At 65.6% G+C, this 57,671-nt stretch carries 53 protein-coding genes (2 of these 53 cut by a window edge); 33 read left to right on the top strand and 20 right to left on the bottom strand.

The features are described 5' to 3' along the window. The 3 genes from oxc to WN73_RS30155 all read left to right on the top strand — a co-directional run. Positions 1-400, top strand: partial view of an oxalyl-CoA decarboxylase gene (oxc, locus tag WN73_RS30165; protein WP_271555907.1) — the end only. Its footprint begins 1,331 nt before the window's first position; the window shows 400 of its 1,731 coding nt (coding positions 1,332-1,731); its start codon lies off the left edge, out of view; its stop codon occupies positions 398-400. 65 nt (positions 401-465) lie between these two features. Further along, on the top strand, positions 466-1,743 hold the full coding sequence (gene frc, locus WN73_RS30160) for a formyl-CoA transferase (protein ID WP_011085940.1): 1,278 nt from the start codon (positions 466-468) through the stop codon (positions 1,741-1,743). A gap of 361 nt (positions 1,744-2,104) precedes the next feature. After that, complete coding sequence (locus tag WN73_RS30155; RefSeq protein WP_028172216.1) at positions 2,105-2,287, top strand: hypothetical protein; 183 nt, start codon at positions 2,105-2,107, stop codon at positions 2,285-2,287. 42 nt (positions 2,288-2,329) lie between these two features. Here the strand turns inward: WN73_RS30155 and WN73_RS30150 are convergent, their stop codons facing one another. The 3 genes from WN73_RS30150 to WN73_RS30140 form a co-directional block, all read right to left on the bottom strand. Next, entirely contained in the window at positions 2,330-2,554 is a 225-nt protein-coding gene (locus WN73_RS30150) for a hypothetical protein (protein ID WP_011085939.1), read from the bottom strand. A 157-nt stretch (positions 2,555-2,711) separates the two neighbouring features. Then, positions 2,712-2,954, bottom strand: a complete 243-nt coding sequence (locus tag WN73_RS30145) for a hypothetical protein (protein ID WP_028172217.1) — start codon at positions 2,952-2,954, stop codon at positions 2,712-2,714. A gap of 98 nt (positions 2,955-3,052) precedes the next feature. Next, positions 3,053-3,262 carry a cold-shock protein gene (locus tag WN73_RS30140; RefSeq protein ID WP_011085938.1) on the bottom strand — a complete coding sequence of 70 codons (210 nt, stop codon included), beginning with the start codon at positions 3,260-3,262 and terminating at the stop codon, positions 3,053-3,055. Positions 3,263-3,628: 366 nt separating this feature from the next. Here WN73_RS30140 and WN73_RS30135 point away from each other — a divergent pair, with 366 nt between their 5' ends. Beyond that, a complete protein-coding gene (locus WN73_RS30135) occupies positions 3,629-3,826 on the top strand; it encodes a hypothetical protein (RefSeq protein ID WP_028172218.1) in 198 nt (65 codons plus the stop codon). A gap of 269 nt (positions 3,827-4,095) precedes the next feature. Then, positions 4,096-4,539 (top strand): SRPBCC family protein, encoded by a 444-nt coding sequence (locus WN73_RS30130; protein WP_028172219.1) that lies wholly within the window; start codon positions 4,096-4,098, stop codon positions 4,537-4,539. 155 nt (positions 4,540-4,694) lie between these two features. Here WN73_RS30130 and WN73_RS30125 read toward each other — a convergent pair whose 3' ends face one another. Continuing rightward, positions 4,695-6,026 carry an Hsp70 family protein gene (locus WN73_RS30125; protein WP_028172220.1) on the bottom strand — a complete coding sequence of 444 codons (1,332 nt, stop codon included), beginning with the start codon at positions 6,024-6,026 and terminating at the stop codon, positions 4,695-4,697. Positions 6,027-6,370: 344 nt separating this feature from the next. Between WN73_RS30125 and WN73_RS30120 the strand changes: the two genes are divergently transcribed. The 13 genes from WN73_RS30120 to WN73_RS30060 all read left to right on the top strand — a co-directional run bounded on the left by WN73_RS30120 (position 6,371) and on the right by WN73_RS30060 (position 22,283). Then, on the top strand, positions 6,371-6,508 hold the full coding sequence (locus WN73_RS30120; protein ID WP_165448147.1) for a hypothetical protein: 138 nt from the start codon (positions 6,371-6,373) through the stop codon (positions 6,506-6,508). A 247-nt stretch (positions 6,509-6,755) separates the two neighbouring features. Beyond that, the gene (gene oxlT / locus WN73_RS30115) at positions 6,756-8,042 is read left to right on the top strand and encodes an oxalate/formate MFS antiporter (protein ID WP_011085934.1); all 1,287 of its coding nucleotides are present in this window, start codon (positions 6,756-6,758) and stop codon (positions 8,040-8,042) included. 250 nt (positions 8,043-8,292) lie between these two features. After that, positions 8,293-9,615 carry an oxalate/formate MFS antiporter gene (gene oxlT, locus WN73_RS30110; RefSeq protein WP_028172221.1) on the top strand — a complete coding sequence of 441 codons (1,323 nt, stop codon included), beginning with the start codon at positions 8,293-8,295 and terminating at the stop codon, positions 9,613-9,615. A 201-nt stretch (positions 9,616-9,816) separates the two neighbouring features. After that, entirely contained in the window at positions 9,817-10,245 is a 429-nt protein-coding gene (locus WN73_RS30105; protein ID WP_028172222.1) for a CBS domain-containing protein, read from the top strand. Positions 10,246-10,346: 101 nt separating this feature from the next. Further along, positions 10,347-11,366 (top strand): 2-dehydropantoate 2-reductase, encoded by a 1,020-nt coding sequence (locus WN73_RS30100; protein ID WP_060911225.1) that lies wholly within the window; start codon positions 10,347-10,349, stop codon positions 11,364-11,366. After that, on the top strand, positions 11,366-12,151 hold the full coding sequence (locus tag WN73_RS30095; protein WP_271555894.1) for a fumarylacetoacetate hydrolase family protein: 786 nt from the start codon (positions 11,366-11,368) through the stop codon (positions 12,149-12,151). The genes WN73_RS30100 and WN73_RS30095 overlap by 1 nt, the downstream gene beginning before the upstream one ends. 296 nt (positions 12,152-12,447) lie before the next feature. Continuing rightward, positions 12,448-13,851, top strand: a complete 1,404-nt coding sequence (locus WN73_RS30090) for a hypothetical protein (protein ID WP_271555892.1) — start codon at positions 12,448-12,450, stop codon at positions 13,849-13,851. Positions 13,852-14,029: 178 nt separating this feature from the next. Further along, positions 14,030-14,233: a hypothetical protein gene (locus WN73_RS30085; RefSeq protein WP_018647766.1), complete on the top strand. Its 204-nt coding sequence runs from the start codon at positions 14,030-14,032 to the stop codon at positions 14,231-14,233. 58 nt (positions 14,234-14,291) lie between these two features. Next, positions 14,292-14,939: a hypothetical protein gene (locus WN73_RS30080; RefSeq protein WP_028172226.1), complete on the top strand. Its 648-nt coding sequence runs from the start codon at positions 14,292-14,294 to the stop codon at positions 14,937-14,939. A gap of 1,076 nt (positions 14,940-16,015) precedes the next feature. Beyond that, positions 16,016-17,011 carry an NAD(P)H-dependent flavin oxidoreductase gene (locus WN73_RS30075; RefSeq protein ID WP_028172227.1) on the top strand — a complete coding sequence of 332 codons (996 nt, stop codon included), beginning with the start codon at positions 16,016-16,018 and terminating at the stop codon, positions 17,009-17,011. A gap of 238 nt (positions 17,012-17,249) precedes the next feature. Then, positions 17,250-18,218, top strand: coding sequence for a zinc-binding dehydrogenase (locus tag WN73_RS30070; RefSeq protein ID WP_271555888.1), 969 nt, complete (start codon positions 17,250-17,252; stop codon positions 18,216-18,218). Between the two features lie 133 nt (positions 18,219-18,351). Next, the gene (locus WN73_RS30065; protein ID WP_271555886.1) at positions 18,352-19,725 is read left to right on the top strand and encodes a cation-efflux pump; all 1,374 of its coding nucleotides are present in this window, start codon (positions 18,352-18,354) and stop codon (positions 19,723-19,725) included. A 227-nt stretch (positions 19,726-19,952) separates the two neighbouring features. Beyond that, a complete protein-coding gene (locus WN73_RS30060) occupies positions 19,953-22,283 on the top strand; it encodes a PAS domain-containing sensor histidine kinase (protein ID WP_271555884.1) in 2,331 nt (776 codons plus the stop codon). Positions 22,284-22,285: 2 nt separating this feature from the next. On the opposite strand, the gene WN73_RS30055 is transcribed toward WN73_RS30060, so the two are convergent. Then, complete coding sequence (locus WN73_RS30055) at positions 22,286-23,179, bottom strand: LysR family transcriptional regulator (RefSeq protein ID WP_011085923.1); 894 nt, start codon at positions 23,177-23,179, stop codon at positions 22,286-22,288. A gap of 224 nt (positions 23,180-23,403) precedes the next feature. Here WN73_RS30055 and WN73_RS30050 point away from each other — a divergent pair, with 224 nt between their 5' ends. Genes WN73_RS30050 through WN73_RS30030 form a run of 5 tightly spaced genes read left to right on the top strand, consistent with a single transcriptional unit; the run spans position 23,404 to position 29,384 of the window. Further along, positions 23,404-23,892, top strand: coding sequence for a formate dehydrogenase subunit gamma (locus WN73_RS30050; RefSeq protein WP_028172230.1), 489 nt, complete (start codon positions 23,404-23,406; stop codon positions 23,890-23,892). Continuing rightward, positions 23,889-25,445, top strand: coding sequence for a formate dehydrogenase beta subunit (locus WN73_RS30045; RefSeq protein ID WP_271555879.1), 1,557 nt, complete (start codon positions 23,889-23,891; stop codon positions 25,443-25,445). Before WN73_RS30050 ends, WN73_RS30045 begins: the two co-directional genes overlap by 4 nt. Before the next feature lie 10 nt (positions 25,446-25,455). Continuing rightward, positions 25,456-28,329, top strand: coding sequence for a formate dehydrogenase subunit alpha (gene fdhF, locus WN73_RS30040; protein WP_271555877.1), 2,874 nt, complete (start codon positions 25,456-25,458; stop codon positions 28,327-28,329). A 4-nt stretch (positions 28,330-28,333) separates the two neighbouring features. Continuing rightward, positions 28,334-29,161, top strand: a complete 828-nt coding sequence (fdhD, locus tag WN73_RS30035; protein WP_011085919.1) for a formate dehydrogenase accessory sulfurtransferase FdhD — start codon at positions 28,334-28,336, stop codon at positions 29,159-29,161. Further along, positions 29,151-29,384, top strand: a complete 234-nt coding sequence (locus WN73_RS30030) for a formate dehydrogenase subunit delta (protein ID WP_271555875.1) — start codon at positions 29,151-29,153, stop codon at positions 29,382-29,384. Before fdhD ends, WN73_RS30030 begins: the two co-directional genes overlap by 11 nt. Here WN73_RS30030 and WN73_RS30025 read toward each other — a convergent pair. The 14 genes from WN73_RS30025 to WN73_RS29960 all read right to left on the bottom strand — a co-directional run bounded on the left by WN73_RS30025 (position 29,341) and on the right by WN73_RS29960 (position 46,707). After that, positions 29,341-32,328 (bottom strand): bifunctional [glutamine synthetase] adenylyltransferase/[glutamine synthetase]-adenylyl-L-tyrosine phosphorylase, encoded by a 2,988-nt coding sequence (locus WN73_RS30025; RefSeq protein WP_271555874.1) that lies wholly within the window; start codon positions 32,326-32,328, stop codon positions 29,341-29,343. The genes WN73_RS30030 and WN73_RS30025 overlap by 44 nt on opposite strands. Continuing rightward, complete coding sequence (locus WN73_RS30020) at positions 32,325-33,785, bottom strand: sensor histidine kinase (protein WP_271555872.1); 1,461 nt, start codon at positions 33,783-33,785, stop codon at positions 32,325-32,327. Before WN73_RS30020 ends, WN73_RS30025 begins: the two co-directional genes overlap by 4 nt. Continuing rightward, the gene (locus tag WN73_RS30015; RefSeq protein WP_038965709.1) at positions 33,769-34,449 is read right to left on the bottom strand and encodes a response regulator transcription factor; all 681 of its coding nucleotides are present in this window, start codon (positions 34,447-34,449) and stop codon (positions 33,769-33,771) included. Before WN73_RS30015 ends, WN73_RS30020 begins: the two co-directional genes overlap by 17 nt. Before the next feature lie 271 nt (positions 34,450-34,720). Continuing rightward, the gene (locus tag WN73_RS30010) at positions 34,721-36,298 is read right to left on the bottom strand and encodes a Do family serine endopeptidase (RefSeq protein ID WP_011085914.1); all 1,578 of its coding nucleotides are present in this window, start codon (positions 36,296-36,298) and stop codon (positions 34,721-34,723) included. Between the two features lie 223 nt (positions 36,299-36,521). After that, positions 36,522-37,865, bottom strand: a complete 1,344-nt coding sequence (locus WN73_RS30005) for a methyl-accepting chemotaxis protein (RefSeq protein WP_011085913.1) — start codon at positions 37,863-37,865, stop codon at positions 36,522-36,524. 126 nt (positions 37,866-37,991) lie between these two features. Further along, positions 37,992-38,474 carry a cytochrome c-type biogenesis protein gene (locus tag WN73_RS30000; RefSeq protein WP_271555871.1) on the bottom strand — a complete coding sequence of 161 codons (483 nt, stop codon included), beginning with the start codon at positions 38,472-38,474 and terminating at the stop codon, positions 37,992-37,994. Positions 38,475-38,478: 4 nt separating this feature from the next. Continuing rightward, a complete protein-coding gene (locus WN73_RS29995) occupies positions 38,479-40,461 on the bottom strand; it encodes a heme lyase CcmF/NrfE family subunit (RefSeq protein ID WP_271555870.1) in 1,983 nt (660 codons plus the stop codon). Next, positions 40,458-40,967, bottom strand: coding sequence for a cytochrome c maturation protein CcmE (gene ccmE / locus WN73_RS29990; RefSeq protein WP_011085910.1), 510 nt, complete (start codon positions 40,965-40,967; stop codon positions 40,458-40,460). Before ccmE ends, WN73_RS29995 begins: the two co-directional genes overlap by 4 nt. Positions 40,968-41,001: 34 nt before the next feature. Further along, complete coding sequence (gene ccmI / locus WN73_RS29985) at positions 41,002-42,111, bottom strand: c-type cytochrome biogenesis protein CcmI (protein WP_271555869.1); 1,110 nt, start codon at positions 42,109-42,111, stop codon at positions 41,002-41,004. A 131-nt stretch (positions 42,112-42,242) separates the two neighbouring features. After that, the gene (locus WN73_RS29980) at positions 42,243-42,512 is read right to left on the bottom strand and encodes a hypothetical protein (protein ID WP_028172238.1); all 270 of its coding nucleotides are present in this window, start codon (positions 42,510-42,512) and stop codon (positions 42,243-42,245) included. Positions 42,513-42,612: 100 nt separating this feature from the next. Next, positions 42,613-44,016 carry a hypothetical protein gene (locus WN73_RS29975; protein WP_162603505.1) on the bottom strand — a complete coding sequence of 468 codons (1,404 nt, stop codon included), beginning with the start codon at positions 44,014-44,016 and terminating at the stop codon, positions 42,613-42,615. 161 nt (positions 44,017-44,177) lie between these two features. After that, positions 44,178-45,554: a sensor histidine kinase gene (locus WN73_RS29970; protein WP_271555867.1), complete on the bottom strand. Its 1,377-nt coding sequence runs from the start codon at positions 45,552-45,554 to the stop codon at positions 44,178-44,180. Positions 45,555-45,648: 94 nt separating this feature from the next. After that, positions 45,649-46,323, bottom strand: coding sequence for a response regulator transcription factor (locus WN73_RS29965; protein WP_011085905.1), 675 nt, complete (start codon positions 46,321-46,323; stop codon positions 45,649-45,651). 228 nt (positions 46,324-46,551) lie between these two features. Beyond that, on the bottom strand, positions 46,552-46,707 hold the full coding sequence (locus tag WN73_RS29960) for a hypothetical protein (protein WP_165448146.1): 156 nt from the start codon (positions 46,705-46,707) through the stop codon (positions 46,552-46,554). A 235-nt stretch (positions 46,708-46,942) separates the two neighbouring features. Between WN73_RS29960 and ku the strand changes: the two genes are divergently transcribed. The 7 genes from ku to WN73_RS29925 all read left to right on the top strand — a co-directional run bounded on the left by ku (position 46,943) and on the right by WN73_RS29925 (position 53,167). Then, positions 46,943-47,926, top strand: coding sequence for a non-homologous end joining protein Ku (gene ku, locus WN73_RS29955; RefSeq protein ID WP_011085904.1), 984 nt, complete (start codon positions 46,943-46,945; stop codon positions 47,924-47,926). Positions 47,927-47,984: 58 nt separating this feature from the next. Continuing rightward, positions 47,985-48,221, top strand: a complete 237-nt coding sequence (locus tag WN73_RS29950) for a hypothetical protein (protein WP_271555865.1) — start codon at positions 47,985-47,987, stop codon at positions 48,219-48,221. A 182-nt stretch (positions 48,222-48,403) separates the two neighbouring features. Then, a complete protein-coding gene (locus WN73_RS29945) occupies positions 48,404-48,607 on the top strand; it encodes a hypothetical protein (RefSeq protein WP_333925903.1) in 204 nt (67 codons plus the stop codon). Positions 48,608-48,797: 190 nt separating this feature from the next. Continuing rightward, positions 48,798-48,962 (top strand): Flp family type IVb pilin, encoded by a 165-nt coding sequence (locus WN73_RS29940; RefSeq protein WP_011085902.1) that lies wholly within the window; start codon positions 48,798-48,800, stop codon positions 48,960-48,962. Positions 48,963-49,116: 154 nt separating this feature from the next. After that, entirely contained in the window at positions 49,117-50,658 is a 1,542-nt protein-coding gene (locus tag WN73_RS29935; RefSeq protein WP_028172243.1) for a thymidine phosphorylase family protein, read from the top strand. Further along, on the top strand, positions 50,655-51,575 hold the full coding sequence (locus WN73_RS29930) for a ribose-phosphate pyrophosphokinase (protein WP_011085900.1): 921 nt from the start codon (positions 50,655-50,657) through the stop codon (positions 51,573-51,575). Before WN73_RS29935 ends, WN73_RS29930 begins: the two co-directional genes overlap by 4 nt. Further along, positions 51,572-53,167 (top strand): MBL fold metallo-hydrolase, encoded by a 1,596-nt coding sequence (locus tag WN73_RS29925; RefSeq protein ID WP_271555861.1) that lies wholly within the window; start codon positions 51,572-51,574, stop codon positions 53,165-53,167. The genes WN73_RS29930 and WN73_RS29925 overlap by 4 nt, the downstream gene beginning before the upstream one ends. 34 nt (positions 53,168-53,201) lie before the next feature. Here the strand turns inward: WN73_RS29925 and WN73_RS29920 are convergent, their stop codons facing one another. Next, positions 53,202-54,170, bottom strand: a complete 969-nt coding sequence (locus tag WN73_RS29920) for a phosphatase PAP2 family protein (protein WP_049832421.1) — start codon at positions 54,168-54,170, stop codon at positions 53,202-53,204. Between the two features lie 243 nt (positions 54,171-54,413). On the opposite strand from WN73_RS29920, the gene WN73_RS29915 reads away from it, so the two are divergent. The 3 genes from WN73_RS29915 to WN73_RS29905 form a co-directional block, all read left to right on the top strand. Beyond that, entirely contained in the window at positions 54,414-55,976 is a 1,563-nt protein-coding gene (locus WN73_RS29915; protein ID WP_049832422.1) for a hypothetical protein, read from the top strand. 181 nt (positions 55,977-56,157) lie between these two features. Then, positions 56,158-57,156, top strand: a complete 999-nt coding sequence (locus WN73_RS29910) for a glycosyltransferase family 2 protein (RefSeq protein ID WP_028172246.1) — start codon at positions 56,158-56,160, stop codon at positions 57,154-57,156. Positions 57,157-57,164: 8 nt separating this feature from the next. Then, on the top strand, positions 57,165-57,671 hold the 5' portion of the coding sequence (locus tag WN73_RS29905; RefSeq protein WP_028172247.1) for a class I SAM-dependent methyltransferase. Its footprint extends 177 nt past the window's final position; 507 of the gene's 684 nt are visible here — the first part of the coding sequence; its start codon is at positions 57,165-57,167; the stop codon falls past the right edge of the window.

Raw genomic sequence — 57,671 nt, 5'->3', positions numbered from 1 at the left:
GGCCGCGCTGGAGACCGGCCACCCCGTGCTCGCGGTGGAAGGCGACAGCGCATTCGGCTTCTCCGGCATGGAGGTCGAGACCATCTGCCGCTACAACCTTCCGATCTGCGTCGTCATCTTCAACAATGACGGCATCTATCGCGGCACCGACGTCAACAGCGTCAACGCGGATCCCGCGACGACCGTGTTCGTCAAGGGCGCGCGCTACGACAAGATGATGGAAGCCTTCGGCGGCGTCGGCGTGAATGCCACCTCGCCCGACGAGCTCAAGCGCGCCGTCAACGAGGCGATGGCTTCACGCAAGCCGACGCTCATCAACGCGGTGATCGATCCGGCCGCAGGCTCGGAGAGCGGCCGCATCGGCAACCTCAATCCGCAGAGCGTCCTGCAGAAGAAGTAAGTCCTCCCCTTCAACCCATTACTCCCTGCGGGTGCAGGGGCAGACAGAGTATACGGAGCAATACGATGACCAAAGCGCTCACGGGCGTTCGCATTCTCGACTTCACCCACGTCCAGTCCGGACCGACCTGCACGCAGCTGCTCGCCTGGTTCGGCGCCGACGTGATCAAGGTTGAACGCCCGGGCGTGGGTGACATCACCCGCGGCCAGTTGCAGGACATCCCGAACGTGGACAGCCTGTATTTCACCATGCTGAACCACAACAAGCGTTCGATCACGCTCGACACCAAGAACCCCAAGGGCAAGGAAGTCCTCACCGAGTTGATCAAGAAGTGCGACGTGCTGGTCGAAAACTTCGGCCCCGGCGTGCTCGACCGCATGGGCTTCCCCTGGGAGAAGATCCAGCAGATCAATCCGAAGATGATCGTCGCCTCGATCAAGGGCTTCGGTCCCGGACCGTACGAGGACTGCAAGGTCTATGAGAACGTCGCGCAGTGCACCGGCGGCGCCGCCTCCACCACCGGCTTCCGCGACGGCCTGCCGCTCGTGACCGGCGCGCAGATCGGCGATTCCGGCACCGGCCTGCATCTGGCGCTCGGCATCGTCACCGCGCTCTATCAGCGCACGCATTCGGGCAAGGGCCAGCGCGTCACGGCGGCGATGCAGGATGGTGTCCTGAATCTCGCCCGCGTAAAACTGCGCGACCAGCAGCGCCTCGCCCACGGCCCGCTTAGGGAATACAGCCAGTTCGGCGAAGGCATTCCGTTCGGCGATGCCGTGCCGCGCGCCGGCAACGACTCGGGCGGCGGCCAGCCCGGCCGCATCCTGAAGTGCAAGGGCTGGGAGACCGATCCCAACGCCTACATCTACTTCATCACCCAGGCGCCGGTCTGGGAGAAGATCTGCGACGTGATCGGCGAGCCGACCTGGAAAACCGACCCGAACTACGCCAAGCCGGCGGCCCGCCTGCCGCGGCTGAACGAGATCTTCGCCCGCATCGAGCAGTGGACGATGACCAAGACCAAGTTCGAGGCGATGGAAATCCTCAACAAGGACGACATCCCCTGCGGCCCGATCCTGTCGATGAAGGAGATCGCCGAGGACCAGTCGCTGCGCGCGACCGGCACCGTGGTCGAGGTCGACCACCCGACCCGCGGCAAGTACATCTCGGTCGGCAACCCGATCAAGCTGTCGGATAGCCCGAGCGACGTGCAGCGCTCCCCGCTGCTCGGCGAGCACACCGACGAGATCCTGCGCAGCGTGCTCGGCTTCTCGGATCACCAGGTCGCCGACATCCACAAGTCCGGCGCGCTCGCCCCGCCGCAGAAGCAGGCCGCCGAGTAAGCGGTTCGACCAGAGACACGAAAGGCCGCCGATTTCGGCGGCCTTTTTTGTTGGTGGCGAGAGGGACTGCATCCCGCAATCGGCACGCTTGCTGCGATGAACCAGCCGACACCGAATTGAGGATGGGTCCGGGGGAACAAATGCGGCCGCCGGCCGTTATTCTTTTGCCGGCGCGCTCCCGAAAATGCGAGCGAGCCGCCTCCACAGCGAGTGACCAGGCGCCTCGCAGAATACCTGCCCAACGCTGAAGAATTGTCCTCCTCGTCCCGAGGGTGACAAGTCGACCCATCTCAGCTTGCGAGCGGGAGGCGTCGCGTCCAGCACTTGCCGGGACCACGCCCGTTGATCAAACGAGGTCGATATGTTGAGACATCAATCCTCTGATCGCGCCAAGCGTGAAGCCAACAAGGCGTTCAAGCCCGCCAACACGCACAAGCCGATGAGCGACTATGCGAAGGACCAGCACGCCCTCAACGAGAACCGTGAGCGTCTGAAGGCGGAGCGATTGGCCCGCGAGACCAAGCCGAGTGACCGCTCCGAATAGGGAGCGGCTGAAGGGGCGCGTCACGTTCGGCGCGCGCTTGGCCTATAGCATCGAGAGCACGACGATCCCGTCTTCAAGTTCGCCGGACGCCAGCCGTATCCGCGCGATACGCTCGAACTCGGTTCGGTACTTCTGAAGATAGCTGAAGGCCTGTTTCTGCGTCTGAAACGTGGTGGCAAGCCGGCACATCTGACGACCCGCGCCAAGCGCGAGGAAAAAGGTGATTGTGCCGCCGCCATCCGGCTTGATCCTAGGCACGATCCGCACTCTTTGGCATGTGACCGGCCCCCTCGGAAATGATCGTCGGCGCTATCGAGCCCGACTAGAGCCTTTCCCGTTCCGATGGAATCGGAACGGGGCTCTAGATTCTTGTCTTGACGCGTTTTCCTGCCGCGAACCGGTATCCACTTCGCTCGAAAACGCTCTAGCGCGGCGATTTCCGCGCGCGCTTCTTCGGCACAGGCGCCGGCAACGACGCGCGAATATCCGCGTCGGCCGCTTCCTTGGCCTCCCGCAACTCGCGTAGCCGCGCCATGTTCTTGCGGAGTTCGGCGGACTGCCGTTCGGCTTCCGCCATCGCGCGCGCGCCCTCTTCAGCCGCCAGGCGTTGGCGGTTGGAACGCGCGATGCCTGCGGGCGAAGGTTCTGCCGATTTCCTGGCGCTCATCTTCCACCCTGTTTGGCAACGGACAAAACCCGCTCAATCCAGGGATCGAGCGGGTCGCATGGCCGTTTCAGTACATCCGTGAAACGGCACTGGAGAGCTTAGGCCAGCGAGAGATTCTCAGCGCTGACCTTGCCCCGCATCTTGTCGGTCTTGGCCTCGAAGTTGACCTTCTGGCCCTCGGCGAGACCCGAAAGACCAGCCCGCTCGACCGCGCTGACGTGAACGAACACGTCGTTGCCGCCGTCGTCGGGCTGAATGAATCCAAAGCCCTTCTGGCCGTTAAACCACTTCACTGTACCTGTCGGCATTGTTCTTCTCCAAAGCGCGCATGCGCGTAACCCGCGTGACGCTCACGCAGAATCGATTCAATTCGTCGATGTCTCTGGAAAAAGGAGCCCGCGGGCGCATTCAACAAGGCACAGCGGCTGAACGAATGGCGATAGGCTATACCCCATCACGGTCAGTTACAAGGCTTGGGCCGGATTTAATTGCGCGCCCGCGCCGGCGGAACGGTTGAAGCTCGCGACACTTCCCGGCGAACAACGTGTCTTAGTAGACATACACGCCACGGATTTGTGGGTATGCTTCCTCATCACCGCCCGGCCCGTGGCTTCTACCGGTGATGAGAACGCCAGTTGCGCTCCCGCCCCCATCCGAACAAGGGGAGCATTGTCATGGAACGGCGTCGCTTCAAACAAAGTCAAACTCTGAAACAGCGGCTCGTCAATGAGGTCGGCCGTCTGCGCGACGAGGCCCGCTTACTCCCTCCCGGCCGGCGCCGCGAGATGCTGCTGCGAAGGGTGCGGCAGGACGAGACGGCCATCCAGATCGACGCGTGGCTCAGCTCTCCGGGCCTGAGGGCGCCGACGTAACGCAGCGATATCGGGGTTTCGCGGGATAGAGCAGGTCAATTCGCCGCGATGAAAAGCCGCCCGGTCGAATCCCGCCGGAACGTCAGTGGAGATGCGTGGGCAGAATTGCGGCAACGCCGCAGGATATCGCCGCAGTGTGGAACATACGGCCAGCCCCCCTAAAAAAATCGGGATGTCCTGTCGGGTCGACGACGTCTTGCTCGTCCTCGTATCATGAACGGGCAACAGACGTTGATGTCGCGCCCGCCAATGCAAGAGGATGAATGAACATGCCCAGCACTGTCCGCCTGCACCGCGTTCTCACGACCAGCCCCGAGAAAGTCTATCGCGCCTTCCTCGATGCCGATGCGCTGGCAAAATGGCTTCCGCCGAACGGCTTCACCTGCACCGTGCATCATTTCGAGCCGAAGGTCGGGGGCACGTTCAAGATGTCGTTCCGGAACTTCACAACGGGCAACAGCCACGCCTTCGGCGGCGAATATCTCGAGCTCGTCCCCGGCGAACGTCTGCGCTACACAGACAAGTTCGACGACCCCAATCTGCCCGGCGAAATTCAGGTGACCGTGCTGCTGAAGAAAGTCTCGGTCGGCACCGAGGTGGACATCACGCAGGCCGGCATCCCGGACCTCATCCCGCCGGAAGCCTGCTATCTCGGCTGGCAGGAATCGCTACGGAATCTCGCGAAGCTCGTCGAGCCCGACATCAAGCAATAGCAATGACTGGGTGGGGAGCTTCCTTGCGGCCGATCCTTCGAGACGCCCGCTTTGGCGGGCTCCTCAGGATGAGGTCGTGCTTCGCGGCGAAGTCCCTCATGGTGAGGAGCGCCGCCTCACGGAGCGTCTCGAACCATGAAGGCCGAGAGGGTGCCCTACCCGCCCGCCTTCGGCGCCAGCCCACCGTCTGCGGTCCAGCGATCGGGATCTGGACTGTGTCCGATCAGCGCGAGGCCGTAGGCGATCGACTCGAACTGGTCGCCCGACATCAGCCGCTCGTTGCCGAACCGGTCGGCGAACAGCTTTCGGACGGCGGGGACGAACGATGTGCCGCCGGTCAGAAACACCTTCTCCACCTCGCGCGCGGTGATGCGGGCTTCGCCCAGCACCTTGTCGACGGTCGCCCCCAGCCTGGCGATATCGTCGGCAATCCAGGATTCAAAATTCTTCCGCGTGATGGTCGAGCCGATATCGACGCCGCCGCCCTTGAAACGGAAGTCCACCTGATCCTGCGCCGACAGCGCGACCTTGGCGTTCGACACCGCGCGGTACAGCGAAAAGCCGAGGTCGAGATCGACGATGGTGATGAAATCCTCGAGCAGCTCCGGCTTCAGCGCGCTGCGCGCAAGCTCGCGGAGCTCGCGCAGATCGCCGTTGCTCTTCATCATCGCGAGCTGATGCCAACGCGCGAGGTTGGTGTAGTGGCCGCTGGGAACCGGCAGCACCTTGTCGAACGAGCGGAAGCTGGAGCCCTTGCCGAGCCGCGGCGAGACGACGTGGTCGACGATGCGGTAATCGAACGTGTCGCCCGCAATGCCGATGCCGGCATGACCGAGCGGCTCGGCGCGCAAGGCGCCGCCTTTGCGCGAGAAGCGCATCACGGAGAAGTCGCTGGTGCCGCCACCGAAATCCGCGACCAACACGGTGGCATCGCGCTCCAGCCGGCGGGCGAAGGAGAACGCGGCGCCCACGGGCTCGTAGACATAGCGCGCGTGGCCGGCGCCCAGGCGCTCGAACGCGGCCCGGTAGCGCTGCATCGCCAGCGCCTCGTCGGGATTGCCGCCGGCGAAGCGCACGGGACGGCCGACCGTGATCGTTGACGTCTCGAAGCCGAACCGGTCGCCGCCATGGCGCGCCAGCGTGCGCAGGAACGCCGCCAGAATATCCTCGAACTTGTAGCGCTGCCGGAACACCTGGGTGGTGTTGAAGCTGCTGCTCGCGGCGAAGGTCTTGAACGACTGGAGGAAGCGGTAGACGTGGCGTCCTTCGAGAAACTGCTCGATCGCCCACGGGCCGCCCTCGGCCTGGGCGCCGGCTCCCGGCCGGTCCTCCCAGAAGCACAGGGCCGACACATAGACGCTGTGGCGCTGTCCGCCGTGATCGAAGCGGATGGCCTCGACCCGGCGGTCGTCCGCCGCGAGGGCAATGACCGTATTGCTGGTCCCAAAATCGATGCCGATCGAGACGGCGGGCGAGGCGCTCGACATGAACCACTCTGACAGATGATTGGAAGGGGGCAGACCACTAGCGGCTTTGACTTGCCGTGCCAAGACCCGGCCCGCGGCTTGCCCCCGCCGGAATTCGTGCCCGTAGGGCGACCGTTTAAGCCAGTTGCGGCGGCAAACTGGGGCATTTCGGAGCCGGCAGCGCATTTCGGCTGCCCTTCCAGCAATTTTAGGCCCGGTGCGGCCCCTTTAACGGAGCATTATGCTGCAATGCGGGATGACGCATGCTGCTATGCAATGGCATGCATAGACATTGGCATCTGGTATACATAAATTCCCTTTCGAAATGAGACAGCGCTACTGACCGTCTCAAGAAAGGAATTCCGATGTCCAAGACCGCTTCCGTCGCCCTCGCCCCCTCCTCCACCCTGTTCGCGCGTTTCATGGCCGCGGTCGACCGCTTCCTGATGGCCAGCGCCGAGATCTCGAATCACAACGGCGACCTGCCGCGTTTCGGCCTGTAAGCGCGCGCTTCCTGCGCCGCGGGAGCCGCACGCCGGTTTCACAGGTGCCGACATGCTACTTTTGATGAATGGCCCCGCAGGACGGGGCCATTTCTACTTGTGCTGTCCTGAGTCACTGCCGCGGCCGGAGAAGGGTCCTGCGGCATTTGCGCACGGTGACCGGACCAGCGCTTGAACCTTGGCATAATGAATACAAGAATGCCTCTCCAGCGCTCGCAGAAAAATTAGAGGCGCCACGGGAGGCTTTATGACGGACATGGTGCAGGCAACGGCCCCTACAACCGCGCGCGTTAGCGACACGTATCGCTGGGCGCAATTGGCGATCGGGGTAGCGGCGATGGTGATGATCGCCAACTATCAATATGGCTGGACGTTCTTCGTCCCCGACATCCAGAAAAAGTTCGGCTGGGATCGCGCGTCGATCCAATGGGCCTTTACTCTCTTCGTGCTGTTCGAGACCTGGCTGGTGCCGGTCGAAGGCTGGTTCGTCGACAAATACGGTCCGCGCATCGTCGTGCTGGTCGGCGGCGTGCTCTGCGCCATGGGTTGGGCGATCAACGCACAGGCCACCACGCTCAACGGCTACTATCTCGGCATGATCATCGCAGGCATCGGCGCCGGCGGCGTCTATGGCACCTGCGTCGGCAACGCGCTGAAATGGTTTCCCGACAAGCGCGGTCTCGCTGCGGGCATCACGGCGGCCGGCTTCGGTGCAGGCTCCGCGCTGACGGTCGCGCCGATCCAGGCCATGATCAAGGACAGCGGCTTCCAGACCACCTTCCTGTATTTCGGCCTCGGGCAAGGCCTCATCATCTGCATCCTCGCCTTCTTCCTGCTGGCGCCGAAGCCTGGCCAGGTGCCGGTCGTCGTGGCGAACGCCGCGCTGGTGCAGACGCGTCGCAACTACCAGCCGACCGAGGTGCTGCGTCAGCCGATCTTCTGGCTGATGTACTTCATGTTCGTGATCGTCGGCGCCGGCGGCCTGATGGTGACGGCCAATTTGAAGCCCATCGCGGTTGACTGGAAGGTCGACAGCGTTCCGGTGACGCTGATGGCGGTGACGATGACCGCGGTGACCTTCGCAGCCACGATCGACCGCGTGCTCAACGGCCTGACGCGTCCGTTCTTCGGCTGGATCTCCGACATGATCGGCCGCGAGAACACGATGTTCATCGCCTTCGGCATGGAAGGTGTTGGCATCTGGATGCTCTACCTCTGGGGCCACGATCCCATCTGGTTCGTGCTGCTCTCGGGCTTCGTGTTCTTCGCCTGGGGTGAGATCTACTCGCTGTTCCCCTCGACCTGCACCGACACGTTCGGCGCCAAGTTCGCGACCACCAATGCGGGCCTGCTCTACACCGCAAAGGGCACGGCCGCGCTGCTGGTTCCGATCGCCAATTACATGCAGCAGTCGTCGGGGACCTGGGACAGCGTGTTCATCATCGCAGCCGGCGCCAACATCATGGCCTCGGCGCTGGCGATCGCGGTGCTCAAGCCCTGGCGCAAGGTCGTGGTGGCGAAGTCCACGGTCTGACGCGCTTCACCACACTTCATTCTGACGGGACGCCCGGCCTTATGGCCGGGCGTTTTCGTTTCGAGGATTCGGAACCCGTGTCCGAATGGAACTGCCGATTTTGTAACGGGCGAGCCAAGATTGGGCTTGCATTCTGGGATATGGTATACCAAGCTTCGGGCCGCGCTTGCGACGATAAGCCACAATATTTGCGACATCAGGTCATCTTGGCAACCGGTGTCGACCAGACAAGCGCGTTGGGAGGTTCTTGATGATTTCCAGCACGGACGGCGCCGTCACGGCCGCGCCTCTTCGCACAGGTTTCCGTTGGTTCCAGCTTGCCATGGGCATCGTCTGCATGGCGATGATCGCCAACCTGCAATATGGCTGGACGCTGTTCGTCGATCCGATCGATGCGGCCCACCATTGGGGACGCGCCGCGATCCAGCTCGCTTTCACCATCTTCGTCGTCACCGAAACCTGGCTGGTGCCGGTCGAGGCCTGGTTCGTCGACAAGTACGGCCCCCGCATCGTCATCATGTTCGGCGGCGTGATGATCGCGCTGTCCTGGGTGCTCAACTCCTACGCCGACTCGCTCACCCTGCTCTATGCGGCCGCGATCGTCGGCGGCATGGGCGCGGGCGCCGTCTACGGCACCTGCGTCGGCAACGCGCTGAAATGGTTTCCCGACCGCCGCGGCCTCGCCGCCGGCGCGACGGCCGCCGGCTTCGGCGCGGGCGCCGCGCTCACCATCGTGCCGATCGCGACCATGATCGCCGCTAGCGGCTATCAGAGCGCGTTCTTCACCTTCGGCATCGGCCAGGGCCTGATCGTCTTCGTGCTCGCCTTCTTCATCCAGCCGCCGCGGATCTCGATCCCGCCGAAGAAGAAGCAGCTCAACCTGCCGCAGACCAAGATCGACTTCACCCCGCCGCAAGTGCTGCGCACCCCTATTTTCTGGGTGATGTACCTCGTCTTCGTCATGGTCGCTTCCGGCGGCCTGATGACCGCGGCGCAGATCGGCCCGATCGCACACGACTTCAAGATCGCCGACACGCCGGTGACGCTCGCCGGCTTCCAGATGGCGGCGCTGACCTTCGCGATCTCGCTCGACCGCATCTTCGACGGCTTCGGACGTCCGTTCTTCGGCTGGGTCTCCGACACGATCGGCCGCGAGCACACCATGTTCATCGCCTTCGGCACCGCCGCAGTGATGCTGCTGACGCTGTCGGCCTACGGCCACGTTCCGATCGTGTTCGTGCTCGCGACCGCCATTTACTTCGGCGTGTTCGGCGAGATCTACTCGCTGTTCCCCGCGACCTGCGGCGACACTTTCGGCTCGAAGTTCGCGACCACCAACAACGGCATGCTCTACACCGCGAAGGGCACCGCCTCCCTGCTCGTTCCGCTCGCAAGCGTGATCTCGGCAACGTACGGCTGGAAGGCCGTGTTCGTGGTCGCGGTCGCCTTGAACGCGACGGCGGCGCTGACGGCGCTGTTCGTGATCAAGCCGCTGCGCCGCTCCTTCATCCTCGGCAAGGAAGCCGAGAGCGCAAGCCCTGCAACGGGCGACGCCAAGACCGAGACGGCGTGACAAGCCACAGACTTTGCACGGTTGAAAAAGGGGCGCAGAATGCGCCCCTTTCTTTTTGGCCAAGGTTTTTTGGCCGAGGCCGGAGGCACCGCAAACGTCAATAATGCTGTCGCAAGATTTTTCGGATCCGCCAAATCCAGCGCTTGACGACTGGCATTATGTATACCACACTTACCTCGTCATTCACCTAGGGAGGTTGCAATGCTGGTCGGAGACATTCTGCGCAAGAAGACGCCGCGCGTTGTCACGGTGCGAATGAACGAAACGGTGGGTATCGCCGCCAAGCTGATGCGCGCCAACAACATCAGCGCCCTCGTGGTGAAGGACGTGGTCCGATCCGAGGGCAACACCGCGGTCGGCATGTTCACCGAGCGCGACGTGGTGCGCGCCGTCGCCGAGCACGGCGCCAATGCCATCAACGTCAAGGTCTCGCAGCTCGTGTCGGTGCAGCAGCTCGTCTCCTGCACCTCGAGCGATACGATCGAGCACGTGCGGCATCTGATGAACCGTCATCACATCCGCCACCTGCCCGTGATCGACGATTACAGCCTCATCTCCGTCATCAGCATGCGCGACATCGCCGCTGCCGTTGACGAGGCGATCAACGGCACGCCGCAAGCAGCAGCTTAAAGCGCCACGACCCTTCCCCTGCGACTACCGGCCCCGGCTCGGATCCCTCCGCGCCGGACCGGATCCTTCGTCCCAAAATTCCGGTCACCCGCGAGGATTTCATGAAGATCTGCATCTACGGCGCCGGCGCAATCGGCGGATATCTCGGGGTTCAGCTGGCGCGCGCCGGCGCCGACGTCAGCCTGGTCGCACGCGGCGCGCATCTCGCCGCGATGCGCGAGCGCGGCCTGACGCTTCTCGCGGGCGACGAGACGCACACCGTGCATCCGCGCTGCACCGACGATCCCGCCGAGCTCGGCGTGCAGGACTACATCATCATCACGCTCAAGGCGCATTCGATCACCGGCGTGATCGAGAAGATGCAGCCGCTCTTGGGCCCGCACACCCGCATCGTCACCGCGGTCAACGGCATCCCCTATTGGTACTTCTACAAGCACGGCGGCAAATACGAGAATTCGACGCTGGAGAGCATCGACCCCGGCGGCCGGCAATGGCGCGAGATCGGCGCCGAGCGCGCCATCGGCTGCATCGTCTATCCCGCCACCGAGATCGAGGCGCCCGGCGTGATCCGCCACGTCTACGGCAACAATTTCCCGCTCGGCGAGCCCTCCGGCGAGATCACGTCCGACGTGCAGCGCCTCGCCGATCTCTTCGTCGCCGCCGGCCTGAAGGCCCCGGTGCTCGACCGCATCCGCGACGAGATCTGGCTCAAGCTCTGGGGCAACGTCTGCTTCAACCCGATCAGCGCGCTCACGCACGCAACGCTCGACGTGATCTGCACCGATCCGGCCACGCGCGCGCTGTCGCGCGCGATCATGGTGGAGACCCAAGGCATCGCCGAGACGTTCGGCGTCAAATTCCGCGTCGATGTCGAGCGCCGCATCGAGGGCGCCCGCAAGGTCGGCGCGCACAAGACCTCGATGCTCCAGGACCTCGAGCGCGGCCGCCCGATGGAGATCGACCCGCTCGTCACCGTCGTGCAGGAGATGGGCCGCCTCACCGGCATTTCCACGCCCGCACTGGACTCGGTGCTGGCGATGGTGACCCAGCGCGCCCGCATCGCCGGTCTCTATGACGGCGTCTCCGCGCCCACCGATCCCCGCGCGCTGGCGGTGGCGTGATGACCGGCGAGATCAGGAAATGGCTGCGCTTCCGGAATAATGGCGCGACCGGTTTCGGCACGCTGACCTCATCCGGCATCAGCGTGCACGAGGGCGAGATGTTCGGCCGCCATGCAGCTACCGGCAGGACGCTGGCGCTGTCGGAGGTCGAGCTGCTCGCACCCTGCGCACCCAGCAAGATCGTCGCGCTCTGGAACAACTTTCACGCGCTCGCGGCCAAGCTGAACCAGCCCGAGCCGCCGGAGCCGCTCTACCTGCTGAAGGCCACGACCAGCATCGCGGCCCCCGGCGCGGTGATCCGCCGTCCCTCTTATTACGACGGCAAGACCACCTATGAGGGCGAACTCGGCATCGTCATCGGCAGGACCTGCGCCCGCGTCTCGCCTGGTGAGGCCGACAGCTTCATCTTCGGCTATACCTGCGTCAACGACATCACCGCCAACGACATCCTGACCAGCGATCCCACCTTCCCGCAATGGGCCCGCGCCAAGGGCATCGACGATTACGGCCCGTTCGGCCCCACCATCGCGACCGGCCTCGATCCGGCCAAGCTCGTGGTCCGCACCATCCTCAACGGCGCGGAGCGGCAGAACTACCCGATCTCGGACATGATCTTCAGCGCGCAGGAGCTGGTGAGCAGGATCTCCCACGACATGACCCTGCTCCCCGGCGACCTCATCGCGGTCGGCACCTCGGTCGGCGTCGGCGTGATGAAGGAGCCGGTGAATACGGTCACCGTCGCGATCGACGGGATCGGCGAGCTCACCAACGAGTTTCGGCTCTAGCTCTCCGTCATTCCGGGGCGGCGCAAGGCGCCGCGCCCGGAATCCATTTATCCGCAGTCTCTGCCGCCCGATGGATTCCGGGCTCGCGACTTCGTCGCGCCCCGGAATGACAGCGAAGGGCCGCAGCCCCCTCGGGAAAACTCGGCACCTCATGCCGCTCTCCACCGTTCAGCTGATGCAATCAGTCGTGGATCGCGCGGCCGGATACATACCGCTCCCCCGCGCGCCCCTTGATCTCGGTTCCGCTCTCCAATAGCAATCATGGCGAAAATGTGTGCCGGCGTGAGGAAGTCACGATGTGGCTGTTTTTCCTGGTTGCCTGGTTCGTCCTGCTCGCTGCCATCGCGATCTTCGCCCAGCAGGCGTTCGGTTACGACGTCACCCATCTGCCCGCCTTGTTTGCGGGCCTTCCCATGCCGCAGCGCATCGCGACCGGCGCGCTGCTGGCCGTGTCGCTGGCGCTGATCTGCGCAACCGCCTTTCGGCTCTCGCGCCAGGATCGGCGACTGGGCAAGCTGCGCGACCGCCTGAAGAAGACCCGCGAAGACGTCGTCGTCGCCCACGCCCTGCAAAACCACCTCGACGCCACCGTCCAGCACCTGATCGAGAGCGACCCGAGGGAGGCCGTCTCCACCCTTCACGACAAGCTGGGCGAGACCGAGCAGCGCGCCCTGCTCCAGCAGGGCCGCAACGAATCCACCGACATGCACGACCAGCTCGCCGAGATCCGCCGCCGCCAGCAAGGCCTGCGCGAGATGGTCGGCAAGGTCGCCGAGCAGCGCCGCGCGGTCGAGCCGATTTTCACCGAGATCCGCGACCGCCAGAACCAGCTCGAACGGTCGCTCCACGACCTCGAGACCGACGACCGCAAGAACCTCGCCGACCGGCTCAAGGACATCGCGCACGACATCTCGGCGCTGCTCGCGCGGGTGAACACGGTCCAGGACACGTTCGCGACCCTGAACCAGTACAAGGAAGATCTGGCGAAATCCCACGCCGAGCTCATGCCGCTGCGATCGACGGACGCCGGTATCAACGCGCTGATCAGCGAGCTCGGCCTCAGCCACGACCGCCTCGCCAAGAGCATCGACGAGCTCGAGACCGGCGGCGAAGCGCCGCTCGGCACCCGCGTCGAGACGCTGTCGAAGAACAGGATCGAGATCGAGCAGCGCCTCGCCCGCATCGACGACAGCTTCAACATCCTCAAGACGATCCGCCTCGACTTCGAGGAGCTCGGCCAGCGCCAGGCCCAGCTCGAACGCTCGCTTGCGGAGATCGAGACCGATCCCGACGGCACGACCCTCGTCGACCGCCAGAACGCGCTGAACGATTTCGTCATCCAGTCGCGCCAGCGCCTCGGCGCGTTGCAGGAGACGCTGGCGACGCTGAACGCCTTCAAGACGGACTTGTCGAAGTCTCAGGCCGACCTCGTCCCGCTGAAGGCCCCGGTGTTCGGCATCGAGGCGCTGATCGCGGAAGTCGGCACCACCCGCGACCTGCTCGCCAAAACCGTCGGCGAGATCGAGGCGAACGGCGGCGTGCCCCTCGCCTCGCGCGTCGACGCGCTGGCGAAAAGCAAGCGCGAGGTCGAAGACCGCCTCGCCCGCATCTTCGACAATTTCAACGCGCTCGATGCCTTGCGCAAGGACATCGGCGGCATCTTCTCGACGATCAGGAACAGCCTGAACCGGATCGGGTGAGGAAACGCTCGCGGCCGTGGACGCTGCCGAAACATCCAGACACATCACATCTCCGCGCGCCCGACATATGCCGCCAACATGTCCCGCGCGCGCCGCAACTTGGACGCATTCGGCCGCCCTTCTGTGAGGTGTGTCTGGGGGCACGGCACCGCCGTGTTTGGACCAAACCTTCAGGGGTATGACTGTGAAGAAGATTGTATTTGTTCTGGGTGCGACGCTTGCTCTGGTGACGGCTGCGAACGCTGCCGATTTGCCGCGCCGGCAGCCCGTGCCTGTCTATCCGGCGGAGCAGGCGCCGATCGGCAAGATGCCGATTGGCAAGAGCCCGGTTGGCAAGGCCCCGATCGGCAAGGCGCCCGGCCCGGTCGCGGCGCGCTACTGACGCACGGCGACATACGCGCAGCATCTGCGTAAGCGGCCGACAGTCGAGGGGGCACAGCGTGACGAACAAACCTGATCGATCGGGATCCTGCATCCTTGCGGGGTTCGCGCTCGCGGCGATGATCGCGTGCACGACGCCCTCGGCCTCGGCCCACGAAGCGAACAAGCGCATGGCCGACGCCAATGCGCTTGCGACGACCGACACCGCATCGCGACCGGCGCCGCAGTCGCGGCGGCCCGTCGCGCGTGCGGAGAAAGGCCCCTACTACGTCGACTTCCGCGCCCGGACGGCGGCGAGCTGGGGCCACGCCTTCGTCTGGTACGGCAAGACCAGCGAGCGCGCCGTCGAGGTCGCGGGCCTGACGCCCGCCGGCGACACCCTTGCTTACGTGCTCGGTCACCTCACCTGGGTGCCGTCAGAGACCGGCGCGAGCTACGGCGATCTCGATCCGGAATATCTGACCGCGAGCTATCGCGTCTATCTGAACGAAGCCGACGCCAAGCGCGTGTTCGCCTACATCAAGAAATTGCAGTCGAGCTCGCCGGTCTGGAACGCCGAGACCACCAACTGCACCGGCTTCATCGGCGACATCGCCGAGTTCATGGGCTTGAAGGTCCCCTATCGCTGGCAGCGCCCGGAGAACTTCGTCAACAGCCTCAAGGAAATGAACGGCGGCCGACAGATGGTGCGGCTGTCGGCGGAGTAGCCGAAGCCTCAAAGCCCTTGCGGGCTACGACATCTCGCGAACATTCGGGTCCCGTTATCACCCCCTGGCTGTCATTGCCCGCGAAGCGAAGCAATCCAGTATTCCAGAGGCGGCGCGGTAACACGGAGACGCCGCGGCGTACTGGATGCCCCGGTCAAGCCGGGGCATGACAGCGTAGGGTGGAGCGGCACCTCGCCCGTCGGGCAAGACACCCCGCACAAATCTCCCGCCTCGCCTGTCAATCCGCCGCCGCAGATATATTCCACTTTACCGAAATTCGGATTTATCGTACACACGAAACACCCTGGCCCGAGACAAGGGGCGGATCGCGATCGTCACGAACCGCGGGCCGGGCAGCGATGGACGCGACGGCGTCGGGCGCGGGCAGCATTGCAGGGCGGGAAACCGTGAGCAAGGCGCGCTCGCACGAACGACACGGCGCCGACAGCGTCTTCGCATGGCTTCGGGCGCGAGCACACGCCAGCTCTCGAAGTCCCAGCGAGGACGTGCGCGGACGGCGAAGTCGTGTGGTCCTGACGCCCGGGGTCTGTGCGTCAAGTCTTGTGGTGATATGCGCGGCCCGACCGGACCGCGTGCATCAGCCATCCGCAAGGCGACGGGGGCAATAGTGCATCGCTCCCCGGGGAGAGCACGAAGTAAGCCGTAACCCATCGCGCAGGGAAGGCCGGGCGTCCGGCGAGACCTGTGGTCCACCCCGTGTGCATCTTTTGTAGCGCACGGACTTGCGGGTGCCAGCCGCGCCCGGCCTTCCCTGCGCCCTTGTTCCGATGAGGGCAATGCGATGAAGCAAAGCTCGGGCGGGATGCGCCGCGAGAAGGCGAAGGTGTGCCTTGCGGTACGGGAGCGAGTTGCGGCCGCGAGCTCAATTTTATGACCGTCATGACGGGACGAATACTGCAGCCCCCCAATTATCCGCCCCACGGAATCCCCCCGCCTCCCGCATGATCGCCCCGCCGTCACCGCACGCTCCCGCAATAGACTTTTCGCGACCTCGGCGGCATCCTGCCGCCATCAATCGATAACAGGGCCTGCCACGCAGGCGGGGGAAACGCATCATGTTGCAGACACGGTTCACCAAGCTCGTCGGCGTCGAGCACCCGATCGTCCAGGGCGGCATGCAATGGGTCGGGCGCGCCGAGCTGGTCGCCGCCGTTGCGAATGCCGGCGCGCTCGGCTTCATCACGGCGCTGACCCAGCCGACGCCTGAGGATCTGACCAAGGAGATCGCGCGCTGCCGCGACCTCACCGACAAGCCGTTCGGCGTCAACCTCACCATCCTGCCCGCGATCAAGCCGCCACCCTACGCCGAATACCGCGCCGCCATCATCGAGAGCGGCATCACGGTGGTCGAGACCGCCGGCAACAAGCCGCAGGAGCATGTCGACGAGTTCAGGAAGCACGGCGTCAAGGTCGTGCACAAATGCACCAGCGTTCGCCACGCGCTCTCCGCCGAGCGCATGGGCGTCGACGCCATCTCGATCGACGGGTTCGAATGCGCCGGCCATCCCGGCGAGGACGATACGCCCGGCCTGATCCTGATCCCGGCCGCCGCCAACAAGGTCAAGATCCCGATGATCGCCTCCGGCGGCTTCGCCGACGCGCGCGGCCTCGTCGCGGCGCTGGCGCTCGGCGCCGAGGGCATCAACATGGGCACCCGCTTCATGGCCACCAAGGAGAGCCCGATCCACCAGTCCATCAAGGAGAAGATCGTCGCCAATGACGAGCGCGAGACCGAGCTGATCTTCCGCACCATGCGCAACACCTCCCGCGTCGCCAGGAACGCGGTCTCGACCAAGGTCGTCGCCATGGAGAAGGAGGGCGCCAAGTTCGAGGACATCCGCGAGCTCGTCGCCGGCGCCCGCGGCAAGATGGTCTATGCCACCGGCAACTCCGACGAAGGCATCTGGTCGGCCGGCCAGGTCCAGGGCTTGATCCACGACATCCCGAGCTGCGCCGAGCTCGTCTCCCGCATCGTGTCCGAAGCGCAAGCCATCATCAGAAGCCGGCTGGAGGGAATGGTCGTTCAGCCGCAACGCGAAGCGGCGGAATAATTCGCTGAAGTGATTTGAACACGACGCCCGCCACGCCGAAGGTATGCTCCCTCGCCCCGCTTGCGGGGAGAGGGTTGGGGTGAGGGAGAGTCTCCGCGCTGACGGTGACAATTGGACTCGCGGAGACTCCCCCTCACCCGCCGCGCGTTCCGCGCGTCGGCCTCTCCCCGCAAGCGGGGAGAGGCGAAGAACGGCTCCGCTCTTCACCTACAAACTCAATTGAGCTCCGAGGTAATGCATGAAGGCTTACGTCTACGGCCCTGAGGGCGCTAGGATTTCCGACGTCGCTCAACCAAAACCTAAGGGCACACAGGTGCTCGTCCGCGTCCGTGCCTGTGGCTTGAACCGTGCCGACACCGGCATGCGCAAGGGCCACGCCCATGGCGCAGCGGGCGGGGTCGGAACCGTGCTCGGCATGGAATGGGCCGGCGAGGTCGCCGAGCTCGGACCGGATGCCAAGGGCGTGAAGGTCGGCGACCGTATCATGGGCTCGGGCGGCGCGGCGTTTGCCGAGTACACGCTGGCCGATCACGGCCGGCTGTTCCGCGCGCCCTCGAACATGAATTTCGAGGAGGCCGCCACCCTGCCCGTCGCGCTCGCGACCATGCACAACGCGGTCGTCACCGTCGGCGGCGTGCAGGCGGGCCAGAGCGTGCTGATCCAGGGCGCCAGCTCCGGCGTCGGCCTGATGGCGATGCAGATCGCCAAGCTCAAGGGCGCCAAGCTGGTGATCGGCTCGTCGACCGACGCCTATCGGCGCGGCCGGCTGACGGAGTACGGCGCCGACCTCGCCGTCGACTCCTCCGATCCCAAATGGGTCGAGGAGGTGCTGAAGGCGACGAACGGCGAAGGCGTCGATCTGATCGTCGACCAGGTCTCCGGCAAGGTCGCCAACCAGAACCTCGCCGCCACCAGGATCAAGGGCCGTATCGTCAACGTCGGCCGGCTCGGCGGCACCCATGCCGATTTCAACTTCGACCTGCACGCCGCGCGCCGGATCGACTATATCGGCGTCACCTTCCGCACCCGCACCATCGAGGAAGTCCGCGAGATCTTCGAGGAGGTCCGCAAGGACATCTGGGGTGCGGTGGAATCGCGGAAGCTGCAACTGCCGATCGACAGGGTGTTTGCATTCGCCGACATCGACAAGGCGTTCGAGCACATGGAAGCGAACAAGCATCTGGGGAAGATTGTCGTGACGGTGTGAGGGTGGCCGTCATTCCGGGGCGGCTCGAAGAGCCGAACCCGGAATGACATCGTGACCGCTCCTGCAACTCACTAGCGACTACTCCTGTGGATCATCGCTTGATGTCCCGCGCCGGGCTGCTAAATCCCCCGCCATGACCTCCCAGCACAACAAGACCTCGGTCGCGGCCATCTCGATCTTCGCCAGCGGCGGCATGGCGGCGGCGAAGTTCGTGGTCGGCGTGGCGATCGGCTCGCTCGCGCTGATCTCGGAAGCCCTGCACTCCTCGGTCGACCTGGTCGCAACCATCATCACCTGGGCGGTGGTGCGGGTGTCCGACAAGCCGGCCGACGACGAGCATCACTACGGCCACGGCAAGCTGGAGAGCATCTCCGCGCTCGGCGTCACCGCCCTGCTCTACGTGCTCGCCGGCGGCATCCTGGTCGAGGCCTACAGCCGGCTGCGCGAGGGAACCCCGCCGCCGACCATTTCGGCCATACCGTTCGTGGTGCTGGTGATCGACATCGTCGTCAACCTGTGGCGCGCCCGCGCCCTGCACCGCGCCGCGCGGGAGACGCGCAGCCAGGCGCTCGCCGCCGACGCGCTGCACTTCGCCTCCGACGTCATGGGCTCCTTCGCCGTGATCGTGGGCCTGATCCTCGCCGCTCTCGGCTTCTGGTGGGGCGACGCGGCGGCTGCCGCGGCGGTCGCGGTGATGATCGCGGCGCTCGGCCTGCGCATGGCCGGCTCGACCGTGCAGACGCTGGTCGACCGCGCGCCGGAGGGCGCGCAGGAGAAGGCCACGGCCGCGATCCGCAGCGTCCCCGGCGTGATCGGCGTCGAGCGGCTGCGGGTGCGCATGGTCGGCGCGACCACCTTCATCGACACCATCGCAAAGGTGCCGCGGACCTATCCGATCGACCGCGTCGAGGAGATCAAGCGCAAGGTGCAGGCCGCCGTCGACAAGGCATTCGGCGATGCCGACCTCACCTTCACCCCGGTCCCGGTCGCCCGCGACAACGAGACCGTACGCGACCGCATCATGGTGATCGCCCGCAATTCGAGCCTCGCCGTCCACCACGTCACGGTGCACGACCTCGGCGCCAAGCTGATCGTCAGCATCGACCTCGAGGTCGACGCCGGCATGCGGCTCGACGCCGCCCACGACGTCGCCAACACGCTGGAGCGGAACATCCAGGAGGAGTTCGGCGCCGACGTCGAGGTCGACGTCCATATCGAGCCTCTGGAACCGGAACTGCCGTTCGGTGTCGATGCCGCGCCGGAACGGGTGCAGACCATCGCCGCCGCACTCACCGAATATGCCGCCGGCAGCGAGATCCACGACATCCACAATGTGCGCGTCCGCAACACCGACGCCGGCGAGATCGTCAACTTCCACTGCCGCGCCACGCCGTCGATGAGCGTGATCAAGGTGCACGAGCATGTCGACGCGATCGAGCGCGCGTTGCGCCGCGCGTTCCCGAGCGTGAAGCGCGTGATCAGCCACGCCGAGCCGCCGCGCACGTGACGCAGAATGTGCGAGGAGTCACACGTTCTCGTTTCGGACTCGTCACGCACGCGAGTTTGCGGGCACGCGACGCGCAAACTGCTCATTGGATAAGAATAAATTCGCGTTAACGATTCGTTGACTCTCGACAGCCCGGCAAAACTGGATTCAAATCGGTGTGATTCGGAAGCGATGTGGGGCTGCTTCCGAACTCAAGTTGCAAGCAAGTTTTCCAGGGGGCCGAAGGCATGTCGCGTGCAGACGCCGCGAACGCGTGCGTCCAATCCGATTCGATCAAAGGATTGGCGCAATCGATCGCGAAACCTGCCTATCACCGGCTGCTGATCGCGGAGCCGGCGCTGCGTCGCGCCGTGCCGACGCTCATCATCGCGTTCCTGATCACGATCTGCCTCGGCGCGTTCGTGCAGGTCGTCGACCAGACGCGCCAGAAGCGGCTGGTGATCCGCCATGACATCTCGGCACTCGCCGATTTGCTCGCCGAGCGCATCGACCGGCTCACCTCCTCGCGGCAGGAACGGCTGAGGAACATCGAGAGCCTGCCGGCGCTGCTGCCCGACCTGATCCCGTCCTGGGGCACGGCCACGGGCCGCCATGTCATCGTCACCTCAGCCGGCGTCGACCGCCGCATCCTCGCCCGCATTCCCGTCGACAGCGATCCCTCGGGCAACGATCGCCTGCTCGATTCCATCACCACGGCGCAGTTGCTCGCGGCGCCGCCGCGCGACGGCAACATCTCCGACATGACGCTGCCGAACGGCAACGCCGCGATGGCGATCTCGCGGCAGATCAAGTCGCTGCCCGGCTTCGTCACCGTGATCCAAGAGCGCAACGAGCCGATCTGGGGCTCGGACGCCGCGCTCTCGGTGACGCTGTCGGCCACCACCGGCTTCGTCGTCCTGATCCTCGGCTTCGCCTTCCACTGGCAGTCGACCCGCGCCCGCGAGGGCGATCTCATCAACGACGCGGTGCGCGGCCGCATCGACACCGCGCTCAACCGCGGCCGCTGCGGCCTCTGGGACTGGGATCTGTCGCGCGGCCGGATCTTCTGGTCGCAGTCGATGTTCTCGATGCTGGGCCTCGACGGCCGCAACGAGCTCCTGACCTTCGGCGAGGTCAACGCGCTGGTGAAGTCCGACGACATCGACCTGTTCGAGATCGCCGACCAGCTCATCTCCGAGAAGATCGACCACATCGACCAGACCTTCCGCATGCAGCATGTCGACGGTCACTGGATCTGGCTCCGTGTCCGCTGCGAAAAGACGAGCGGTGCGACCGACTCCAGCGTTCACCTGATCGGAATCGCCGTCGACATCACCGAGCAGAAGAGCCTCGCCGAGCGCACGGTGGAAGCCGATTTGCGCCTGCGCGACGCCATCGAGACCATTCCGGAGGCCTTCGTGCTGTGGGACGCGAGCGACCGCCTCGTGCTCTGCAACTCGCACTTCCAGCGCCTGCACAAGCTGCCCGACAGCGCCGTCATTCCCGGCACCTCCTACGAAACCGTGCTCGAGGTCGGCCGCATGCCGGAGGTGCGCACCCGCCACAACGAGACAGCCAGCCAGGGCCCGGGCGCGCGCACCTTCGAGGCGCAGCTCGACGACGGCAGCTGGCTGCACATCAGCGAGCGCCGCACCAAGGACGGCGGCTACGTCTCGGTCGGCACCGACATCACCCGCATCAAGGAGCACGAGCAGAAGCTGGTCGACAACGATCTGCGCCTGCGCGCCACCGTCATCGACCTGAAGCGCTCGCAGGCCGCGCTCGAACGCCAGACCAACGAGCTCGCCGACCTCGCCGAGAAGTATCAGCGCGAGAAGACCCGCGCCGAGGAAGCCAACCAGACCAAGTCGAAATTCCTCGCCAATATGAGCCACGAACTGCGCACGCCGCTCAACGCCATCATCGGCTTCTCCGAGATCATGGGCTCGGGCCTGTTCGGCGAGCTCGGCAGCGAGAAGTACCAGGAATATTGCCAGGACATCCTGACCAGCGGCCACTACCTTCTCGAAGTCATCAACGACATCCTCGACATGTCCAAAATCGAGGCCGGCCGCATGAAGCTCGACATGGAGGAGCTCGACCTCGCGCGGACGCTCGCGGAATCCCTGCGCGTCGTCTCCGGCCGCGCGCAGGACAAGCACCTGACGCTCGATGCCGATATCGAGAAATCGATCTCCGTCGTCGCCGACCGCCGCGCCACCAAGCAGATCATCGTCAACCTGCTCTCGAACGCGGTGAAGTTCACGCCCGACGGCGGACGCATCGTGGTGCGCAGCCGGCAGCTCGACGACAGGATCGTGCTGATGATCGCCGACACCGGCATCGGGATCGCCCCGCACTCCCTGGCGCGGCTCGGACGCCCGTTCGAGCAGGTCGAGAGCCAGCTCACGAAGACCTATCACGGCTCGGGGCTGGGCCTCGCGATCGCACGCTCGCTGGCGCAGCTCCACGGCGGCTCGATGCGGCTGCGCTCGAAGATCGATGTCGGCACCGTCGTCCGCGTGACGCTGCCGCGCGACGCCGTCAAGGCGGCGTCCGGGATATCGGCCGCGGCCTGAAGCTACAATTGCAGCGTCGGCGCGACCTCGCGCGCGACATTGACCAGCGCCGCGATCAGCGGCGTCATCGGATCGCGCTGCGGGATCACCATGCCGATGCTGTAATTGACCTCGGGGTCGACGATCGGGATCGAACGCACAGTATCGGACAGGCCAAGCGTCTCGGCGAGCTTGGCCGGCATCACGCTCGCCCAGCGTCCCGTCTTCACGTGCGTGAACAGCACGAGCAGCGAGTTCGAGGTCAGCGTCGGCGTCGCCTCCGCGCCGACCGAGCGCAGCGCGCGGTCGATGATGCGGCGGTTCTGCATGTCGGGCGTGAGCAAGCACAGCGGCACCTGCCCGACCTCGGTCCAGGTCACCGTCTCGCGATCACCGAACATCGCATCAGGCGCGGTGAGGAGGCGATAGCTCTCGTTGTAGAGCGGAATGGTGCGCACCTTGCCGATCGGCTCGTTCTCGATATAGGTCAGCCCCGCGTCCACCTCGAGATTTTCGAGCAGCCCGAGCACCTCCGATGACGTTGTGGACTGGATCCGGAAGCGCACCTCGGGATGCCTGGCGCGGAACGGCGTCGTCAGCGCGGCAACCATGCCGAGCACGGTCGGGATTGCCGCGATGCGGATCTCACCGGAGAGCTTGTCCTTCAGCGAGTTGATCTCCTGGCGCATCGCGCGGGCATCGCCAACGATCCGCCGCGCCCAGTCCAGCGCCCGCTCGCCCTCGGGCGTAAAGCCCTGGAAGCGGGACCCGCGCTGGACCAGCATCACGCCGAGGATCTCCTCGAGCTGCTTGAGCCCGGTCGACATCGTCGGCTGGGTGACCCCGCAGGCTTCCGCCGCGCGTCCGAAATGCCGTTCCTTCGCCAGCGCCAGCAGCAGTTCAAGCTTGTCGATCAACCGGACGTCCCCTCGAATTTTGTCGTGGCATGCAAGCTAGCACGGCAGGTCCTTGCCAACACGGAAAAACCGGCAGGCGAAATGCGATTAATTGCACTTCCGTATCGATCGATTGCATCCGCCAATCGATCTGAATTCGCAATCGCAGCATGAGACAGCTTTATTGATCTTCGAATGATTCCAAATAGTTTGCGAGGCAGGAACGCTCAGGTTGAGAACAAAGAATGACAGCGACTTACGAGCCTTGTTACGAGCCTTGGGACGAGACGCGCGGCGCCGAGATCATCGCCGAACATGCAAGGCAGGAGGGCGCGACGCTGGTCATCCTGCATGCGCTCCAGGAGGCGTTCGGCTACGTGCCGGAGGCCGCCATTCCCATGGTGGCGCAAGCGCTCAATCTGTCGCGCGCCGAGGTGCATGGCGTATTCACGTTCTATCATGATTTCAGGCACAAGCCGGCCGGCCGCCACGTGCTGAAGCTTTGCCGCGCCGAGGCCTGCCAGGCTGCGGGCGGCGATGCGCTGGCCGCGCGTGCCGAGGCCAGGCTCGGCGTGTCGCTTGGCAACACGACGGCCGATGATCGCGTCACGCTGGAGCCGATCTACTGCCTCGGACTCTGCGCGACCGCACCGTCCGCGATGCTCGACGGCCGCCTCGTCGGCCGGCTCGACGAGAAGCGTCTCGATGCGCTGGTTGCGGAGGCACAGCGATGAGCATGCGTCTCTTCGTCTCACGCGACGCGGGTGCGTTGGCCGTCGGCGCCGACGAGGTTGCGCTGGCGCTGGAACAGGCTGCGGCCAAGCGCGGCGTCGCCGTCGAGATCATCAGGACCGGCTCGCGCGGCATGTACTGGCTGGAGCCGCTGGTCGAGGTCGCGACGCCGCAGGGCCGGATCGCGTTCGGTCCGGTCACCGAGGCCGATGTGCCCTCCCTGCTCGACGCGCTCGCCAGCAATACGCCGCATCTGCTGCGGTTGGGGGCGACCGACGAGATTCCCTGGCTGAAGCGCCAGACCCGCCTCACCTTCGCCCGCTGCGGCGTGATCGATCCGCGCTCGCTCGAGGACTACCGCGCCCATGGTGGCTACAAGGGGCTGGAGCGCGCGCTGGCGCTCGGCTCGGACACCATCCTCACCGAGGTCACCGCATCGGGCCTGCGCGGCCGCGGCGGCGCGGGCTTTCCGACCGGCATCAAATGGAAGACGGTTGCCCAGGCCAAGGCCGACCGCAAGTTCATCGTCTGCAACGCCGACGAAGGCGACAGCGGTACCTTCGCCGACCGCATGATCATGGAAGGCGATCCCTTCCTGGTGATCGAGGGCATGACCACCGCCGGCATCACCGTCGGCGCAACCAAGGGCTACATCTACATCCGCAGCGAATATCCGCACGCGGTCGAGGCGATGAAGGCCGCCATCCAGGCTGCGAAGCGCGGCGGTTATCTCGGCGACAAGATCGGCGGCTCGACCTACAGCTTCGACCTCGAAGTCCGCGTCGGCGCCGGAGCCTATGTCTGCGGCGAGGAAACGTCGCTGCTGGAGAGCCTCGAAGGCCGCCGCGGCATCGTGCGCGCCAAGCCGCCCCTGCCGGCCCATCACGGCCTGTTCGGCAAGCCGACCGTGATCAACAACGTGCTGTCGTTCGCGGCGATCCCCTTCATCCTCGCCGAAGGCGCCAAGGCCTATGCCGATTTCGGCATGGGCCGCTCGCGCGGCACGATGCCGATCCAGCTCGCCGGCAATATCCGCCATGGCGGCCTGTACGAGACCGCCTTCGGCGTGACGCTGGGCGAGCTTGTCGACGACATCGGCGGCGGCACGTTCACGGGCCGCCCGGTCCGTGCGGTGCAGGTCGGCGGGCCCCTTGGCGCTTACTTCCCCCGCGCGCTGTTCGACACGCCGTTCGACTACGAGGCCTTTGCTGCGCGTGACGGGCTGATCGGCCATGGCGGCATCGTCGTGTTCGACGACAGCGTCGACATGCGCAGGCAGGCGCGCTTCGCGATGGAATTCTGCGCCGTCGAATCCTGCGGCAAGTGCACGCCCTGCCGGATCGGCTCGACCCGCGGCGTCGAGACCATCGAGAAGATCATCAACGGCGAACGCGTCAGCGAAAACCTCGCGCTCGTCGAAGACCTCTGCAACACCATGAAATTCGGCTCGCTCTGCGCGCTCGGCGGCTTCACGCCCTATCCTGTGCTCAGCGCATTGAAGCACTTCCGGGAGGACTTCGTCCCGGCGCCGACCACGCTTCAGGCCGCGGAATAGGAGAACGACAATGTCTCTGATCGAAGAAATCGACTTCGGCACGCCGCGCGCCAAATCGGAAACGATGGTGACGCTGACCATCGACGGCAAGGAGATCTCGGTGCCCGAGGGCACCTCGATCATGCGCGCAGCGATGGAAGCCGGCCACCAGATCCCGAAACTCTGCGCGACCGACATGGTCGATGCATTCGGCTCCTGCCGCCTCTGCCTCGTCGAGATCGAGGGCCGCGCCGGCACGCCGGCATCCTGCACTACGCCCGTGATGCCGGGCCTCGTCGTGCACACCCAGACCGACCGGCTGAAGAAGCTGCGTAAGGGCGTGATGGAGCTCTACATCTCCGATCACCCGCTCGACTGCCTCACCTGCGGCGCCAACGGCGATTGCGAGTTGCAGGACATGGCCGGCGCCGTGGGCCTGCGCGACGTGCGCTACGGCTACGAGGGCGAGAACCACGTCTTCGCGAAATCCAACGGCGAGGTCAACGCCGCCTGGATGCCGAAGGACGAGTCCAACCCCTACTTCGCCTACGATCCCTCCAAGTGCATCGTCTGCTCGCGCTGCGTCCGCGCCTGCGAGGAGGTGCAAGGCACCTTCGCGCTGACGATCTCGGGCCGCGGCTTCGACAGCCGCGTCTCGCCCGGCATGAGCGAGAGCTTCCTCGGCTCCGAATGCGTCTCCTGCGGCGCCTGCGTGCAGGCCTGCCCGACCGCGACGCTGACCGAAAAATCCGTCATCGAGATCGGCCAGCCCGAGCATTCGGTCGTCACAACCTGCGCCTATTGCGGCGTCGGCTGCGCCTTCAAGGCGGAGATGCGCGGCGAGGAAGTCGTGCGCATGGTGCCGTACAAGGACGGCAAGGCCAATCGCGGCCATTCCTGCGTCAAGGGACGCTTCGCCTGGGGCTACACCAACCACAAGGAACGCATCCTCAAGCCGATGATCCGCGAACGGATCGAGGATCCCTGGCGCGAAGTGTCCTGGGATGAGGCGTTCTCCTTCGCCGCCGCCAGGATGCGCGGCATCCAGAAGAAGCACGGTCGCGACGCCATCGGCGGCATCACCTCGTCCCGCTGCACCAACGAAGAGACCTATCTGGTGCAGAAGCTGATCCGGGCCGGCTTCGGCAACAACAATGTCGATACCTGCGCCCGCGTCTGCCACTCGCCGACCGGCTATGGCCTGTCGCAGACCTTCGGCACGTCGGCCGGCACCCAGGACTTCGACTCCGTGGAGAACACCGACGTCGCCGTCGTCATCGGCGCCAATCCGGCCTCCGCACACCCCGTCTTCGCCTCGCGCCTGAAGAAGCGCCTGCGCCAGGGTGCCAAGCTGATCGTGATCGATCCGCGCCGCACCGAGATGGTGGAATCGCCGCATGTGAAGGCGCTGCATCTGCCGCTGATGCCCGGCACCAACGTCGCGGTCGTCACCGCGCTGGCGCATGTCATCGTCACCGAGGGCCTCGTCAACGAAGCCTTCGTGCGCGAGCGCTGCGACTGGACCGAGTTCGAGGAATGGGCCGCCTTCGTCGCCCAGCCGAACAACAGCCCGGAAGCAACGGCGATCCTCACCGGCGTGGACCCCAAGGCGCTGCGCGAAGCGGCCCGCATCTACGCCACCGGCGGCAACGGCGCGATCTATTACGGTCTCGGCGTCACCGAGCACAGCCAGGGTTCGACCACGGTGATCGCGATCGCCAACCTCGCGATGGCGACCGGCAATATCGGCCGTCCCGGCGTCGGCGTGAACCCGTTGCGCGGCCAGAACAACGTGCAGGGTTCCTGCGACATGGGCTCGTTCCCGCACGAGCTGCCCGGCTACCGCCACATCTCGGGCGATGCCGTGCGCGACCAGTTCGAGGCGCTCTGGAACGTCAAGCTCAATCCGGAGCCGGGCCTGCGTATTCCCAACATGTTCGATGCCGCGATCGAGGGCACGTTCATGGGCATCTATGTGCAGGGCGAGGACATCCTCCAGTCCGACCCCAACACCTCGCATGTGGTGGCGGCGCTGTCGGCGATGGAATGCGTGATCGTCCACGACCTGTTCCTGAACGAGACCGCGAACTACGCCCACGTCTTCCTGCCCGGCTCGAGCTTCCTCGAGAAGGACGGCACCTTTACCAACGCTGAACGCCGCATCCAGCGCGTGCGCAAGGTGATGACGCCGAAGAACGGCATGGCCGACTGGGAAGTCACCATCGGCCTTGCCAAGGCCATGGGCTTCGAGATGAACTACAGCCACCCGTCCGAGATCATGGACGAGATCGCGGCGCTGACGCCGACCTTCACCGGCGTCTCCTATGCCAAGCTCGACGAGCTCGGCTCGGTGCAGTGGCCGTGCAACGAGAAGGCGCCCGAGGGCACGCCGGTGATGCATATCGACGGCTTCGTCCGCGGCAAGGGCAAGTTCATCGTCACCGAATATGTCGCGACCGACGAGCGGACCGGCCCACGTTTCCCGCTGCTGCTCACCACGGGGCGCATCCTCAGCCAGTACAACGTCGGCGCGCAGACAAGGCGCACCGAGAACGTGGTCTGGCATGCCGAGGACCGGCTGGAGATCCACCCACACGACGCCGAGCAGCGCGGCGTGCGCGACGGCGACTGGGTGCGGCTGAAGAGCCGCGCGGGCGAGACCACGCTGCGCGCGGAGATCACCGATCGCGTCGCGCCGGGCGTCGTCTACACCACCTTCCACCACCCGGACACGCAGGCCAACGTCATCACGACGGACTATTCGGACTGGGCGACCAACTGTCCCGAATACAAGGTCACGGCGGTGCAGATCTCGCCGTCGAACGGCCCGTCCGACTGGCAGAAGTCCTATGACGCGCAGGCGCGGCACTCTCGCCGCATCGCGCCCGCCGAGGCTGCGGAGTAAGCGCATGCACGTGCCGGTCCAGGCCATCGACCGCGAAATCTGGCGCCACAGCGTTGCGTCCGAAGGCACACGGCTGATCCCCGAGGAGACGCCGCTGGCGCTGACCTACAATGGCGGCACCTATGCCGTCATGATGGGGACGCCGCAAAACCTCGAGGACTTCGCAGTCGGCTTCAGCCTCAGCGAAGGCATCGTCAGATCGGTCGACGACATCCGGTCGCTCGAAATAGTCCGCCTCGACGACGGCATCGAGCTACGCATGTGGCTTGCGCCGGACCAAGCCGCGCGCATCAGCGAACGGCGGCGTCATATCGCCGGCCCGACCGGCTGCGGCATCTGCGGCATCGAGTCCATTGCAGAAGCCGTGCGGCCTGCGGCCGTCGTGCCGCCGGGGCAGAACTTCACGCCCGAGCAGATCATGACGGCGATGCAGGCCATCGCACCGCTGCAATCGATCAACATGCAAACCCGCGCCGTTCACGCCGCCGCGTTCTGGTCTCCTGCCGGCAACATCGTAGCGCTGCGCGAGGATGTCGGCCGCCACAACGCGCTTGACAAGCTTGCCGGTGCGCTGGCGCGCAGCCGGACGGATGCGCGCGGCGGCATGGTGCTGCTGACGAGCCGCGTCTCGGTCGAGATGGTGCAGAAGACCGCCGCGATCGGCGCGCCGCTGATGGTCGCGGTCTCCGCGCCGACCGCGCTCGCGGTCCGCACCGCGGAAGCCGCCGGCATCACGCTGATCGCCATTGCCCGGCAAGACGGGTTCGAAGTGTTCACGCATGGCGGCCGCATCGTCGCCTGCCATGCCACGGAGGTTGCCGATGTCGCCTGACCGCCTGATCTACATGGCCAACCAGATCGGCAGGTTCTTCCAGAGCCAGGGCCACGACAAGGCCGTGCCGGGAATCGCCGAGCATATCAAGAAGTTCTGGGATCCCCGGATGAAGCGCGCGATCTTCGCCCATCTCGACGCCGGCGGCGCGGACCTGGAGCCCAATGTCCGCGAGGCCCTCACCTCGCTGAAGCCGGCGACGTCCCTTCCAGCAGCGCCCTGAACACGCGCCGCACCTCGCTCTGCGTCTCCTTCACACGCGCCTCCAGCGACGAGAAATCCGGCGCATCGCCGGCGCGCGCCATCACGCGTTGGAGATCGGTGCCGGCGGTTTCCGGCTTAAAGCGGTCGCTGACGCAGAGCCGCAGGATCTGCGTTAGGTCGTGATAGAGCCGCGCTGCGGCACGCAGGATCTCGGCCTCCGACTGTGGCAGCACGCCGAGCCTCGCCGCATTGTCCAGCACCTGAAGCGTGCTGACGTCGAGAATATCGGGCTTGTGATGGGCATGCACGAGCTGGAGATATTGCGCGATGAAGTCGATGTCGATCATGCCGCCGGCGGCATATTTGAGGTCCCAATAATCGGTCTCGCCCTTCTCCTGCGCGATCGCACGCCGCATGTCGGCGACGTCGTTGGCGATGGTGGCAGGGTCGCGGCGGCGGGTCAGGACATCGCGGATGACGCCCGCGATCCGCTCGCCGAATTCAGCCGATGCCGACACCACGCGGGCACGCGTCAGTGCCATGTGCTCCCAGGTCCAGGCCTCGTTGGCCTGATAATCCGCGAAGGAGGCAAGGCTCGAGGCCACCGGGCCGGCCCGCCCCGACGGGCGCAGCCGCATGTCGATCTCATAGAGCACGCCGTAATTGGTGCGCGTCGTGAAGGCGCTGATCAGGCGCTGGGTGAAGCGCGCGAAATAATGCGCGCCCTGAAGCGATTTCGGCCCGTCCGAGTCCGGATTCTCGCTGTCGAAATCGTACAGCAGGATCAGGTCGAGATCGGACGACGCGGTCATTTCGCGGCTGCCGAGCCGGCCCATCGCGATGATCGCCGTCTCCTGCCCCTTGATCCGGCCGTGCTGGGCGGCAAAGCGATCGGCAACGAGGTCATGCACTGTGTGGACGACGCCTTCGGCGACGTCGGCAAAGGCCGTGCTCGCCTGCTGCGCCGAGACCGTGCCGGAGAGGATGCGCGTGCCGATCAGGAACAGGCTCTCCTGCCCGAACAGGCGCAGGCGATCGAGGAATTCCTCATATGAGGCGGCATCCTGCACGGTGGCGGCGAGCCGCCCCGACAATTCCCGCCTGTCCGGCATCGCGCCGAAGAAGCGCGGATCGATCAACCCATCCATGAGCTGCGGCTGCCGCGCCAGCATCTCGCCGAGCCGCGGCGCCGCGCCCAGCACCAGCGCCACGAGCGCGACGAGATCGCGGTTCTGGCCAAGCAGCGTGATCAGCCGGCCGCCACGCTGGAGCGCCCCAAGGAATTGATCGAACGCCACGACGGCGCGGTCCGGCTCCTCGGCGAGGGCGAGGCCGTCGATCAGGGCCGGCACGAATTCGATGAAGGCGCTTCGCGTCGCCTCGTTGCGGAACACGCGATAGTCGCCCGTGATCCAGTCTCGCACGGTCTGCGCCACGGCGGCAGGCTTCTTGAAGCCGAGCGTCGTCAGGTGCTGGAACAGGCGCGGATCGTCGGGACCTGCACTGTAGTCGAGCGCCGGCAGCTTTGCCGTGCCGGTCGGGTCATCGCCCTCGAACAGCTTCTCGTAGTGCCCCTGCACGATCTCGAGCTGCCGCAGCAGGTCGCGCGCAAAGGCCTCGCGATCCGGATAGCCGAAGAACCGGGCAAAGCGCTCGACCGCTTCCCTGTCGTCGGGCAGCGCATGGGTCTGCTCGTCGGCGACCATCTGGAGGCGATGCTCGACCCGGCGCAGGAATTCGTACGCCCTGGCGAGCTCGTCACGCGCCGCAAGGGTGATCCAGTTGCTGCTGGCGAGCACATCGAGCGCGGCGAGCGTCGGCCGCACCCGCAATTCCGGATGGCGGCCGCCGGCGATCAGCTGCTGGGTCTGCGCGAAAAACTCGATCTCGCGGATGCCGCCGCGGCCGACCTTGACGTTGTGGCCTTCGACCGCGACCTCACTCTGGCCGCGATAGGTCTGCATCTGCCGCTTCATGTCGTGGACGTCGGCAAGCGCGGCGAAGTCGAGATGCTTGCGCCAGACGAAGGGGGCGATCTCGGCGAGCAGCGCCTCGCCTGCCCTGGCATCGCCGGCACAGGCGCGCGCCTTGATCATCGCGGCGCGTTCCCAGGTGCGCCCTTCCCGCTCGTAGTAATGCAGCGCGGCGTCCCGTGAGATCGCCACCTGCGTCGAGGACGGATCGGGGCGCAGGCGTAGATCGACGCGGAAGACATAGCCGTCATAGGTGCGCTGCTGGAGAATGCGTGCCATGCCTTGCGTCACGCGGACGAAAAACGGCTGCGGCTCGATATCCGGCGCCAGCGTCGTGGCGTCAGGGTCGAAGAACACGATGAGGTCGATGTCGCTGGAATAGTTCAGCTCGCCCGCCCCCATCTTGCCCATCGCGAGCACGATCAGGCCGCAGCCCTCTTCCGGTGCCTCGGGATTAGGCGGGAAAAGCTTTCCTCGTGCGGCTTCCTGCCGCAGCAGGTACTGGAGCGCCGCCTGCACGGAGGAGACCGCGACATCGGTCAGCGCCGCCGTCACCCGCATCACCGGCCAGACCCCGCCGATATCGCACAACGCGGTCAGGAGCGCCGCCTCCGCCTTCATGCGGCGAAGCAGCCGCATCACCTCGGCCTCGTCAGGTGCCGCGACCACCGCGCCCCTCGCCTCCGCGATCAGTGCGGCGAGATGAGTATCCGGATCGCATTCGAGCAGCCGGATCAGGCGCAGCGGATCGGCGCGCACCAGATCGAACAGATAGGGCGAGAATTCCGCGATGCCGGCGAGGATATTCCGGGCGAAGGGATGAACCAGCAGCGCTTCGAGACGAGCCGATTGTGCCGGCTCGAGCTCGGCCAGCCAGCTTTCAAAACGTCGTTCGTCGGTTGTGGAAGCGGCAATATGGGGAGCCTCCGCGAAGCGTGCGGCCAGGCTCTCACCATGCTTGTCCGCGTTTCCCGGCGCGGAGTGGTTCATGCCACCTTCTGTGGCACATCCGGTATTGGAGGAGCAACCCTGTCGCCCGCGCCCGCGCGCGCCGGCAGCACCAGCGTGGCGACGAGGCCGGGATGGGCATCGCCCAGCCGCAATTCTCCGCTATGGAGCGTCGCAACTGCGGAGGCAAGGCTGAGGCCGAGGCCGGAGCCCGGCAGCGTGCGGCTAGCTTCAAGCCGGACGAATCGTTCGACAGCATGTTTGCGGTCGGCTTCCGGAATACCGGGGCCGCGATCGGTGACGCTCAGCAGCACCTGGTCGCCCTCGCGCTTCGCCTCGATCATGATCTGCCCAGAGTCCATGCTGACCACGGTTCCGCCGGCCTGCGTGACCGGCTTGCCGTATTTGATGGCATTCTCGACCAGATTGGCGAGCGCCTGGCTGATCAGCTCGCGGTTGCCGTGAACCGGCGTCGGATCGGCCTTGACCTTCAAGGTCATGCCGTCGTCCTCGGCGAGCGGCTCGTAGAGCTCGTGGATGCCGCCCGCGACATCGGCGGCATCGAAATCGTCCATGTTGCCGCGCGCCTGGCCGGACTCGGCGCGCGCGATCATCAGCAGCGCGTTGAAGGTGCGGATCAGCCCGTCGGATTCCTCGATGGTCCGCTCCAGCGCGGCGCGGTAGTCGGCCTCGCAGCCCGATTTCGCCAACGCTTCCTCGGCGCGGTTGCGCAAGCGCGTCAGCGGCGTCTTGAGATCGTGGGCGATATTGTCGGAGACCTCCTTCAGCCCCGCCATCAGCGCCTCGATGCGCTCCAGCATGGCATTGAGGTTTTCGGCGAGGCGGTCGAGCTCGTCGCCGCTGCGCCCCACCGGCAGGCGCTCGCTGAGATCGCCGGTCATGATGCGGTGCGCCGTGCCGCTCATCGCGTCGATGCGCCTGAGCACTCTGCGCGCGACGAAGACGCCGCCGCCGAGCCCGAGCACGACCACGATCAGGACTGACCATTGCGCGGCCTTGGCGACGATGCCGAACAGACGACGCCGCTCGGCGAGGTCGCGGCCGATCAGCAGCCGGAAGCCGTTTTCGAGCTCGGTGACGCGCACGAGCGCGCGGTGATCGCGCTCGTCGGCGTCCTCGATCCGCCGATAGGCCGTCTCGGTCCAGCCGCGCGTTGCCATCACGCCCGGCGCCAGCGAGCCGACATTGCCGGCCACCGCCTGCCCCGTCGGCGTCGTCACGAGGTAGAGATTGGCGCCCGGTCGCAGCGCCCGATACTCGATCGCGCGCACGAGGCCGACGAGGCCGCGGCGGCCGTAGATCTCGTTGATCTCCGAGGTCTCGGCATTCACCGTCTGCGTGATTTCCTCGGTGATGAGCCGCCGCGTATTCCAGGCGAAATAGGCGAGCAGCGAGGCCGCGAAAATCGCGAACAGAAACAGGTAGACCAGCGTCAGCCGGAATGCCGTGGTGCGGATCAGTTTACCGAATGCCGTCACGGATCATATACCCGGCGCCGCGGATCGTGTGCAGCAGCGGCCGCTCAAAACCCTTGTCGATCTTGGAGCGCAGCCGCGAAATGTGCACGTCGATCACGTTGGTCTGCGGATCGAAATGATAGTCCCAGACGTTCTCCAACAGCATGGTGCGCGTCACCACCTGGCCGGCGTGCTTCATGAGGTATTCGAGCAGGCGGAATTCGCGCGGCTGAAGCGTCAGTTCATCCTTGCCGCGGGCAACGCGATGGGAGAGCCGGTCGAGCTCGAGATCGCCGACACGATAGAGCGTGTCCTCGGCCGGGCCGCCGCGGCGGCGCGACAGCACCTCGACCCGCGCCAGGAGCTCGGCGAACGAATATGGCTTGGGCAGATAGTCGTCGCCGCCGGCGCGCAGGCCCTTGATGCGGTCGTCGACCTGCCCGAGCGCGGAGAGAATCAGCACCGGCGCGGTGTTGCCCTTGTCGCGCAGCGCGCCGATCAACGACAGGCCGTCGCGCTTAGGCAGCATGCGGTCGACCACCAGCACGTCGTAATCCCCGTTCTCGGCCATGGCGAGGCCTTCCTCGCCGTCGGGGGCGTGGTCGGCAATGTGTCCGACTTCGCGAAACGCCTTCACGAGGTAGTCGGCGGATTCGCGGTCGTCTTCAATGATGAGGAGGCGCATCGTGCGTTCGGCGGCGGTCAAGGAGGTCACCTTCTCTAAACATGGCGCGAGCGGCAATCGCATGCAAGCCGAGTGGGAGAGTCTCGGGTCGAGAAAAAGGCGGGCGGTGAAGCTGGGGGGACCTCACCGCCCTAGGCCTTCCGACGGAGGGGGGCGTAATTCCACCGGAAGGTAGATTGGGGAAGCGAATGTTACGCTGCTCCCCCGAAGGGCGCCGGCGGCTGGGGCGACTGATGCCGGCGACACCCTTCATTGCGTAGCCTCCTGACGCTTACCCCTTGGCGAGGGGAATCGCGACGAAGCGCGACTGGCCGCCGCTCTTCACGCGCATCAGGACGCTGTTCTTGTTGTCGGTCCGCGCCGTGTTGATGGCCTCGCGGACATCGCCGGCGGTGCTCACGCTCTTACCGCCGACTTCGAGAATCACGTCGCCTTCCTTGAAGCCGCGTTCGGCCGCGGCGCTCTTCGGATCGACTTCGGTAACCACGACGCCTTCCTTGCCGGCGCCGGCCACGGAGTTCGCAGGCGCAACGGTCATGCCGAGCTTGGGCACGTCGGTGCCCTTGGTCGCGCCCTTGCCGCTGTCGTTATCGGTATCGGCCTTGGCCTCGACCGTGTTCGGCAGCTGGCCGAGGGTGAGGTTCACGACCTTGTCCTGGCCCTTGTGCAGCACGTTGAGCTTCACGATCGCACCGGGCGCCATGCCGCCGATGGTGCGGGCGAGCTCGCGGGCGTCCTTGACGGATTCGCCGTTGACCGAGGTGATCACGTCGCCGGACTCAATGCCGGCCTTCGCCGCCGGACCGTTCGCCTGCGGCTCCGCCACCAGCGCCCCTTCGGCCTTCTTCATGCCGAGGCTGTCGGCGATATCCGACGTCACCGGCTGAATCTGCACGCCGATCCAGCCGCGGCTGACCGAACCCTTGTCCTTGAGCTGGGCAACAACCGTCTTCACGGTGTTGGCCGGGATCGAGAACGCGATGCCGACACTGCCGCCGGAGGGCGAGTAGATCGCGGTGTTGACGCCCATCACCTCGCCGTCGGTGTTGAAGGCCGGACCGCCGGAATTGCCCTTGTTCACGGGCGCGTCGATCTGGATGAAATCGTCATAGGGACCGTTGCCGATGTCGCGGCCGCTGGCCGAGACGATGCCCGCGGTCACGGTGCCGCCGAGACCGAAGGGATTGCCGACTGCGAGCACCCAGTCGCCGATCCGCGGCTTGCCGTCGGCAAGCTTTGCGAACGGGAAGTTCGAGCCGCCCTCGACCTTGATCAGGGCAAGGTCGGTGCGCTGGTCGGTGCCGATCACCTTGGCGGTATAGGTCTTGCCGTCGTCGGTGGTGACCTCGACCTTGTCGGCGCCGTCGACCACGTGGTTGTTGGTCACGGCAAAGCCGTCAGCCGAGATGAAGAAGCCGGAACCCTGGCCCTGCACGACGCGGCCACGGCCGCCCTTCATGCCCGGGATGCCATCCGGACCGCCGAAGCGCCGGAAGAAGCGCTCCATCGGCGAGCCCGGCTGGAACGGCGAGGAGGAATCGTCGCCGTCATCGTTGCTCGCGGTCTTTTCCTTGATGTTGACCTTCACCGAGATCACCGACGGCTTCACGCGCTCGACGATGTCGGCGAAGCCGACCGGGCGTTCAACCTTCCGGACCTCGTTGTTGACCTGCGCATGCGCCGGGCTCGAGAACAGGTCGGCCGGCGACACCGACGGGCTGAAGCCGTAGACGGCTGCGCCGAAGCCGGCGACGACCGAGGCCATCAGCGCGATCTTGCGCGCGGAGAAGACCGACCGGCGCGGCTGCCGGTAGGACGGAAGGTTCGAAAGGTCGGGACGTTCGGTCATGCAGAGCTCTCCAGGGCCTTGAAATCCATTTGGTGCGGGATGGCAGCACCTTACGGACCTGAAGATGGGGGCTCGCGCCTTACCGTGCGCTGGCGGCGGGGTTAAACTTTCGTAATGAAGGGGCGGCGTTGATGCGGCAGTTTAGCGCAGACCGAAAATTGTGGTCTTACAGGAACTTATTCGAGTTCCGGTGACCGCCTCCCCGGCGAGGTTTTAGGCGACCTCAGCTTGCCCTGACGCTGACGATGAACTCGTCGACTTCACGCTTCAGGGTCTCGGCCTGCTGCGACAGATCCACAGCGGAATCCCGGGCCTCGGCCGCCATGCGACCGGTCTCGGCGGAGGTCGAGGTGATCTGGGCGATGTGGTTTGACACGTCGAGCGTACCACGCGCGGCGTCCTGGACGCTGCGCGAGATATCCTGGGTGGCGTTGCGCTGCTGGGCAGTGTCGACCTCGATGCCGGACATGATCGACGAGATCTCCGACAGCGTCTTCGAGATGCCGTCGATCGCCCCGCGCGTCTCCGCGGTGATGCCCTGGATGCTGGCGACATGGGAGGTGATCTCCTCCGTCGCCTTGCTGGTCTGGTGCGCGAGGCTCTTCACCTCGGAGGCGACGACGGCAAACCCCTTGCCGGCCTCCCCCGCCCGCGCCGCCTCGATGGTGGCGTTGAGCGCCAAAAGGTTGGTCTGCGATGCGATCGCCTGCACGAGCTGCACGACCTCGCCGATCTTGTCGGCGGCGTCCGACAGCGTGTGGATGGTGTCGCGGCTCTTCTCGGCTTGCGCCGCCGCGCCCTCGGCGCGCTGGGTCGCATCGGTGACGCGTCGGCTGATCGTGCCGATCGAATTCGTCATCTCCTCGGCGGAGCCCGCGACCGTCTGCACGCTGGCGCTGGCCTGGCTCGCTCCGCTCGCCACCGCATTGGCCTTGGTGCTGGTGTCGTTGGCCGTCCGCGACAGCGTCTCGGCATTGCTCTTCAGATGCACGGCCGACGAGGCCACGCTATCGACGACGCTGGCAACGAGATCGTTGAAGCGCTTGATCCTGGCGTCCAGGAATTTCGACCGCTCGGCCTGGTGCTGCGCTTCACGCAATTGCTGCTCGGTGAGGCGGCGCCGTTCGAGCCCGTTGGTCTTGAAGACCTCCAGCGCGCCGGCGAGCAGGCCGATCTCGTTGGTGCCGCCGAGCCCCGGCACGGGGGTTTCGAACTTCTGGTCGGCGACCTCGCGCATGGCATGCACGATCGCCGCCAACGGACTGAGGATGCCGTTGCGCACGGCAAACCAGGTCGTGAGGCAGATCGCGCAGGCGACGACCGCAATCACACCGCAGGCGATCAGGAAGTAGGAGAATGCGGCCTGTGCCTGCTGGTAGATCTGCATCGCGTGATCGCGTGCGGGCCCGCTCAGCGCAGCAAAGTCCGACGACAGGCTGGTGATCTCGTTGTTGAGATAGAGCACCGCGACGAATCCGGTGCCGCCGCCGATGCCCAGCAGGAACAATAATGCAGCGACGACGGCGCCGACCAGGAAGCGGATCGTCAGATTGCTGTTCGCGAACATCGGGGAACTCAGAGTCTGGAATCAAATCTCGGGACAAGCTTCCAGACAAAGGTCAACATAGCATGAAACACCCGGCGGCGGCCGGCAGATTACGTATCAATACGTAGCCGGGAGGATTTCACGTCGCTAGGACGATTTGGCCTCGTCCGACATTAATGCCGCGAGTCTCGCCTCTTCATCGGGCGTGAGCGGCGGCGCAGGTAGGTTTGCACCGCTCCGCGAGCGACGCCGGATTTGCAGCCACAGCGCCAGGCCACCGCCGGTCAGCAGCAGGGGGCCGAGCAGCCACAGCAGCAAGGTCTGCCGCTCGAAGCGCGGCTTGAGCAGCACGAACTCGCCATAGCGCGCGACCAGGAAGTCGAGCACCTGCGAGTTGCTGTCGCCGGCCGCGATGCGCTCGCGCACCAGGAGCCGCAGGTCGCGCGCCAGCGGCGCATCGGAATCGTCGATCGACTGGTTCTGGCAGACCATGCAACGCAGCTCGCGCGACAGGTCGCGCGCGCGCGTCTCCTTCGCCGGATCCGACATGATCTCGTCGGGCTGCACGGCATGCACCGCGGGCGAAGCCAGCAGCGCAAGCGCGACGAACGCGGCCATCATCCGGCGCATCGGATCACTCCGCCGGCTGCAGGCGCTGCTTGGCCCGCGCCGGTTTTGGCGCGCCGACCCGCAGGCGGCGATCGGACAGCGACAGCACGCCGCCGAAGGCCATCAGCACCGGACCCCACCAGATCAGCAGCACCAGCGGCTTGTGATAGATGCGCACGGCAATCGCGCCCTCGGCATTGGCATCGCCCAGCGAGATGTAGAGCTGGCTCGCACCGCGGGTCAGCAGCGCGGCCTCCGTGGTGGAGGAGCCGCGGGTGGTGAAGCTGCGCTTGGACGGCGTCATGACGCTCAGTGTCTCACCGTCGCGGCTGACGTTGAACTCGGCGATCATCTCGCGGTAGTTCGGGCCCTGACGCTGAAACAACCCGTCGAGCTTCACGTCGTAGCCGGCGACATGGGCGACGTCGCTCTGCTTCATCGTCGCGATATATTCGCTGTTCCAGGTGGTCTCGCAGACAATCCCGATCAGCGCGACGCCGAGGCCGGCATGCGCCAACGCCGCGCCCCAGGCCGAACGTGGCAGGCCGCGCGCCCGCTGCAGCGCTGTTGCGAGCGGCAGACGAACCAGGCCCGTCCGCTCGACCAGATCGGTGACGGCGCCGGCGATGACGAAGACGCCAAGTCCGATCGCGAGCGGTGCGAGCGCGCTGCCGCCACGCGTCCAGGCCCAGACGATCGCGACTACAACGAGCCCGGCAACGCCGGCCGCGAGCAGTCGCTGGGTGACGCCGAGCAGATCGCCGCGCTTCCACGCCAGCATCGGCCCGAACGGCACGGCGAGCAGCAACAGGGCAAACAGCGGTGCGAAGGTGAGGTTGTAGAACGGCGCGCCAACCGACATCTTGAAGTCGGCGAGCATCTCCATCGCCAGCGGATAGAGCGTGCCGAACAGCACGACCGCGCAGGCGACGGTCAGCAGCAGATTGTTCAGCACCAGCGCGCCCTCACGCGAGATCGGCGCGAACAGGCCGCCCTGTTTCAACGATGTCGCGCGGCCTGCGAACAGCGACAGGCTGCCGCCGATGAACAGGCAGAGGATCAGCAGAATGAACACGCCGCGGGTCGGATCGGTGGCAAAGGCATGCACGGAGGTGATGACGCCGGAGCGCACCAGGAAGGTGCCGAGCAGCGACAGCGAGAAGGTCAGGATCGACAGCAGGATGGTCCAGACCTTCAGCGCGTTGCGCTTCTCCATCACCAGCGCCGAATGGAGCAGCGCCGTCCCGGCAAGCCACGGCATCAGCGAGGCGTTCTCGACCGGATCCCAGAACCACCAGCCGCCCCAGCCGAGCTCGTAATAGGCCCAGTAGGAGCCCATCGCGATGCCGAGCGTCAGGAAGATCCACGCGACCAGCGTCCACGGCCGCACCCAGCGCGCCCAGGCGGCGTCGATCCGCCCCTCCATCAGCGCCGCGATGGCAAAGGAGAACGAGATCGAGAATCCGACATAGCCGAGATAGAGCATCGGCGGATGCACGGCGAGACCGATGTCCTGCAGCACGGGATTGAGATCGCGTCCCTCGATCGGCGGGCTGGCGATACGCAGGAACGGGTTCGAGGTCACCAGGATGAAGAGATAGAAGGCGCTGGCGATCCAGGCCTGGACCGCGAGCACATGCGCGCGCAGCGACAGCGGAAGGTTGTTGCCGAACGCCGCGACCAATCCGCCGAACAGCGCCAGGATCGACACCCACAGCAGCATCGAGCCTTCATGGTTTCCCCAGACGCCGGTGATCTTGTAGAGCAGCGGCTTCATCGAATGCGAATTCTCGTAGACGTTGGCGACGGAGAAATCCGAATTCACATGCAGCATCACCAGCGCCACGAACGAGGCGCCGACGAACAGCAGCTGCGCCAGCGCGGTGGAGCGCGCCACGCTCATCAGCGCATCGTCGCGCAGCCGCGCGCCGATCAACGGCACGATGGATTGGATCAGTGCCAGCCCGAGCGCCAGCACCAGCGCATAATGCCCGGATTCCGCGATCACCGCACCGCTCCTTGCGGGTTGCCCTGCGCTGTCGTGGCCGCAGGCTTGACGCCATCAGAAGCCTTGCCGCCGTAATCGTCCTTCCAGTGCCCCTGCTTCTTCAGGGCATCTGCGACGTCCTTGGGCATGTAGGTCTCGTCGTGCTTGGCAAGCACCGTGTCGGCCTTGAACACGCCGTTGGCATCGAGCGCGCCTTCGGCGACAACGCCCTGCCCTTCGCGGAACAGGTCGGGCAGGATGCCCTTGTAGGCGACCGGCAGCTTGGCGTTGCCGTCGGCGACCTCGAAGCTCACCGCGAGATTGTCGCCACGCTGGAGCGAGCCCGGCTGCACCAGGCCGCCGAGGCGAAACCGCTTGCCGGCCTGAACGTGCTTCTCGGCGACCATGGTCGGGGTCGAGAAGAACACGATGGAGTCGCGCAGTGCGTTGAGTACCAGCGCGGCGGCGAGCGCGAGCACGGCGAGAGAGCCGCCGATGATGGTCATGCGTCGCTGCTTGCGGGTCATGGCGTATCCGTTCTCTCGTCTCGTCCTGACATCTTCATCCGTCGAGCCCGAGAGTTTTGAGGCCTTCATTGAGCTGGCGGAGCCGTTCGGTATCCTTGGCGACCGCTTGACGGGCATCGCTCGACGCGCCGACCGCCTTGTCGCGATCGCCCATCACGAGATAGGCACGCACGAGGCGCAGCCAACCCTCGACGTCGTCGCTGTTCTGCTTCAAGCGCGTCGCCAGTCGCTCGACCATGCCGCGGACCATGGCGCCGCGATCGCCCTCGCTCATGTCCTTCGATGCGGCGATCGTCTCATCGGACAGTGCCGGCATCGTGCCGCCGCCGACCCGCGCCAGCGAGGACTGCACCAGGGGCCGCCACGGCGCGTCCGCCGGAGCCTTGGCCAGCAGCGCGCGCCAGATGGTGGCGGCATCGTCCTTGTGGCCGTCCTGCTCGGCGGCGAGACCGAGGAAGTAGTTCGCCTTGGGATCGTCCGCGTTCAGGGCATGCGCCCGTTCGAACTCGGTCTTGGCCTCGGGGGTCACCACGCCGCCCGCAGCGGCCGAGATTGCTTCGCCGAGATCGGATCTGCGCTCCGGGCTCTCACCATTGTAGGTAATCGAGTTGCGATAGGCCCGCACCGCATCGTCGAAGCGGCCGAGCCGCTCCAGCACCGGCGCGAGCACGTTCCAGCCGCGTCCGTCGGTCGGATTCTTTTCCAGATGTTGCTCGACCTGCACGACGAGGTTCTCCAGAGATCCCGCCATGCCGGAGCCGGACCCGCGCTCCCGCTGCGCCAGCGGAAAGTCCTGAAGCCGGGGTGAGCCGAGCGGCACGTAGACGCCGATCGCAACGAGCGGCAGACCGACAAGCGCCAGCACCGCTGCCGCGCGGCGCCATTTGAGGCTCGATTTGGGCTCCGACACGGGCTCGCTGCCGGCGGCAGCGAGCAGCCTGCGGCTGATCTCGACACGCGCAGCCTCGGCTTCAGGCGCAGCGATCAGTCCCGCGGCAAGGTCTCGCTCGATCTCGGTCAACTGGTCCTTGTAGACGACGACCTCGCTGCCCTGATTTTGCGCGCGCGCGCTGCGGCCGAGCGGCCAGAGCACGGCGAAAATCGCCGCGACCGTCATCAGCGCGAACACGAACCATAACGTCATCTGGCAAGCTTCCGGCAGCGCGCCACCCGCGCCCATAGGTGGCTTTACACCACGGCCGGACGATGCGGCAATTGACAATTGTCAATTCGGCGCGACCGGCCACAGCCCCGAAACGGCGAAAATCCAACGGCTTAGCCGATCTCGAAGTCCACACTTCGAGCCGCGTCCTCGCCGTGACCGTTGAGGGCCTTCAGGAAGTATGTTCCCGGCTCGATGGCGTCAGGCAATCTGATGCGCAACGCCCCGACCGGAACCGGAGATGCAACCCTCGTGACCGTCTCAGGCAGTTGCCGACCGCTTGCCTTCTCGACCAGCACCACCTTCGCGCCGACCATCAGTCTTTGATATTTGGCAACAATGACGCGGTTCTCGATTTCGATGGAGCTGATAACGGGTTTCATGCGCCCACAAATAGAAATTCCCCGGACTTGCATCGGGACCGTAGGGCCCGTCACCGACAGCGTCAACCACAAATTGTGATCACAAAAATATGCGCTTGAATCAGCTTGCGCGCGACGATTTGCGCTCGCCCGTGAGTGCGTTCTCCGCGGCGCGGCTCATCAGCGAGGCGTAGTCATCGCCGAACAGCACCTGGCAGAAGCGAATCGCAGCCTGCACCTGCTGTTGCCGATAAGTGCGGACCTTGAGATCGGCGGCGCGCAGCGACTGCACCAGCTGCTCGGTCGAGCGCTCGACATATTGCTGCAGGTCGGAATAGGTGCGCAGCGTCACCTCGTTGATCGCGAGCTCGCTGGCGTAGTTGCGGCAGGTCGCGACGAAATCGATCAGCGCCGCGGTTTCCTCCACCTCGGTGCTGTCGATCCGCGCGCCCGGCGGAATGTCCTTCTCGGGGCGCTGGCGCAGGATCCGGCGAACGCGGCCGGGAACGCTGTCGATCTCGGATTGCAGCGCATTGGAGATATCGGCCCGGATCGAGGTCAGTTGCTTGCCCCAGGCGGAATCGTTGCGCAGGTCGAGCTCGGTGCGCAGGCCGCGCACGCCGTCGTGCAGCGCCTTGAGATTGTCGGCGACGTTGTCGAACTGGCCTCGCTTGATGTCCATGCGCAGGATCGCGGCGACGCAGGACAAATCGTGCAGGGCGATCGTGACGGCGACGCCATAGGGCGTTGCCGCCACGCGGATCTCGTCGTCCGATGCGGCAATCTTGATGGCGAGGCGGATGATCTGCCACGGCGCGGTCATGCGCTGCACGACGATCGACAGCGCGAAGGGCAGCATCTGCGGCGTCTGGAGGACAGGGATGTTGAGCGCCGACGTCACCGAGGCGATCTGGGAGTCGCCGAAGGCGCGCAGGAAGCGCGGCAGCTTCTCGTTCAGGGTGGCGATGGCCTCTCGGACCTGGAGTACCGCTCCGACCGAATAGAGGTCCTCGATCACGTTGGGCGGGCCGACGCGGGCCAGCGCGCGCGACTTGTCGCCGCCGCCCGGCCCCGTCAATTGGAAGATGGCGTCCGCAGCCACCGCCTGGAGCTTCTGGGCGAGCGCTTCGACCTGCCCCGCACTGTCAGCGGCCGGCATGCGCGCCAGCGCCGCCTCGAATTCGTTCAGCTTGTCCGGAGCACCGTCACGGCCGAGCCATTGCCAGATCGGATGCAGCGAGGAGCGGCGGATCTGTCCGACCCGGATCGGGGCGCCCGCCTCGACGAGGAACGGTTCCAGCACCTGGAACAGGAGCCGCGACAGGTCGTCCGTCCGCGGGGGTGGGGTTTCGTCGGCCTCCGTCTTGCGGACGATCCTGCGCAGCTGCTCGAGCACGAGGGTCGCCACAGCCGTGTCCTGGCCGCGCTCGAGCGCGCGCTCGAACTCCCGCATCAGCAGCGCCTGCGACTGCGGCGGGAGCTGCGCGAGATATTCCCTCAGCCGCTCGATCGATGTCTGGCTCATGCGCCCAGGTAATGCACGGTAAAGTGGCGGACATGGGATGCGTCCGAGCGCGATCATAGAAGGCTGCGCCTTAAGAAGCCGTTGAGGACGTTGGCCCGAATCCTCCCGTTTGCTTGCGGATCGGCCGTCCCGGAACCAAAAAATCCTGTTGAAACAAAGGATTATATTCCGGGGAGGACCAACTCGGCCCGCAAGCCGCCGATTGGCGCGGCGCCGAGGGAGAGGCTGCCGCCATAGAGCGCGGCAAGGTCGACCACGATGGAAAGCCCGAGCCCCGAGCCGGGCTTGGACTCGTCGAGCCGCTGGCCTCGCCGGGAGACCTGGGTGCGCTCCGCCTCCGACAGGCCGCGGCCGTCGTCGTCGACAATGATCCTCAGGCGCGGACCGGCGTCGGCCTTATGCGGCACTTCCACCAGCACCTCGATGAAGACCCGGGAGGCCGCCCATTTGCAGGCATTGTCGACGAGATTGCCGACCATCTCCTCCAGATCCTGCCGCTCGCCCCGGAATTTTGCCGACGGATCGGCCTTGGCCTCGACCATGATGCCGCGGTCGCGGTGGATCTTCTCCATCGTCCGCCGCAGCGCCTCGATGGCGGGTGCCACCTCCGTCACGGTCGCGACGACCGAGACGCGCGCGGCGATGCGCGCCCGCTCCAGGTGATGGGCGACCTGGTCGCGCATCACGTCCGCCTGCTCCATCACCTTGGCCGCGAACGGATCGGCAGCGTGAACGCCGGCTTCGTTGACGATGACCGAAAGCGGCGTCTTGATCGCATGGGCGAGATTGCCGACATGGGTGCGCGCGCGCTCGACGATCTCGCGATTGGCATCGATCAGCGCGTTTGTCTCGCGCGCGAGCGGCGCGATCTCGACCGGGAATTCGCCCTCGAGCCGCTCTGCCCGCCCGGAGCGAATGTCGGCGATCGACTCCGAGATGCGCTTGAGCGGCGCGAGGCCGAAGCGGACCTGGAACACCGTGGTCAGGAGCAGCACGATGCCGAGCGCGGTGAAGGTGCCGCCGAGGTAATAGTCGAAGCTGCGCGTCTCGTCGAAAATCTCGCTGTCGTCGCCGGCGACGCTGACCAGATATTTGCCGTCGGCGCCGAGATCGACCGGCCGTTCCACCATCCGCAGGTTCTGCCCCTCGGGACCATCGACATAGCCGAGCCGGATGCCGGCGGCGGTGAGCTCGGCACCGTGCTCCTCCAGCTTCGGCAGCTTCTTGTCCCAGAGCGAGCGCGAGGAGCGCACCTCCGGCTTTTCGGTGTCGGTGCGCGTGATCTGCCAATACCAGCCGGACAGCGGCAGCTCGAACAGGGGCTCGCCGAGCGACTGGAACTGGCGGTCCGGGGGCTCGTCCGGGGTCGCGACCTCCGCGATCAGCGTGCGGAGATAGAGATTGAGCCGGCGGTCGAAGGCGCGTTCGGTCGCGTTCTTGTAGACCGACGACAGCACCACGCCGGTGATGGCCAGGATCACCACGAGCCACGCCGTCGCCGACAGGAACAGGCGGTTGGCAAGCGAGCTAGCGGGCATCGGAACGATCCCGGGAGGCGCAGGATGGCAGGGCGTCGGACGTCATAACCGGACCAAGGCCCCCTGTTCGGCCTCCCGTCAAGCCCGCAACGCCTCAGGCGCCCGGAGCGGGCGGCGGGGTCAGGAGATAGCCGAGGCCGCGGACGGTCTGGATGATGTCGACGTCGAGCTTCTTGCGAATACGGCCGACGAAGACCTCGATGGTGTTGGAGTCGCGGTCGAAGTCCTGGTCGTAGAGATGCTCGACCAGCTCGGTGCGGGAGACCACGCGTCCGGAATGGTGCATCAGGTAGGCCAGAAGCCGATATTCGTGCGAGGTCATCTTGACGGGATTGCCGGACACGCTGACCCGGCCGGTCCTGGTGTCGAGCGTGACCGGGCCGCAGCTGAGTTCGCTCTGGGCATGTCCGGTGGAGCGGCGCAGCAGCGCGCGGATGCGCGCCAGCACCTCCTCGAGATGGAACGGCTTTGCGACATAGTCGTCGGCGCCGGCATCGAAGCCCTGGACCTTGTCGCTCCAACGGTCGCGCGCGGTGAGGATCAGGACCGGCATGGTGCGGCCGTTGCGGCGCCAGGCCTCCAGCACCGAGATGCCGTCCTTCTTCGGCAGGCCGATGTCGAGTACGACGGCATCGTACGGCTCGTTGTCGCCGAGATAGTGCCCCTCCTCCCCGTCGAAGGCGCGGTCGACGACATAGCCGGCGTCCGTCAGCGCCTTGGTGAGCTGGCGATTGAGATCGGGGTCGTCCTCAACAACGAGCAGGCGCACGCTTCTCTCCAAAGATAGGCCGCATGAACAACAGCCTCAGATGAGCAATTCCGGCGTGAACTGAATATGAACGCGGGAACCGCCCGCGTTACTTTTTGGTCATATACGCCCTGTCACGCGCCGACGCGACTGCGCCCGCCAGGCTGCCGGGCGAGCCAGCGGCATGGCGGGCGCAATGTGCCGCGTTACGCGGCGAGTCGGAAGGCCCGTGACGTTCGGATCCGGCTGTCAGGTCCGGAAGAATACGAACCAGATGACGGCGAGGATCAGGATCGCGAGCCCGGTCGAGATGGCGAGGAGCGCGGCCACCGACGGCCCGGGTTCGCCCTGGCGCGCCTCGGTTGCAGTTTCGACGATCTGATGCTGGTCTCGCGTGGTTGCCATGATGCCCTCAATCTCTGCGTGTCGCCTCCGATGACCGCGACCGCCTCACGGCCCTGTGTCCTGAGGCAACGCCCGATCCGATACGATGTTCCGGCTTTTGCCGCGGGCTCGGGCAGCAACCGGACGCGGGGCGGCTGGTTAACGCAGTTGCAAGATTCCGCACCGCGCCGTGTTTGATTCGGTGTTCCCCGATGGTATCCTCATAAGTCTGTCCCCGTTGCGTTTGGAGTAGCCCATGGCCCCCCGCGCCAATTGGAAGGGTTTTTTGCGTTTGTCGCTCGTGACCTGCCCGGTCGCGCTCTATCCGGCCACTTCGGATACCGAGAAGGTCTCCTTCAACCAGATCAACCGCAAGACCGGCCACCGGATCAAGTACCTCAAGGTCGACGCCGAGACCGGTGACGAGGTGACCTCCGAGGACATCGTCAAGGGCTACAAGGTCGACACCGACACCTATATCGAGGTCACCAAGGACGAGCTCGACGAGATCGCGCTCGACTCGACGCACACGATCGAGATCGACGAATTCGTGCCGAAGGCCGACATCGACAATCGCTATCTGATCCGCCCCTATTATCTCGTGCCGGACGGCAAGGTCGGCCACGACGCCTTTGCGGTGATCCGCGAGACCATCCGCAGCATGGACAAGGTCGCGATCGGCCGCGTGGTGCTGACCAACCGCGAGCACATCATCGCACTGGAGCCGCTCGAGAGCGGCCTGATGGGCACGCTGCTGCGCTACCCCTACGAGGTCCGCAGCGAGAAGGAATATTTCGACGACATCCAGGACGTGAAGCTGACGAAGGACATGCTCGACCTTGCAAAACACATCGTCGAGAAGAAGTCCGGAGCGTTCGAGCCCGAGCTGTTCGAGGACCATTACGAGGCCGCGCTGATCGATCTCATCAACAAGAAGCGCTCGGGCGCCCCGATCGCGGCCAAGGCGGCGCCGAAGACGGGCGGCAACGTCATCAACCTGATGGACGCTCTGAAGAAGAGCCTCGCGAGCGAGAAGGACGCAGCTCCGATCGCGAAGGTCGTCAAGGAGACCGTCAAGGGCAAGAAGCCGAAGAAGCGCGTCGAAGGCCAGCGCGAGATGCTGCTGCCGATCGCCGGCAAGGGCGGCAAGGAAGCTGCGGCGAAAACGGCCCCCAAGGAAGCCTCGAAGAAGGCCGACAAGCCGGTGCGCGCGCCGGCGCGGGCGAAGAAGGCCGGTTAGCGGCACGCAGCTTACGATCGCGCAGTGATGTCTCCCCTCGCCCGTCGGCCGGCCTGACATGCCCTGGTCGGCGGCGTTCGACGATCCGATCTCGCTGCGCAACGGGCGCAAGCTGCGGACGCTGCAACAGGCGGCCGATTACATCATGCAGCTGCCCGAGGACGCGCAGCACGCGAGCCACTGGCAGACCGCGATCGAGACCCTGATCCACGCGGCCGAGACGGGTGGCGGCTGGACGATGTTCGCCCGCATCGCGATGTTGCGGGCGCTGAACGCGGACGTCAGTCGCAAGTAAGCTCCACCTGGCGCGGTGGCGCTTGCAGCATTCGCCCTCCCTCGCGCCGCCGAGACATAGCCTCAACAATCGGTTGAGCGGCGCCATTGCTTTCAGCGCCCTCCGGCGAGGCACCAAGTAATCCTACGGAAGACAAAATTAACCCTCGATTCCCATTGCGCACCACAAGGTCGCGCGGTCGATTGAACCAGGGTTTGCACGCGGTGCAGCAGCAGGACGCCAGAAAGAACTACATCGGCCTCGTGAACGACACGAGCGAGGACAAGCGCCTTGCAGACAGCGCGGCGCGGTCACAGCCGCGCGTCATGAGCTATCTGGTCGGACGCCTCGCAGCGGCGCTGAGACGCCCCGGCAAGGCCACCCCTGGACGCGCGATCAAGTCCTGAAAGCGACGACGCCGTCAAATCCACCCGAGTTGGGTGACGAAACCTTAAGTCAATGAATGCCAGCATATAAGGCCTGAGGTCGGGACCGCCCCGCCAGCACTTTGACGCGCGCCCTGCGAAATTTAGTGAATCAATTTACCATTCCGAAAACGGCGCCAGCCTACGTTGGACGGATGAACGGGAGTTGACGATGGCATTGCTCAAGTCCTTTCTTGCCGATGAAAGTGCAGCCACCGCTATCGAGTATTGCCTGATTGCCGCCGGCATCGCGCTCGTGATCGTCACGGTCGTGAACAACACTGGCAGCGCGCTCCTGAACAACAAGTTCAACTCGATCGACGCGGCCACGAAGTAGGCCGCATGCCCCGGCCCGAAGTCACCTTCCGACATCGGCGAGACCGTGCCGGCACGCAAGGCCCGCCGGCGTGACAGACCATGATCTGGGTCAACAGCACCAGGCCGGCGACGGCTAAGCATGGAAGCCGAGCTTCCTCTCTGCCGGCCCGTCCATGCACCCAGACCTCCCCCACTCCCAACTGAAGATCCGCCGCGTTCGCCTCGATACCGGCCGCGAGAACGTCGTCGTCATCTCCAGGCAATCGAAGGCGCTGCGCGCAGAGATCTTCCGCGGCTTCAGCCGCGTCGAGCTCCGTCTCAACGGCAAGGTGCTGCTGGCGACGCTGCTGATCACTGACGACGACACTTTGGCCGCCCAGGACGAGATCGGCCTCTCCGAGCCCGCATTCCGCCGTTTCGCCGAACCGGTCGGCACGCTGGTCGCGGTGACGCCCGCCACGCCACCGGAGAGCCTTGAAGCGGTGCGTGCCAAGATCCGCGGGCGAACCTTGAGCCAGGCGGAGATCGGCGCGATCATCAACGACCTCGCGCATTATCGCTACTCCGACATGGAGATCGCCGCCTTCCTGATCGGTTCGGCGAGCTTCATCACCAGCGACGAGCTCCTGGCCCTCACCGGGGCGATGGCCCAGGCCGGCACCCAACTGGTGTGGCCGGACCCTGTGGTCGTCGACAAGCACTGCATCGGCGGCATTCCCGGCAATCGCACCTCGATGGTGGTGGTGCCGATCGTCGCCGCGCACGGCCTGCCGATCCCCAAGACCTCCTCGCGCGCCATCACCTCGCCCGCCGGCACCGCCGACACGATGGAGGTTCTGGCGCGGGTGAATGTCGGTGTCGAGGAGATGAAGGCGATCGTCTCGTCCTGTAACGGCTGCCTGATCTGGGGCGGCCACGTGAACCTGTCGCCTGCCGACGACGTCCTGATCTCGGTCGAGCGACCGCTGAGCCTCGACACTCGCGAGCAGATGGTCGCCTCCATCATGTCCAAGAAGATCGCGGCGGGCTCGACGCATCTGCTGATCGACATTCCGGTCGGGCCGACCGCGAAGGTCATTGGCGCCGTCGAGGCGATGCGGCTGCGAAAGCTGTTCGAATTCGTCGGCGACCGGTTCGGTCGCACGGTCGAAGTGATCACGACCGACGGCCGCCAGCCGATCGGCAACGGCATCGGGCCGGTGCTCGAGGCCAACGACGTGATGGCGGTGCTCGGTAACGATAAGGATGCCCCGCGCGACCTGCGCGAGAAATCACTGCGGCTCGCCGCCCATCTCTTGGAATACGATCCGAAGCTGCGCGGCGGCGCGGGCTACGCACGGGCGCGCGAATTGCTCGACAGCGGCGCGGCGCTGAAGCAGATGCAGAAGATCATCGACGCCCAGGGCCCGTCGACATGCAGCACCGAACTGGGATCGCTCAGCTTCGACATCAAGGCGGCGCATGACGGCACGGTGTCCGCGATCGACTGTCTGCGGTTGAACCGGCTCGCCCGCACCGCCGGCGCGCCGCTCGACAAGGGCGCCGGCATCCGCCTGTTCAAGAAGATCGGCGACCACGTCGAGCAGGGCGAGCCGCTCTACCGCGTCTACGCCTTCGATCAGCCGGAGCATGATCTCGCAGCCTCCGCCGCAGCGGCAGGGAACGGCTACGCCGTCGATGGTCACGACGCGCTCCCGGGCAAGACGGCGTCGTGAGCATGATCGCGTTCCAGACCCTGCCGTTCGGCACCGAGGCGGCGAAGCGTCTCGCGGCGCGGCTTGGGCTTGCCTCCGACGAGATGACCCTGCACCGCTTCCCGGACGGCGAGCTGCGCGTCACGGTCGCGCCCGCAGCCGACACCACCATCCTCTATGCCGCGCTCGATCAACCCAACGACAAGCTGATCGCCCTGCTGTTCGCCGCAGAGGCGCTGCGTCGCGGCGGCGCAAAGCGGCTGGTCCTGGTCGCGCCCTATCTGTGCTACATGCGGCAGGACATTGCGTTTCATGCGGGCGAGGCCATCAGCCAGCGCGCCATGGGCACTCTGCTTGCGACGATCGTCGACCGCGTCGTCACCGTGGATGCGCACCTGCACCGCACCCCCGACATCGCCGCCGTGTTTCCCGGCATCGAGGCCGAGAACCTGTCCGCGATGCCCGCGATTGCGAACGCGCTTGTCGCGGCCGGCATCGATCCCGCGACCGTCGTGATCGGCCCCGACGCCGAATCCGAGCCCTGGGTGAGAGACCTCGCGGGACGGCTGGACTTGCAGCACACGGTCGCGCGAAAGCTCCGGCGCGGCGATCGCTCCGTTGAGATCGATTTTGCCGACGCCGCCCTGCTCGCGGGACGGCCGGCGCTGATGGTCGACGACATCGTCTCCTCCGGGACGACGCTGATGGTCGCGGCGAAAACATTGCGAGCGATGGGCGCAAGCGCTGTCGATTCGGTCGTGACGCACGCGTTGTTTCCACCCGCGATGAGCGCGGCATTCGCCGACGCAGGCATCCGCTCCATTCGCTCGAGCGACAGCGTGCCACATCCGACCAACGCGATCGCGCTCGACGAAATTCTGGCCGCGGCTCTCAAGCGCGAGCTCAACACGATACTTCCGCCGGAGACAACGACATGAGCGTGACTGTTCGATTCTGCGGCGCCGCCCGCACCGTGACCGGCTCGAGCTACCTGTTCCAGACCGCGACCGGGCGCTTCTTGGTCGACTGCGGCCTGTTCCAGGGACAGAAGACGCTCAAGGCACTCAATTACGGCGCCTTTCCCTTCCGCCCCGCCGACATCCAGGCGGTGCTGCTCACGCACGCCCATATCGACCACAGCGGGCTGCTGCCGAAACTCGTGCGCGAGGGTTTTGACGGACCGATCCTGGCGACGCGCGGCACCATCGACCTCTGCTCCTGGATGCTGCCGGACGCCGGCAGCATCCAGGAGTCCGAAGTCACGCAGCTCAACCGGCGCAACGCGGCACGCGGTCGGAACGAGGTCGAACCGATCTACACGCAGGCCGATGCGATCACCTCGCTGCAATCGTTCCGCCCGGTCGACTATGAGCGCTGGACCGACGTGATCCCCGGCGTTCGCTCGCGCTACTGGAACGCCGGCCACCTGCTTGGCTCCGCCTCGATCGAGCTGGAATTCGGCCAGGACGGCCGGGAACGCCCGTTGCGCGTCCTGCTCTCGGGCGACGTCGGGCCGGAAGCTAAACTGCTCCAGCCCGATCCCGAGGCGCCGGTGGACCTCGACTACGTCATCTGCGAATCCACCTATGGCGACCGCGTGCGCCCCGTCACCACGCCTGAGCAGCGCCGGCAGCATCTCGCAAGCGAGATCCGCGATGCCGCCGCGGCCAAGGGCGCCCTGCTCATCCCCGCCTTCGCGGTCGAGCGGACCCAGGAGCTGATCGTCGACATCGTCCACCTGATGGAGCGCGGCGAAGTTCCGGCAGCGCCGATCTTTCTGGATTCGCCGCTGGCGATCCATGCCACCGAAGTCTTCCGCGAGCATGCCGCGAGCCTCGATCCCGGCGTCGACGTCGACCGCCTGCTCAACTCGCCGCATCTCAAATTCACCGAGACGGTTGCCGAGAGCAAGGCGATCATGCGCCTGACCGGCTTTCACATCATCATCGCCGCCAGCGGAATGTGCGACGCGGGCCGCATCCGCCATCACCTCAAGCGCTGGCTGTGGAACGAGCGCGCGACTGTGCTCCTCTCCGGCTTCCAGGCGCACGGCACGCTCGGCCGCTTCCTCCAGGACGGCGCCAAGGCCGTGCGGATCCAGGGCGACGAGATCAGGGTCGCTGCGCGCATCCGGATGATCGACGAATATTCCGGACATGCCGACGCCGCCGGCATCGCCGGCTGGATCGCGGCGCGCCGCCCGATCGCCCGCGGCCTGTTCCTCACCCACGGCGAGCAGGATGCAATCGCCGGGCTTGCCGAACGACTGGGCGAACGTATTGTCCCGGCCGCAAAGATCTATCAGCCGGTGCTCGACGACATCTACGAGCTCGAGGCGCCCGAGCCGCGCGTGCTCGACGTCGACCATCGCCGCCGGCTGGCGCCCGAGGCCGTAACGCATCTCGACTGGCACAACGAAATGTCGGAGCTGATGCTCGACATCAGCGACAAGGTCGCAGCCGCCGCCGACGACCGCGCCCGCGGCGTCATCATCCGCAGGCTGCGGCGCGCGCTGCAGGAGAATGAGTAGAGCGACGCGGAATGTCGCCCTTGTCGGAAAGGGGCTAAAACGCGCGCGAATACAACGCGCGAGCCGTTTCCATTCGTCCGCTCGCGGTGAGGGCACGTTGCATTGTGACCCAGCTCAGGAGTGCGATCGCCAGACCCGCGGCCACATCGGAAAAGTAATGGCTTCCGTCCACCGGCGTGGCCGCAATCATCGCAACATTGAGCAGCACGGCGATCCAACCCACATATCTGACTGGCCAAAGCGCCAACAGGAAGAGAAGTCCAAGCGCGGCGTGCAAGCTCGGAAAGCTGATGATCCCTTCGGCGCCTTCCGCGACCAGATGGCGAAAGGTCCCGTCCCGCAATCCAAAGAATACGGGAAGCGGCAGATCTCGCGTCATCGGCACGATGGCAGGAGAATCGACTGCTGACAGATGCAGATGGCCCCAAACACCCTGCGCCGGCATAAAAGCGGAAACGCCGATGGTCAGAAGCGTCGTCAGAACGAAGCTCAGCATGAAGATGCGCAATCGCAGGGCATGGCCCGCCGCGGCCAATACGAGGACGACGGCCGTCGTTTGCACGGCAAAGCTCGCATACGCACCCGCCAGGATCCTATGCAGAAGCGGTGCCGCATTCATCGCCGCAAGCCACGCCATCCAGTCAAAGCCAAGCCGCTGGTCCAGTACGGCGAACTCGCTGTCCCATAGCGGAAATGCCGCGCTTGCCGCGACGTATGACAGCGGAGCTCCCACCGCCGCGAATGCGACGACCTGGGCGGCGCTGACCAGCGCGTCGGCGAGAGCCGCGTCCCTTCTGATGGTCGCATAGAACCAGCTCATCAATACGAGCAGGCCGGCAACGAGGGCGGGTTTCCAGAATGAAAGCCATTCCATCTGAAACGGCCCAAGCGTCGACGCGATCAACACAGCGCCGGCCGAGGCCCCGATCGCGATCCAGACGACACGATCGGCACGCTTCAATTGGACAAGGTGGATATCTGGCAGACTCAGCCTGTCTGGCATGGGGGCATCCGATCGCCGGCCTGGTCACCACGGCCCTGTCGCCACGCTAGCGAGGCAAAATTGAGCCTGCGTTAACGCAGCAACACGAACACGGCGGAATTTCCTTTTCATTAGTGCTGTGCCGACGGCAACGGCACCCTACTGCCGCGTGACGTTTGATCTTTACGATGTTCGCGTTATGGCGTTGTGTCGTGCAATTGCACCTTTGCAGAGCGTAGGCTCGAACTCCGGCAGCCCGATCACATGGCTTCTTCCGACAGGCCGACCTTGACGATCCGGGCTCGTCTTGGCTCGGACCGATCGGTGACGATCACCGTTCTTGCAATGCTCGCCGCCGTCTCGTTTCTTCCGGTGCTGCTGACCCCTATTCCCGCGATGGTCGATTATCCCAATCACCTCGCCCGCATGTACATTTTGAGCCAGAGCGGCACTCCCAACGCCAATCCGCATTACGAGGTGGCCTGGGCGTTCTATCCCAACCTTGGAATGGACCTGCTGGTCCCGCAGATGGCGCGGCTGATGAGCGTCGAGAGCGCCACACGGCTGTTCCTGCTCCTCAGCCAATTGTTGATCGTAGGGGGCGCGCTTCTGCTCGAATGGGCCCGCAAGGGACGTGTTCATCTCGCCGGCTTTGCGGCGCTCGCTTTCCTCTACTGTCTGCCGTTCAGCTGGGGCTTCATCAATTTCGAGTTCGGACTGGGCCTCGCCCTCTGCGGCATCGCCGTCTATCTGATGCTGGCAGAAGGCCGATGGCCAGCGCGCTTCGCCGTCAACGCGATCTTCGTCGCTGCGCTGTATGCGGCGCATTTCTTCTCCCTCGGCATCTACGGCGCGACGCTGGGCCTTTTCGAGCTCTGGCGCATCCGCCACCAGGGAATATCGTACCGGGCCGCGGCCGCGCGGCTTGGTGCGCTGGCCATACCGGCGCTCGTCCTGTTCGCCATCATGCATATGACTGCAGGCTCGATCGGAAGCGAAGGCACGAGCTGGTTCCTCGGATTCAAGCCGATCTGGCCGCTACGCATCATGAGCGGCTACAGCTTGACGGTATCGGCAATGACCGGACTGGCGCTGATGATCTCGCTGCTTTTCGCCGCAAGACGCGGCGTTCTCAAGCTCGAGCCGGCCGGAATCTGGCTCGCGATCGGCTTTGCGGTCTTGTACCTGGTCATTCCCTCGAAGCTGTTCGGAACCTCGTTTGTGGACCTCCGCGTGATTCCCGCCGCGGCCCTGATCCTGCCGGCCTTCTGCTCGCTGTCGCTGCCCAGCCGTGCCTGGAGAATGGCTGCGCTCGCTGTGATCAGCGGAATTACCCTGATCAATCTCGCCGTGGTCCTCGCGGTGTGGCTACCTTACCGCGCCGACTATGCTGCTATCGTCGCGTCGTTCCACAAGATCGATCGCGGCTCACGCGTCCTCGTCGGCAGCACGGGCGACGTTGGAGACCCGCCCTTCGCCGACCTCACGTCCTATCCAATGTTCTATGCGCCGACGCTGGCCGTGCACTATGCCAACGCCTTCGTGCCCAATTTATTCACGGAAGCGGGCAAGCAGCCGGTGCGGGCACGCGAGGCCGTGCGCCGTCTTGCCATTCCCTATGGAGGGCCGGTGCCGTCGGGCCTGCTAGCGGCGATTGCGACAGGCCGCCCGCCGGCGGACGCTCCGCCGTTCGTCCGGACCTGGTACCAGGATTTCGACTATCTCTATTTGCTTGGACCGCACGCCCCCAACCCGCTGCCGGATCTGCTGGACGATCTGGACGCTTCGGAACGATTTGTCCTCTACAAGATCCGCCGCAGGTCGTAGCGCGACGCCGCCGCTGCACGGTGTGGTTAACGGGACATCACCACCGGCTCCCGCCGGCCCCCAGCCGCCCGCGGGCGTCCGCATCGCCCGGGAGCCCTAGATCCTTAACAGTTGCGGCAAGGCCACCTTAACCACCCACGGATTAGGCTTCCGCCCCTGCAACCGAGTTGGACCCTCTCGCATGGCGGCCAGTTTCAAATCGATCCGCTACAGCCTCGTCATCCCCGTGTTCAACGAGGAAGCCGTGCTGCCGATCCTGCTGCGCCGGCTCGACCTGGTCTTGTCCCGGCTCGACGGGCCCGCAGAAGCGATCTTCGTCGACGACGGCAGCAGCGATTCCAGCTCTATCGTGCTGCGGGCGCTCGCCACGCGCGACCCGCGCTTCCGCTATATCGGCTTGTCGCGAAATTTCGGTCATCAGGTCGCCATCACCGCCGGCATGGACGCCGCGCAAGGTGAAGCGATCATCGTCATGGATGCCGATTTGCAGGATCCTCCCGAAGTGATCGAGCAATTGATCGCAAAATGGAAGGAAGGCAACGACATCGTCCACGCCCGCCGCCTGTCGCGCGACGGCGAAAGCCGATTCAAGCGTGCGACCGCACATCTCTTCTACCGGCTTCTCGGCAGGATGTCCTCTGTCGGCATCCCCGCCGATGTCGGCGACTTCCGCCTGATCGACCGCAAGGTGCTTGACGCACTTCGGCAGATGCCGGAGCAGGACCGCTTCGTCCGCGGCATGATCGCCTGGCTCGGCTTCCGGCAGGCCGAGGTCACCTTCCATCGTCTCGAGCGCGCGGCGGGCGAAACCAAATACCCGCTGTTCAAGATGGTGCGGCTCGCGATGAACGCCGCGCTTGGCTTTTCGGATCTGCCCTTGCGGCTTGCCATCTGGTGCGGATTGACGGTCTCCGGACTCGCACTCCTCTACGGCGGCTGGGTGATCCTGTTGTGGCTCAGCAAGGATAGTCATCTCGTGACCGGCTGGTCCTCGACGATCGTCGTCGTGTCCCTGCTGTGCGGAATCAACATGCTGATGACGGGCATCGTGGGGCTTTATGTCGGCCGCATCCATGCCGAGGTGAAACGCCGCCCGCTCTACGTGGTGCAGACGCGCGCCGGCTTCGATCGCAGCGAGGCGCCGGCCGCGGCACCCGCGATCCACGCCGTCAACGAGTGACCCGGCGCATGACCGAGCTCTTCGACGGCTATCACGACAACTACCGTGACGTGGTCCAATCATCGATCGACTTTTCGGGCTTGCCGCATCATTTCTTCATGCGCGCCAAGGCCGATCTCCTGCGCGATCTGATCGCGGAGCGGCTCGACGCAGAGCGGCCCGAAATGCTGGACGTCGGGTGCGGCGTCGGCAGCCTTCATCCCCTGCTGCACGGCATGGTCGGCCGCTTGAGCGGTATCGACGTGTCTTCGGCCAGCCTGGCGCAGGCTCGCGCCGACAACCGCGGGGTCGACTACCGTGAGTTCGACGGCCGCAGCTTTCCTTTCGACGACGCCAGCTTCGATCTGGTCACGGCCGTCTGCGTGATGCACCATGTCGTGCCGGCCGAATGGGCGCAGTTCATCGCCGAGATGCGGCGAGTGACGCGCCCCGGCGGGCTCGTCTGCGTGATCGAGCACAATCCGTACAACCCGCTGACACGCCTTGCCGTTGCGCGCTGCGAGTTCGACCGGGAT

The sequence above is a fragment of the Bradyrhizobium sp. CCBAU 45394 genome (assembly GCF_028128655.1).
GTDB lineage: Bacteria > Pseudomonadota > Alphaproteobacteria > Rhizobiales > Xanthobacteraceae > Bradyrhizobium > Bradyrhizobium diazoefficiens.
The sequence above is the reverse complement of the archived record's forward strand: the minus strand, read 5'-3'. Positions and strand labels throughout refer to the sequence as shown.

Coding starts and splice junctions, on each gene's coding strand:
- fdhD (WP_011085919.1), top strand. CDS start 28,334: ATGCACGTGCCGGTCCAGGCCATCGACCGCGAAATCTGGCGCCACAGC.
- WN73_RS29975 (WP_162603505.1), bottom strand. CDS start 44,016: ATGAGCCAGACATCGATCGAGCGGCTGAGGGAATATCTCGCGCAGCTC.
- WN73_RS29950 (WP_271555865.1), top strand. CDS start 47,985: ATGCCCTGGTCGGCGGCGTTCGACGATCCGATCTCGCTGCGCAACGGG.
- WN73_RS29940 (WP_011085902.1), top strand. CDS start 48,798: ATGGCATTGCTCAAGTCCTTTCTTGCCGATGAAAGTGCAGCCACCGCT.
- ku (WP_011085904.1), top strand. CDS start 46,943: ATGGCCCCCCGCGCCAATTGGAAGGGTTTTTTGCGTTTGTCGCTCGTG.
- WN73_RS30045 (WP_271555879.1), top strand. CDS start 23,889: ATGAGCATGCGTCTCTTCGTCTCACGCGACGCGGGTGCGTTGGCCGTC.
- WN73_RS29970 (WP_271555867.1), bottom strand. CDS start 45,554: ATGCCCGCTAGCTCGCTTGCCAACCGCCTGTTCCTGTCGGCGACGGCG.
- WN73_RS29935 (WP_028172243.1), top strand. CDS start 49,117: ATGCACCCAGACCTCCCCCACTCCCAACTGAAGATCCGCCGCGTTCGC.
- WN73_RS30030 (WP_271555875.1), top strand. CDS start 29,151: ATGTCGCCTGACCGCCTGATCTACATGGCCAACCAGATCGGCAGGTTC.
- WN73_RS30120 (WP_165448147.1), top strand. CDS start 6,371: ATGTCCAAGACCGCTTCCGTCGCCCTCGCCCCCTCCTCCACCCTGTTC.
- WN73_RS29920 (WP_049832421.1), bottom strand. CDS start 54,170: ATGCCAGACAGGCTGAGTCTGCCAGATATCCACCTTGTCCAATTGAAG.
- WN73_RS30130 (WP_028172219.1), top strand. CDS start 4,096: ATGCCCAGCACTGTCCGCCTGCACCGCGTTCTCACGACCAGCCCCGAG.
- WN73_RS30085 (WP_018647766.1), top strand. CDS start 14,030: ATGACTGTGAAGAAGATTGTATTTGTTCTGGGTGCGACGCTTGCTCTG.
- WN73_RS30105 (WP_028172222.1), top strand. CDS start 9,817: ATGCTGGTCGGAGACATTCTGCGCAAGAAGACGCCGCGCGTTGTCACG.
- WN73_RS30125 (WP_028172220.1), bottom strand. CDS start 6,026: ATGTCGAGCGCCTCGCCCGCCGTCTCGATCGGCATCGATTTTGGGACC.
- WN73_RS30025 (WP_271555874.1), bottom strand. CDS start 32,328: ATGAACCACTCCGCGCCGGGAAACGCGGACAAGCATGGTGAGAGCCTG.
- WN73_RS30065 (WP_271555886.1), top strand. CDS start 18,352: ATGACCTCCCAGCACAACAAGACCTCGGTCGCGGCCATCTCGATCTTC.
- WN73_RS30050 (WP_028172230.1), top strand. CDS start 23,404: ATGACAGCGACTTACGAGCCTTGTTACGAGCCTTGGGACGAGACGCGC.
- WN73_RS30155 (WP_028172216.1), top strand. CDS start 2,105: ATGTTGAGACATCAATCCTCTGATCGCGCCAAGCGTGAAGCCAACAAG.
- oxlT (WP_028172221.1), top strand. CDS start 8,293: ATGATTTCCAGCACGGACGGCGCCGTCACGGCCGCGCCTCTTCGCACA.
- WN73_RS30090 (WP_271555892.1), top strand. CDS start 12,448: ATGTGGCTGTTTTTCCTGGTTGCCTGGTTCGTCCTGCTCGCTGCCATC.
- WN73_RS30015 (WP_038965709.1), bottom strand. CDS start 34,449: ATGCGCCTCCTCATCATTGAAGACGACCGCGAATCCGCCGACTACCTC.
- WN73_RS29915 (WP_049832422.1), top strand. CDS start 54,414: ATGGCTTCTTCCGACAGGCCGACCTTGACGATCCGGGCTCGTCTTGGC.
- ccmI (WP_271555869.1), bottom strand. CDS start 42,111: ATGACGTTATGGTTCGTGTTCGCGCTGATGACGGTCGCGGCGATTTTC.
- WN73_RS30060 (WP_271555884.1), top strand. CDS start 19,953: ATGTCGCGTGCAGACGCCGCGAACGCGTGCGTCCAATCCGATTCGATC.
- WN73_RS29960 (WP_165448146.1), bottom strand. CDS start 46,707: ATGGCAACCACGCGAGACCAGCATCAGATCGTCGAAACTGCAACCGAG.
- WN73_RS30075 (WP_028172227.1), top strand. CDS start 16,016: ATGTTGCAGACACGGTTCACCAAGCTCGTCGGCGTCGAGCACCCGATC.
- fdhF (WP_271555877.1), top strand. CDS start 25,456: ATGTCTCTGATCGAAGAAATCGACTTCGGCACGCCGCGCGCCAAATCG.
- WN73_RS30005 (WP_011085913.1), bottom strand. CDS start 37,865: ATGTTCGCGAACAGCAATCTGACGATCCGCTTCCTGGTCGGCGCCGTC.
- WN73_RS29910 (WP_028172246.1), top strand. CDS start 56,158: ATGGCGGCCAGTTTCAAATCGATCCGCTACAGCCTCGTCATCCCCGTG.
- WN73_RS30135 (WP_028172218.1), top strand. CDS start 3,629: ATGGAACGGCGTCGCTTCAAACAAAGTCAAACTCTGAAACAGCGGCTC.
- WN73_RS30145 (WP_028172217.1), bottom strand. CDS start 2,954: ATGAGCGCCAGGAAATCGGCAGAACCTTCGCCCGCAGGCATCGCGCGT.
- WN73_RS30000 (WP_271555871.1), bottom strand. CDS start 38,474: ATGCGCCGGATGATGGCCGCGTTCGTCGCGCTTGCGCTGCTGGCTTCG.
- WN73_RS29980 (WP_028172238.1), bottom strand. CDS start 42,512: ATGAAACCCGTTATCAGCTCCATCGAAATCGAGAACCGCGTCATTGTT.
- WN73_RS30140 (WP_011085938.1), bottom strand. CDS start 3,262: ATGCCGACAGGTACAGTGAAGTGGTTTAACGGCCAGAAGGGCTTTGGA.
- frc (WP_011085940.1), top strand. CDS start 466: ATGACCAAAGCGCTCACGGGCGTTCGCATTCTCGACTTCACCCACGTC.
- WN73_RS30100 (WP_060911225.1), top strand. CDS start 10,347: ATGAAGATCTGCATCTACGGCGCCGGCGCAATCGGCGGATATCTCGGG.
- WN73_RS30070 (WP_271555888.1), top strand. CDS start 17,250: ATGAAGGCTTACGTCTACGGCCCTGAGGGCGCTAGGATTTCCGACGTC.
- WN73_RS29925 (WP_271555861.1), top strand. CDS start 51,572: ATGAGCGTGACTGTTCGATTCTGCGGCGCCGCCCGCACCGTGACCGGC.
- ccmE (WP_011085910.1), bottom strand. CDS start 40,967: ATGACCCGCAAGCAGCGACGCATGACCATCATCGGCGGCTCTCTCGCC.
- WN73_RS30095 (WP_271555894.1), top strand. CDS start 11,366: ATGACCGGCGAGATCAGGAAATGGCTGCGCTTCCGGAATAATGGCGCG.
- oxlT (WP_011085934.1), top strand. CDS start 6,756: ATGACGGACATGGTGCAGGCAACGGCCCCTACAACCGCGCGCGTTAGC.
- WN73_RS30010 (WP_011085914.1), bottom strand. CDS start 36,298: ATGACCGAACGTCCCGACCTTTCGAACCTTCCGTCCTACCGGCAGCCG.